This is a genomic window from Geodermatophilus sp. DF01-2 (assembly GCF_004571065.1).
GTDB lineage: Bacteria > Actinomycetota > Actinomycetes > Mycobacteriales > Geodermatophilaceae > Geodermatophilus.
Window position 1 is genome coordinate 1 of sequence record NZ_SPQN01000025.1, and the last position, 43245, is coordinate 43245.

Sequence of the window (43245 nt, forward strand, 5' to 3'; positions counted from 1 at the left end):
CATGGACCACGGGGACATGGACCACGGGGACATGGACCACGGGGACATGGACCACGGGGACATGGACCACGGGGACATGGACCACGGGGACATGGACCACGGGGACATGGACCACGGGGACATGGACCACGGGGACATGGACATGGCCCCGGGCGGGATCCCGCTGGCGGAGGGCGGGGAGGAGGACCGCGACGGGCTGGACCTCGACGTCCTGCACGTGCCGCTGGGACCGGTCCTCCCCTGCTGGCCCGCCGGCCTCCTGCTGCACTGCACCCTGTCCGGGGACGTCGTGACCGACGTGCGGCCGGAGGTCCTCGGAGCAGCCGAGGGCGCCGTGCCGGAGCCGCTCCCGTTCGGTTCGCCGGCGGACCGGCTCGACCGGGCCGCACAGCTGCTGACGCTGGCCGGCTGGGAGGCGGCGGCGACCGACGCGGCCCGTCTCCGGGACGACCTGCTGGCCGGGGACGGCGGTGCAGCGGTCGCCGCGCGACTGGATCGCCTGGCCCACCGGGTGCGCCGGTCCCGGCTGCTGCGCTGGTCACTGCGTGGTGCCGGCCCGATCGACGCCGGCGCCTGCCGAGAGCTCGGTCTGGACGAGCAGGCCGCGGGCGACGTCCACGACCGGCTGGTCGCCCTGCTGACCGACGCCCGGAGGGGCCTGGACGGCGGCCGTCTCCCGGAGCCGGTGCCCGTCGGCGTGCTGGCCCGGCTGGTGCCCGGGCTCGAGCTGGGCGCCGTCCGGCTGCTCGTGGCCAGCCTCGACCTGGACGCCACCGTCCGGGAGCCGGAACCGGCGGAGACCCGGTGACCGTCGTCGACGTCGTGCAGGTCTCGGCGGCCTGGGCGCCGCTGGGGGCCGCCCTCCTCCTCGTGATGGCCGCCGCAGCCGCCGCACTCGACGGCGCGGTCGCCGCCCGCGCGGAGGGCCGTCCCTGGCAGCAGGGCCTGGGGACGCCGTGGGCGGAGACCGCCCGGCTGCTCCGCCAGCGGCGCCGCACGACCGTGGCGGCCGACCGCCTGCTGTGGCGGATCGCCGTCGCCGGCCTGCTGGTCACGGCACTGCTGAAGGTCCTCGTCATCCCACTGGGTGGCTGGACTCTCGCGGACCTGTCGGTCGGGTTGGTGTGGTTCAACGCCATGGACGTCGTCGTCTGGGCGCTGGTCTGGCTGGCCGGGTGGGGTCCCAACAGCGCGCACTCCCTGGTGGGTGGCTACCGGTTCCTCGGCCAGGCGCTCTCCTACGAGCTGCCACTGATGTTCGCCCTGACCGCGCCGGCGGTGGCCGCGGCGAGCCTGCGGCCGGCGGACATCGTCGCCGCCCAGTCCGAGCTGTGGTTCGTCGTCTGGATGCCGGTGGCCTTCGGAGTCTTCGTCGCCGCGGTCCTCGGCTTCTCGTTCTGGGGCCCGCTCGGCACGCCGGCCGGGACGGACATCGCCGGCGGGGTGCTCGCCGAGACCTCCGGGATCGACCGCTGGCTGGTCCTGGCCGGCCGGTGGGCGCTGCTCACGGCAGGGGCGGCGTTCGGCGTCACCCTGTTCCTCGGCGGGGGTGCCGGTCCGCTGCTCCCCGGCTGGCTGTGGGTGCTGGCCAAGACCGGCCTCCTGCTCGCCGCCCTCGTCCTGCTGCGCCGCCGGGTGCCCGCGCTGCGACCGGACCGCATCGCGGCCACCGCCTGGCTGGTCGTCCTCCCGCTGGTGCTGCTCCAGGTGCTGGTGGTCTCCGTCGTCGTCCTGGGAAGGGGCTGAGATGACCGGCGACATCGTCTTCTGGGTGCTGGCCGCGCTCGCCGTCGCCGCCGGGGTGGCGGTCTTCTCGGTGAACTCGATGGCCCGGGCCACCTACGCCCTGGCCATCTCGTTCGTCGCCGTGGGCCTGACGCTGCTGCTGTTCGACCTGCAGTTCCTCGGTGTCATCACCGTGCTGATGATGGTGATGGAGATGGCGATCATGGCCATCTACATGATCATGTTCATGGGGATGAACCCCGCGCTCATGCCCATGAGCATGAAGCACGGCAAGGGCGCGGCCATGACGATCGCCGTCGGCACCTTCCTGGTCCTGGCCGCCGGCGCGCTGTTCGTCCCGTGGCCGGCCCGCCGGGGCACCCCCGCGCCCGACCTCACCGTCGCCCTCGGCGAGGCGATCATGGAGTCGAAGATGCTGGTGATGATGACCGTGAGCCCGGTCCTCTTCGCCACGATCGTCGCCGCGCTCGTGCTGGCCGCCCCGAGCGGGCGCTACGACCGGCTCGGCGACGACCTCCGCCGCCGGTCCGCGCCCGCCCGGCAGCCGGAGGGGGCCGACCGATGACCCTGCAGACGGTGCTCCTGGTCGCCGCGGCGCTGTTCAGCGTGGGGCTCTACGGCGCGATCTCCCAGCAGGTCGTCGTCATGGTGATGATGGGCCTCGAGCTCATGCTCAACGGGGTCGTCCTGGCCGCCGTCGGCTTCTGGTGGTTCCTCTCCCCCGCGCCGGAGGGCCAGGTGCTGGTCCTGGTCGTCATCACCGCGATGACCGTCGAGATGGCGATGGGCTTCGCCGTCGCCACCCTGCTGCACCGCTCCCGCAACGCCGACATGACCGACATGGCCGCGGACCTGTCCCGGTGACCGGGGCGACCGGGAGCAGCGACCTGGGCGTGGCGCTGCTGTGGGTCGTCGTCGGCCTGCCGGCGGTCGTCGGCGCGGTGCTGTGCCTGGCCGGTCGGCGCGCGGACCGGCCGGCGCCGGCGGCGGCCGTGGTCACGGCGTCCCTCGCGCTGGTCGCGGCGATCGCCGTGGCGGTGCTGCGCCCGGAGACCGCGGTGCCGTTCCTGCCGGGTGCGGACTTCGGCTTGGCCGTGGACGCGCTCTCGGCGATCGTCGTGCCCACGGTCGTCGCGGTGACGCTGCTGGTCCTGCTGTCCTCCGCCGCCGAGATCGACGACCGGCCGGCCCGCTTCTCCGGCCTGATGCTGCTGTTCGCCGCCGCGGTCGGGGTCACCGCCACTGCCACGACGCTGCCGGCGCTGCTGTTCGCCTGGGAGGTGATGGGCGCGACCTCCTTCGCGCTGATCGGCTACTGGTGGCGCGAGCCCGACCGGGTCTCGGCCGGGACCGACGCCTTCCTCACCACGCGCGCAGCCGACCTGGGGCTGTACCTGGCCGCCGGCGCGGCGCTGGCCGGGGGCGGCAGCCTGGTCCTCGCCGACCTCCCGGCGGTGGCCGCGCCGTGGCGGGACGTCGTCGCCGCCGGCGTGCTGGTCGCCGGCCTCGGCAAGGCCGCGCAGCTGCCCTTCTCGTTCTGGCTCTCCCGCGCCATGCAGGGCCCCAGCCCGGTCAGTGCGCTGCTGCACTCGGCGGCGATGGTCGCGATGGGCGGCTACCTGCTGCTGCGGACGTCGGAGCTGCTGGCGTCCACCGGCTGGGCGGCGACCACCGCGGCGTGGGTCGGTGCCCTGACCGCGCTGGCCCTCGGCGCGGTCGCCGTCGCCCAGCGCGACCTCAAGCAGCTGCTCGCCGCCTCCACCGCCGCCCAGCTGGGCTACGTCGTGCTCGCCGCCGGTGTGGCCGGCGTCTCCGGCGGCGTGGCCCACCTGGTGGCGCACGCCTCGACCAAGGCGCTGCTGTTCCTCGCCGCCGGCGCGTGGCTCACCGCCCTGGGCACCAAGCAGCTCCCGGCGCTGCGCGGCGCGGCCCGCCGGGGGCCGCTGGTCGGCGGCACGGCCGCGGTGGGGACCCTCGCCCTGGCCGGGGTGCCGCCGCTGTCGCTGTGGGCCACCAAGGACGAGGTCCTGGCCGTGGCCAGGGAGCAGTCGGTGGCGCTGTACGTGGTCGGCCTGGCCGCCGCCGCGGTGTCGGCCGCCTACGCCGGCAAGGTGCTGTGGGTGGTCTGGCGCGCTCTTCCGGCCGACGCCGAGAGCGGCTACGACACCGAGGAGGAGGGCACCCGCCGGGTCCACCGGCTGCAGAAGGCCCCGCTCGTGGTCCTGGCCGCCGGCGCCGCCGTGCTCGGTCTGCTGGTCTGGCCGCCGGTCGGTGAGGCTCTCCGCCAGGCTCTCGGCGAGGCCGGCGCTTCCCGGCCCGGCGTCCTCGAGCTGGTGGTCTCGGCCGTGCTGGCCGTCGCGGTGGTGCTGGCCGTGGCCCGGTGGCCGCTGCCGGAGCCGGGCTGGGCCGCCCGGTGGCTGGGGCTCGGGGCGGCCACCGAGGTGGTCGCCGTCCGGCCGGTGCTGCGCCTGGCCGAGGCCCTGGCCCGGTTCGACGACCGGGTGCTCGACCGGGCGGTGGACGCCGCGGCCGGCCTGGTACCACGGGGCGCCGGCGCCGCCGCGAGGGCCGACGACCGCGTCCTCGACCGCGCCGTCGATGCCAGCGCGCCCGGGACCGTGCGGACGGCGCGGCTCACCGCCGAGATCGACGACGTCGGCTTCGACGGCGCGGTGCGGGGCGTCGCCGCGGGCGCCCGCCGGCTGGGCGCGCTGGCCCGCCGCTCCCAGACCGGCCAGCTGCACCACTACTACGTCCAGGCCGCCGTGGTGCTCGCCGCCGCGCTGGCCCTCCTGCTCGTCGTCACGAGGTGAGTGTGCTCAGCCTGATCGTGTTCCTCCCGCTGGGAGCCGCGGCCGTCCTGGCGGTGCTGCCGGCGATCCCGGACCGGGCGGCGCGCTGGACCTGGGTGGCGGTGGCCCTCGCCGACCTCGCCCTGGTCGGGGTGGTGCTGGCCGGCTACGAGTCCCCGGCGGAGGGCGGGCTGGCCTACGAGGAGCGGCTGCGCTGGATCCCGTCGGTCGGCAGCAGCTACCACGTGGGCGTCGACGGGCTGTCCCTACCGCTGGTCGCGCTGACCGCGGTCGTCTTCCTCGCCTGCGCCGTGTACGCGCTGCGGGAGGATCGGCGTCCCCGCGTGCAGGCGGCGCTGTTCCTCTTCCTCCAGTCGGTGTGCCTGGGGGTGTTCGTCGCCCAGGACCTGATCCTGTTCTTCCTCTTCTTCGACCTGTCCATCGTCGGCATGTACTTCGTCATCGCCGGCTGGGGGCACGGCAACGCCGCCCGCTCGGCGCTGAAGTTCTTTCTCTACACCTTCCTGGGCAGCCTGGCGCTGCTGCTCGGCTTCATCGGCCTGTACCTCGCCGCCGAGCCGCACACCTTCGACATCCCCGAACTGGTCGCCGCCGCCCCGCTGGCCGACAACCCGGGAGTCGGCGGGCTGGTGCTGGCCGCGATCCTCCTCGGCCTGGCGATCAAGACTCCCACCGTGCCCTTCCACACCTGGCTGCCGCCGGCGCACACCGACGCCCCCGCGATCGGTTCCGCCGTCCTGGCCGCCGTGCTGCTGAAGCTGGGCACCTACGGGTTCGTCCGGATCGCCATGCCGGCCCTGCCCGACGCCTGGCAGGCGTGGGCCTGGGTGCTCATCACGATCGGCGTCGTCTCGGTCGTCTACGGCGCCCTCGTCGCCCTCGCCCAGACCGACGTCAAGCGGATGATCGCCTACACCTCGGTCAACCACATGGGCTACGTCGTGCTCGGCGTGGGTGCGGCGGGGCTCGTCGGCAGCGCCGCCGCCCGGGAGGTCGCCGTCACCGGGGCGGTCACCCAGATGGTCAGCCACGGGCTGATCACCGGCGCGCTGTTCCTCCTCGCCGGGGTCCTGCAGGAGCGGGCGGGCACCTACGAGATGGCCGAGTACGGCGGCCTGGCCGAGCCCGCGCCACGCTATGCCGCACTCTTCGCCGTCGCGGCGTTCGCCTCGCTGGGCCTGCCGGCGTTCACCGGGTTCATCGCCGAGTTCCAGATCTTCGCCGGCAGCATCGGGACGACGGCGGCGGCCGCCCTGGCGCTGCCGGGCATCCTGATCACCGCGGCGCTGTTCCTCCGCGCCCTGCAGCGTCTGCTCACCGGGCCTCCGCAGGGCCGCGCGGTCGGCTTTGCCGACGTCGGTGTGCGGGAGGGTCTGCCGATCGGCGGCCTGTTGGCGCTGGCGCTGCTCTTCGGCATCATCCCCTGGCCGCTGCTGGACCTGATCACCCCCGGGGCGGAGACCGTCGTCGACCTGGTCAGCCGGTAGGCACCGGTGGAGATGCGTCCGCTCGCCCTGCTGCCCGAGATCTGCCTGCTCGTCGGCGCGGTCGTCACCCTGCTGGCCGGCTCCTTCCTGCCCCGGGAGCGGCAGTGGGTCGCCCGGCTGATCACCGTCGCCGCGCTGCTGGCCGCCGGCGTCTCCGCCGCTGTCGCGCTCGGCGGACCACCCCGGACGGCGATGATGACGACCTTCGCCGTCGACACCGGTACCGGGATCCTCCGGCTGGTCGTCGTCGCCGCCACCCTGCTGGTCATCGGCCTCGGCGTGGACGAACTGGCCGGCACGAAGCGGGAGAGCGAGACCTACACCCTGCTCCTGCTGGGCGCCCTCGGCGCCCTGGTCATGGGCGGCACGATCGACCTGCTCGTCCTGATCGTGGGGTTCCTGCTGGGCAGCATCCCGCTGTACGGGCTGATCGGCATGGTGCGGACCCCGCAGGCGGCCGAGGGTGTGCTGAAGACCTACCTGCTCGGTGCGCTGTTCGGGATCGTCCTGATGCTGGGCGTCACGGTCCTCTACGGCATCGGCGGGGCGACCGCCTACGCCGACCTCACCGTCGGCCTGGCCGGAGCTCCCGCCGCCGCCGTGGCGTTCGGCCTGCTCGGCGTCCTGGCCGGGCTGCTGTTCAAGGCCGGGGGCGTGCCCGGGCACTTCTGGGTGCCCGACGCCACCCAGTCGGCGGGGACGACGGCGGCGGCGTTCCTCACCACGGTGCCCAAGGTCGGCGCCCTCCTCGCGGCCCACCGGCTGATGACGATCGTGCCGGGCTCCGTCGACTGGCCGCTGCTGGTCGCCGTCCTCGCCGCGGTCACCATGACCCTGGGGAACCTCGCCGCGTTCGCCCAGACCGACGTCCGGCGGCTGCTCGGCTGGTCGACGGTCAGCCAGGTCGGCTACCTGCTCCTCCCGGTGGCGGTCGCCGGGGGGACGACGGCCGCCCTGGCCTCGCTGCTGGTGTACCTCGGCGGCTACGCCGTCACCAACCTCACCGCCTTCGCCGTCGTCGCCGCGGTCCCGGGACGCCGGTCGGTGGAGGACTACGCGGGGCTGGCCGCGAGCTCGCCCTGGCTCGGCGCAGCCCTCGTGGTGAGCCTGCTCAGCCTGGTGGGCACCCCACCGACCGCGGTGTTCCTCGGCAAGCTGAGCGTCTTCACCGCCGCCTGGGACGGCGGCCTGGCCTGGCTCGTGGTCGTGGCGGCGGTCAACACCGTGGCCAGCCTCTTCTACTACCTGCGCTGGCTGGCCCCCGCCTTCCGCCGGGAGGAGCCGACGGAGCCGGCTCGACGGCCCGCGCCGTACGCGACCGCGGCCGCCGTCCTCGGCGGGATCGGCGTCCTCACCCTCGGACTGCTGGTCGCCGGCATCGCGCCGATGCTGGGGACAGTGCTCGTCGCGCCGTGACATCCCGGCCGGCCACCTGCACCGAACAGGGGCCCGATCACCTCCGGCAGAACCGACCCCAGGACGTGGCCGTCGAAACGGCACGCCAGGTAACCCCGGACGTCTCCCCCGAGCCTGGCTCACCTCGCCCGCCGGAACGAACGTCGGCCGCGCCCGCGGCCACAGGTACGGGATACCTCGCCCGACCCGGAGGAGCCGGGGCGCCGAGCCGACGGGGGGACTCGAACCCCCAACCGCCCGATTACAAGTCGGGTGCGCTACCAGTTGCGCCACGCCGGCGGGACATGAGGACAGGCCCCGCGACAAGGATAGGGACAACGCAGGGGACAACTCGGCGGCGCCGTCCGAGCGAGCCGGGCCGCCGGCTCTCCTCATGGTGCGCGGTCGCCGCTCCGGTCAGAGATCCCGCCACCTCGCGGGCAGGGCGGCGAGCGCGGAGGCAGTCTTCTCGACGAGATCGACGAAGCCACCCACGACCGGTTCCAGCAGCTCTTCGACCGACTCAACGGCCTGCTGACGTAGCGCTGCCATCCGGGCGCCCCGCTGCCGATCGGGGCTCCGTCCTGAGTCGGTCGCCGCCGCACTGGAGCCGAAGGACAGTGCGGCGACGATCACTCATAGCCGCGGATCGACCGGTTCGGACTCCAGGGCCAGGACGGCGAACACGCACTCGTGCACCCGCCACAGCGGCTCGCCCCGGGCCAGCCGCTCCAATCCCTCCACGCCGAGTGCGTACTCCCGGAGGGCGAGTCCGCGCTTGCGGCCGAGGGAGCGCTCCCGCAGCCGCTCGAGGTGCTGCGGCTCGGTGTAGTCCGGGCCGTAGATCAGCCGCAGGTACTCGCGTCCGCGGACCTTCAGGCCGGGCTGCACCACACCGCGCCGTCCGCGGGTCAGGTTGGCCGCGGGCTTGACGACCATGCCCTCGCCGCCGGCGGCGGTCATCTCCTCCCACCACGCCGTCGCCGCAGCCTCGCTCGTCGGGTCGGTGACGTCGACGGTGAGCGAGCGGGTGCCGCGGACGAGTTCGGGGTCGGCCTCGGCCAGGCGGTCGGCGACGGCCAGATGCCAGGCGTGCGGCCGGTCGGCGTAGGTGACGCCGGCCGAGGCGAGCAGCTGGAAGGGCGCGAAGGACACGCCGCTGAGCCCGTCGGTGGGCCAGCAGTAGCGCCGGTACACCTGCGTGAACGCCTCGGCGTCGGCGACGCGCCGCCGCTGGCGATCGAGCACGTCCGCCACCTCGAGGCCCCGCGCGGCCGCCTGCTCGAGGGCCGCCACGGCGACCGGCAGCGCCGTCCGCGCGGCGGCCCCGACCGCGGCGTACTGGCTGCGGACCAGGTCGCCGGCCTTGACCGACCAGGGCAACAGCTCGGCGTCGAGCAGCAGCCGGTCGGTGTCGAGCTCCTCGAACAGCCCGGCCTCCTCCGCGGCGGCGCCGAGGCGGCCCAGGAACGCGGCGGTGAGCTCGGGACCGAAGAAGGAGCGACCGGTGCGGGTGTGCAGCGCCCCGCTGCCGTCCCGGCGCACGAGGGCGACGGCCCGGGAGCCCATGTGCTTCTCCTGGCAGACGACCTCGGCCACGCCCTCGCCCCGGAAGTAGGCGAACGCCTCGGCCGGGTGCTCGAGCAACCCCGGCCGGGTCGAGGTGGCCGAGGGGCTCATCGTCGGCGGGAGGTAGAGCAGCTGCTCCGGCGCCACCGCGAAGCGGCTCATCACCTCGATCGCCGCCGCGGCGTTCTCCTCCCGCACGGTCACCCGGCCGGCGAGCCGGGTCTCGACGACCCGCTTGCCGAGCACGTCGGCGACGTCGAGGACGTCGTCGCGCCGCCGCGGCTCGGCCGGCGGGGCGGCCTGCCCTTCGGGGAGGAACGGGCGGGCCGGCTCGTAGTAGGTCTGCTCGGCCGCGACGCTGACCAGTTCGCGTTCGGGGTAGCGCAGCGCGGTGAGCCGGCCGCCGAACACGCAGCCGGTGTCGAGGCACAGGGTGTTGTTGATCCACTCCGGCGTGGGCACGGGGGTGTGCCCGTAGAGCACCATCGCCCGTCCCCGGTACTCGGTCGCCCACGGGTAGCGCACCGGCAGGCCGAACTCGTCGGTCTCCCCGGTCGTCTCGCCGTAGAGCGCGAAGTCCCGCACCCGGGCGCTGGAGCGGCCCTGCAGCGACTCCTTGAGCCCGGCGTGCGCGACGACCAGCGCCCCGCCGTCGAGCACGTAGTGGCTGACCAGGCCGTAGCAGAACTCCTCGACCTGGCGCCGGAAGTCGTCGTCCTCCGCCTCGAGCTGGGCCAGCGTGCGCTCCAGGCCGTGGGTGATCTGCACGTTCCGCCCGCGCAGGGCGCGCACCAGCTTGTTCTCGTGGTTGCCCGGCACGCACAAGGCGTGGCCGGCGGCGACCATGCCCATGACCAGGCGCAGCACGCCCGGTGAGTCCGGCCCGCGGTCGACGAGGTCGCCGACGAAGATCGCCCGGCGTCCGGCCGGGTGCTCGGCGTCCACGGCGCGGCCGTGCTCGTCCCGGCGCAGGTCGTGGCCGAGCTCGCCCAGCAGCTCCTCGAGCTCGGCGCGGCAGCCGTGCACGTCGCCGATGACGTCGAACGGCCCGGTGTCCTCGCGCCGATCGTTGTACTGCTTCTCGTAGGTGATGACCGCTCGCTCGATCTCCTCGGTGCCGTTCAGCACGTGCACCTTGCGGAAGCCCTCGCGGCCCAGGCCGCGCCGCAGGTCGGCACGTTGCCGCCGGATCACCCCGGCCGAGATGTCCCGGTCCGGCCGGGCGACGTTGCGGGCCAGGCACTCGCTCTCCGGCACGTCGAGGACGATCGCCACGGGCAGCACGTCGTGCTCGCGCGCCAGCCGCACCAGGGAGGCCCGGTCTTCAGCCTTGACGTTGGTGGCGTCCACGACCGTGAGGCGGCCACCGCGGAGCCGAACTCCGGCGATGTGGTGCAGCAGGTCGAACCCGGCCGGCGTGGCCGACTGGTCGTTCTCGTCGTCGGCCACCAGGCCGCGGCAGAAGTCGCTGGAGAGCACCTGGCTGGGGAGGAAGTGCCGGCGCGCGAAAGTGCTCTTGCCCGAGCCGCTCACCCCGATCAGCACGACCAGGGCGAGGTCGGGGACGACGACGGTGCGCGCCCCGGTCACGCCGCCACCTCCGTCGTCGTACTGCGGGCGAAGACGGCCATCTGCGTGGGCGCACCGACGTCCGGGTCCTCGTCACCGACGCCCAGCAGCCGCACCGCGTAGCCGTGCCGGTCGCCGACGGCGGCCGCCCAGTCGGCGAACTGCTGCCGGGTCCACTCGAACCGGTGGTCCCGGTGCCGGAAGGTGCCGGCCGGCAGCTCCTCGAAGCGGGCGTTGTACTCGACGTTGGGCGTGGTGACGACGACGGTGGCCGGGGTGGCGGCGGCGAAGACGGCGTGCTCGAGCGCCGGGAGCCGGTCGAGGTCGAGGTGCTCGATCACCTCCATCAGCACGGCCGCGTCGTAGCCCTGCAGCCGCGCGTCGGTGTAGGTCAGGCCGCTCTGCAGCAGCGTGATCCGTGCCCGCTGCCGCTCCGGCAGCCGGTCGAGCCGCAGCCGCCGGGCGGCCACCTCCAGCGCCCGGGCGCTGACGTCGACGCCGAGAATCTCCGTGAACGCCGGGTCGGCCAGCAGCGCGGGCAGCAGCGCGCCGGCTCCGCAGCCGAGGTCGATGACCCGCTGGGCGCCGGCCGAGCGCAGGGCGGCCAGCACTGCCCCGTGCCGCTGCAGCACCAGGGGCACCGGCCGGTCGGCCGCGTCCTCGCCGTCCGCGGTCTGCGGGCCGCCGGCGGCCGCGAGCGGCGGCGCGGTCGCGTCGTCCAACGCCTCGGGATCGGCGTCGTCGACCTCGGCGAGCCGCTCGATCGCTCGGCGGGTCAGCGCCGTCCGGTGGCCGAGGTACCGGCGGGTGATCAGGTCGCGCTCCGGGTGGGTGGCCAGCCAGCCGCTGCCCGCGCGCAGGAGCTTCTCGATCTCGTCGTTGCCGATCCAGTAGTGCTTGGCGTCGTCGAGCACCGGCAGCGCGACGTAGAGGTGGTTGAGCGCCTCCACGAGCCGCAGCTCGCCGCTCAACCGCAGGTCCACGTACCGGGAGTCGCCCCATTCCGGGAGCGTCCCATCCAGCGGTACCGCCGTCGCCTCGACCCGCCAGCCCAGCGGCGCGAAGAACCGGTGCGCCATCTCCGCCCCGCCGCGGCACGACAGGGCGGGGATGCGCACCTCCAGCGGGAGGTCGACGTCGACCAGCTCCGGCCGCTCCTTGCTCGCCCCGCGGCGGGCGCTGGAGAACGCCTTGCCCAGCGCCACGGCCAGCAGGCTCGACGCCGCGTACGGCCGGTCGTTGACGTACTGGGCGAGAGCCGCGCCCTCCCCACCGCCGGCGCGAGCAGTCCGCACCAGGCCGATCGGATCCACCTCGAGCAGCAGGGCCGCGGTGCAGCGGTGCTCGTCCGCCTCCGGGTAGAACACGTGCGCCGTGCCGGTCGAGACCTCCACCTGCTGCGCCCGGGCGGGGTTCTTGTGCAGCAGGAAACCGAGGTCGGTGGCGGGGACGTGGGTGGTGGACAGGGTGACGAGCACGCTGCAGTGTCACCGGTCGACGCCGCGTGGTCGAACGCTTTCGGCGCCTGTCGGGTCGGACGGCCTCAGGCGGCCGGGTCACCGCGTCGCAGGTCGCCGCTCGGGTCGCTGCCGGGCATCGGGACGCCGGCGATCCACCGGGCGAACCCGTCGGGGTCGCGCCGCTCGAGCTCGTCGAGCGTCTGCTGACGGCGGACGACGATCGCCTCGCGGGTGCGGGCGTCGAGCCGGCCGTTCAGCGCCGTCGTCGTCCGGACCCACTCTCGGCCGAGGTCGCCGGTGGACAGCGAGGACACCGGCGGCAGCGGGAACGACGGCGGACGGAACTCGGCGACCGCGGGCGGTGCCGGAGCCCGGTGGGTGCGGACCAGCCAGACCCCGGTCCAGCCGGCCGCGGCGGCCCCGGCCACCAGCAGGGTGAGCACCGTCCCGCCGAGGACGGCGGTGCCGGACAGCACCAGCAGCACCGCGACCGTCGCCGCCCCCGCCTTCCAGGCCGCCTCGACGATGGCGTGCCGCTCCGGCCGGGACTCCCGGACCACTCCCCCGGCCAGACAGGCGGAGACGACCGCGGCCAGCCCCACCGCGACCAGGCCGGGCGGTCGCAGGGCCAGGCCGCCGACGACGGCCAGTCCGGCGCCGACGACGACACCGAGCCCGAGCAGGCAACGGGCGAGCGGACCGCGGGTGGACACGGGGCACCCTCCAGGGCGGGGCCGGACACGGCAGGCCGGGCCGTCACCGGCGAGCGGCAGCCCGGGCTCCGGTCGTACCCAGCCCGCAGGTGTCTTGCACCCTCCGTGGCGATGCGGGTCTTCCCTGCGGCCGCCCGAGCGAGGACCCTCGACAGGTGCCACGGGGGACGACCGTCATCCGGAGGTGCCCGTGCTCACGACGACCCCCACCCCCGCCGGGACGCTGCCCGCGCCCACCCCGGCGGACGACGACCCGCAGGCGCCACCCGTGGTGGTCGGCGCCGACGGCAGCGACTGCGGGCTGCGGGCGGTCCGGTGGGCCGCCGAGGAGGCCGCGCGCCGCGGCGCCCCGCTGCTGATCGTGCACGCCATGCCCCACCTCGGCCGCCGGGGCGTGGCCGGTTCGGCCGCGACCGACCTGCCGCGGGCCCGCGGTGCGACCGCCCAGGCCTACACGGTCGCCCGGCACACGGCGCCGTCCGTGCCCACGTCCACCGAGGTGGCCCCCGGCGAGCCGGTGGGCGCGCTGCTGCGCGCGGCCGAGGACTCCCAGCTGGTCGTCCTGGGGATCAACACCACCGGCGCCGCCGACGAGATGGTGCTCGCCTCGGTCGCCCAGCGGGTCGCCGCGCGGTCACCCCGGCCGGTGGTCGTCGTCCCGCGGTCGCGGCCGGGCACCGCAGGCTCCCGCCCGCAGGTGGCGGTGCTCGGCCTCGGCGAGCGGGTGGACGACGAACCGGTCGCCACCTTCGCCGCCGAGCAGGCGCGGCGCATGGGCCGGCCGCTGCTGGTGCTGCACACGCAGGACGACGGCGCCGGTGACTGGGCCGCCGAGTCCCCCGCCTGGGCCGAGCGCTACCCCGACCTGCGGGTGACGCACGCCCCGGTGCCCGGGGTCACCGGGGGTCGGGTGCTGGCCGCGGCCTGCCCCACCCCGTTGATGGCGCTCAGCGCCGGGCACGGCGGGCTGCTGCACCGGCCGCTGGACGGCCTGCACCGCTGGCTGCTGCGGCACTGCACTTCGCCGATGGTCTTCGTGCCGCCGGTGCACCGGGTGACCGGGACCGAGCCGCGGGAGGAGATCATCGCCCTCGGCTGAAAGAGGACCACCCGGGCCCCTGAAGGATGGCCGTTCCAGCACGTCACCAGCGCGCGGCAAGATCACCGCCCGTGGGTTCCTCCGTCGTCGACCTCGGCCCCCGGTTGGCGCTGGTGCTGGCCCTGCTCACCGTGCTCGCCGCGGCGGCGGGCCGGCTCTCCGGCCTGGGCCAGGACCGTCCGGTCGTCGTCGCGGCGCTGCGGGCGACGGTGCAGCTGGCCGCCGTGTCCGCCGTCCTGCTCGTGGTCGTCCGCTCGCTGGCGCTGTCGGCACTGTTCGTGCTGCTCGTGGTCGGCGTCGCCGCGGTCACCGCGGCGGGGGGGCCAGCGGGCCGGAGGTGCGCAGCCCGGGAGCGCCCGCCGGGTGGGGACCGCCGCCGTGCCCGTGCTCGCCGGCGCGGCCCCGGTGGTGACCCTCGTGCTGGTCAGCGGGACCGTGCCGCTGCGTGGGGAGGCGGTCATCCCGGTGGCCGGGATCCTGGTGGGCGGGGCGATGACCGCGACGTCCCTGGCCGGCCGCCGGCTGCGGGACGAGCTGTCCGCCCGGTGTGGCGAGGTGGAGGCCGCCCTCTCGCTGGGACTGCTGCCGCGGGACGCCGTCCTGGAGGTCGTGCGGCCGGCCGCGGCCACCGCGCTCGTGCCCCCGCTGGACCAGACCCGCACCGTCGGACTGGTCACGCTGCCCGGCGCCTTCGTCGGGGTGCTGCTGGGCGGCGGCAGCCCGCTGGAGGCCGGTGCGGCCCAGCTGCTGGTGCTGGCCGGCCTGCTGGCCGCCGAGGTCACCGCGGTCTGGGTCGTCACCGAACTGGTCGCGCGAGGGCACCTGGTGCGGTGATCACGGCCCGTCCCCCGAGGCCACGAGGGGCACCACCTCACCGGTCGCCCGGCCGTCCGGGTGCAGCCGCCAGCCCATCCGCTTGCGGGTGCGCAGGATCACCGACGCGTCGACGATCTCGCCGGCCGGCATCGCCTTCTCCAGCCAGGTCTGGGTCCGGGTCAGGTCGGCCAGCGAGCTCGTCCACGCGGTCACCAGCAGGTTGGCCGGGCCGGTCAGCGACAGGCACAGCCGCACCCGGGGTTCGTGCCGCACCTGCGCGACGAGGGCGTCGACGGCGGTCCCCGGGACCCGGCACCACCACGTGACGCAGACCGGCCACCGGGTGAGCACCTGGGCGACGTCGCACCGGAAGGTCAGGGACCGGGAGCGGACGAGGGCGGCCAGCTGCCGGCGAACCGTCGAGGTCGGCCGGCCCATCCGCGCGGCGAGGGCGGCAGCCCCGGCCCGCCCGTCGCGGGCGAGCTCCCGCACCAGGGGGGCGTAGACCGCCGAGGCGGCGTCCACCAGGGCCGCCGGCCGTTCCTCGGCGGCGGCCAGGGCCCGCACCCGGGTGCGTTGGGCGGCGTCCAGCGCGTCCAACCGCCATCGGCTGCCCTCGACGTGCACCCGCGAGGCGATGTGGGTCCGCGTGGAGACCACCCCGGGCAGGCGGGCGAGCTCGTCGAGGACGATCGACGACATCCGGGCGAACGACGGCGCGACCACGGTCAGCACCAGGTCCCGGCCCCGGGCGGCGTGCTCGATCGTCGCGACGTGCGGCGTGGCCTCCAACCGCGAGCAGACGCCGTCGAGCGCCCCGGCCGCGCAGTCGACCTCGACCAGGGCGGTCACCGCGCCCCCGGACAGGGCGGCCGCGGGATAGCTGGTGACCCAGGCCAGCCCCTCGCCCCGCAACCGCTCCCAGCGCCGGGCCAGCGTGGCCGCCGACGCACCCAGCACCGGCGCCAGCGCCGCCCAGCTCGCCCGCGGGTGGACTTGGAGGGCGTGGACGAGCGCGAGGTCGTCCTCGGAGAACTCGGGTGGCACGTTCCTGCCTCGATCCGGGGCACGAGTGAGCGGATCCATCGATCCTAGGGGTGGAAGTCCCTCTCCTCGGAGACTCGCTGTCACCGCGCTCCCGTCCCGGGAGACGCCCGACGGAGGAGTACGACGCCCGTGGACCTCCTGGACGACGCCCGCAGCCTGCATCCCGACCTGGTGCGGCTGCGCCGCGCCCTGCACCGCGAGCCGGAGGTGGGTCTCGTCCTGCCCCGCACCCAGGAGCGGGTGCTCGAGGCCCTGGCCGGGTTGCCGCTCGAGATCTCGACCGGTGACGCCGCCACCTCGGTGACCGCCGTGCTCCGGGGCGGCCGGCGCACCACCTCACCGACGACCGTGCTGCTGCGCGGAGACATGGACGCCCTCCCGGTGACCGAGGAGCGCAGCGGCACGGACGCCGACGACCACCTCGCCACCAACGGGGCCATGCACGCGTGCGGGCACGACCTGCACACCGCTGCCCTGGTGGGCGCCGCCCGGCTGCTCAGCGGGCACCGTGACACGCTCACCGGCGACGTCGTCTTCATGTTCCAGCCCGGCGAGGAGGGGTGGGACGGCGCCGGGACGATGATCACCGAAGGTGTCCTGGACGCCGCCGGGCGCCGCGCCGACCACGCCTACGCCCTGCACGTCTTCTCCAACCTGGTGCCCTCCGGCCTGGTCGCGAGCCGCCCGGGCACGTTGCTGTCGGCCTCGCACGGCCTCGAGGTCACGGTGCGCGGCGCCGGCGGGCACGGTTCGACCCCGCACACGGCCAAGGACCCCGTCGTGGCCGCCGCCGAGATGATCACCGCGCTGCAGACGATGGTCACCCGGACCTTCGACGTGTTCGACCCGGTCGTCGTCACCGTCGGGGTCGTGTCCGCCGGCACGGCCCGCAACGTCATCCCGGACACGGCCCGCTTCTCGGCCACCGTCCGCCGGTTCTCGGAGGCGAACGAGGCGCGGCTGGCCACGGCGATCCCCCGGGTGCTGGAAGGTGTCGCCGCCGCGCACGGCGTCGACGTCGACATCGCCTTCACCGGCGAGTACCCGTTGACCGTCAACGACGCCGCGGAGGTGGACTACGCCTCCGGCGTCGTCCGGGAGCTCCTCGGCGAGGAGCGCTACCTCGAGGCCCCGACCCCGGTGAACGGGTCGGAGGACTTCTCCCGGGTGCTCCAGGCCGTGCCGGGCGCCTTCCTGGGCCTGGGGGCCTGCCTACCCGGGCTCGACCCCGCCACGGCCCCGATGAACCACTCGCCACGGGCCCGCTTCGACGAGGCGGTGCTCCCCGATGCCGCCGCCATCTACGCAGGCCTCGCGGTCGGCCGGCTCGGCACGGACGCGGCGGTGCGGGCATGAGCGCGTCGACGGCCGGACGGGCCGGCACCGCCCCGCAGAGCCGGAGCAGGACCCTCGTCGGCGTCGGGGCCGGCAACGCCATGGAGTGGTTCGACTGGAACGTCTACGCCACCTTCGCGGCCTTCTTCGCCTCCCAGTTCTTCGCCAGCGGCGACGCGGCGTCGGACTTCCTCAGCGCGCTGGCCGTCTTCGCCGTCGGCTTCCTGGCCCGGCCGTTCGGCGGCTTCCTGTTCGGCTGGCTGGCCGACCGGAGGGGACGCCAGCTGTCCATGAGCATCTCGGTGGGCGCCGCGGCCGTCGGCAGCCTGGTCATCGGGCTGACCCCCACCTACGCCACCATCGGGATCCTGGCGCCGATCATCCTGGTGCTGGCCCGGCTCGCCCAGGGCCTGGCCCACGGCGGCGAGCTGCCCGCCGCGCAGACCTACATCTCGGAGATGGCGCCCCGGGAGCGCCGCGGGCTGTGGTCGAGCCTCATCTACGTCTCCGGCACGATCGGCATCGTCGCCGCCACCGTCCTGGGCGCGGTGCTCGCCGCCGTCCTCACCGAGGCGCAGATGAGCAGCTTCGGGTGGCGGATCCCGTTCCTCCTCGGCGGGGTCTTCGGGCTCTACGCCCTGTACATGCGCACCCGGATGCGCGAGACGCCCACGTACACCGAGGCCGCCTCGACCGCGGTGGCCGGGCCGGTGGCGCGCCGGCCGCTCTGGCGCGAGATCCTCGACCACCCCGTGCTGCTCCTGCGCGTCCTCGGTCTCACGATGGGCGCCACGGTCCTCTACTACGTGTGGGCGGTCGCCGCTCCCGCCTTCGCCATCAGCAACCGCGGGATCGATCCGGCCGGCGCGCTGTGGGCGGGTGCGGCGGCCAACCTGGTCTTCCTGATCGCCCTGCCGCTCTGGGGTGCGCTGTCGGACCGGGTCGGCCGCAAGCCCGTGCTGTTGACCAGCGCCGGTCTGCTGGCGGTCCTGCTGGTCCCGCTCAACGCGTTCATCCAGGGCGAGGCGTGGCGCCTCTTCCTGGCCATGTCCGTCGCCCTGCTCCTGCTCGCCGCCCCCGCCTCGATCGGGCCCGCGGTCTACGCCGAGATGTTCCCCACCGGCATCCGGGCAGCCGGGTTCGGCGTCCCCTACTCCGTCGCCGTCGCGCTCTTCGGGGGGACGGCGCCCTACCTGCAGGCGTTCTTCGCCGACCGCGGGGCGTCCGGCGTGTTCACCGCCTACGCGATCACGCTGGCCGCGATCTCGGTCCTGGTGGTCGTGTTCATGCCGGAGACACGGGGACGCCACCTGGGTGAGAACCGGCCGGCCGGAGCCGCGCCTCGCGCACACTGAGCGGTGCACACTGAGCGGTGGCCCCACGGGTCACCGCCGTACCGTCGGTACCCGGGCCGGCCGAATTCGGCCGGCCCGGGTACCGACCCGCTCTGCCGAGGACGTCCAGGGACCTCACAGGTGACCGTCAGCCTCGGACCAGCCACGGGGACCACAGTGGTCGTCGAGGGTGGCGGAGCGCCGCCCCGCGGAGGAGGACGAGGACACGTGAACCCCTACGGCACCCCCACCTCGGCGTCCGGCAGCTGGCCGCCGCCGGCCTGGGCGCAGCAGCTCGCCGCCGGGCACGCGGCGCCGGGGCAGGCGTCGACGGGGTCCGCCGCGCCCGGGCATCCCCTCTCCGGGCAGCCGCCCTTCGACCAGGCCGGTTCCGGCCAGCCGGCCCCGGTCCCGCCGGCGCCCGAGGAGCCGCGCCGCGGCGGCCGGCTGCGCATCGGCGTCGCCGGCCTGCTCGCCGGGGCCCTCATCGGCGGCGGTGCCGGCGCCGGCGTGGTCGCCCTCACTGACGGCGCGGACGGCGCCGGCAGCAGCGGCGCCAGCACGTCCACGGTGCGGAACGTCACCATCACCAACCCGGAGACGGCGACCGCCGTCACCGCGGCCGCGGCCAAGGCCGCACCCAGCGTGGTCACCGTCTACGTCGCCAGCGCCTCGGGCTCGGGCAGCGGGTCGGGCGTCATCCTCAGCGAGGACGGCTACGTGCTGACCAACAGCCACGTCGTCAGCCTGGACGGCGGCGGTCAGGCCACCGTCTCGGTGCGCACGGCCGACGGCACGCTCTACGACGCGACCATCGTCGGCGCCCAGCCGGTCTACGACCTCGCGGTGCTCAAGCTGGAAAGCGCCTCCGACCTCGTCCCCGCGGAGTTCGCCGACTCCGACGAGGTGCGGGTCGGCGACCTGGCCGTCGCGATCGGCGCCCCGCTCGGGCTCTCGGACACGGTGACCGACGGGATCATCAGCGCCAAGGGCCGCGCCGTGGCCACCGGGTCGCCCGAGGGCGACGCCACGGTGATCGACGCGCTCCAGACCGATGCCGCGATCAACCCGGGCAACTCCGGGGGTGCGCTGGTCAACGGCGCCGGCGAGGTGATCGGCATCAACACCGCGATCGCCACGGTGGCCGCGGGCGCACCCGGCGAGCAGGCGCGGAGCGGCAGCATCGGCGTCGGCTTCGCCATCCCGGGCAACACCGCCGCGCGGATCGCCCAGGAGCTCGTGGCCGACGGCTCGGCCGACATCACCTACCTGGGCGTCAGTGCCCAGACCGCCGCGGCCGACGGCAACGCCGGGATCGGCACCGGCGCGCAGTTGGTGCAGGTGCAGCCCGGCACGCCCGCGGCGGACGCAGAGCTGCAGGCCGGCGACGTGATCACCGCGGTGGGCGACCGGGTCGTGACCACCTCGACCGAGCTGACCGCCGCCGTCCGCAGCGCGGCTCCGGGCGACGACGTCACCTTCACCGTGCGGCGGGGGCAGGGCACCGAGCAGGTCGAGGTCACCCTGGGCGCCACCGAGGGCTGACGAAGGACCTCGTCCTCTTGAATGACCCCCTTGCTCCCCGCCACTCGCAGGCTCGCGGCGGGACCCTGCAAGGGGGCCGTCAGGGCTCGGGGCGAGCCTCTGGACGAGGCCGGGGCCGGGTGGGACTTCTCGTCCCGTCCGGCCCCGCGTGTTCTCGGCCTCCCAGCAGGTAGAAGGTCCCGTCCTCCCCCACCCCTCGTGGAAGGACCCCGTCCTCCTCACCGCTCGCAAACTCGCGGCGAGCCTCCGGACGGGGCCGGCCCTGGACGGGGCCGGGCGGGGCAGAGGGGTCCTCTATCTAGGCTGGGAGAAGTGTCGTCGTCCCCGCGCGCTCCCCTGGCCGCCTCCCTCGACGACCCGGAGCGGGCCCGCGACCTCGCCCGCATGAAACGGCTGGCGACCGGCCTGTTCCTGCTCGCCGCCGTCGTCTTCCTGACCTGCGTGCTGCTCGGCGAGGAAGCCGGCGCCTGGGTCGGCTACGTACGGGCCGCCGCCGAGGCGTCGATGGTCGGTGCGCTGGCCGACTGGTTCGCCGTCACCGCGCTGTTCCGGCACCCGCTGCGGCTGCCGATCCCGCACACCGCGATCATCCCGCGGAAGAAGGACCAGATCGGCGCCAGCCTGGGCACCTTCGTGCAGGAGAACTTCCTGACCCGCGCGGTGGTCGAGGACAAGCTCACCACCATCGACGTGCCCGGCCGGCTGGGCGCCTTCCTCGCCGCGCCGGGGCGCACCGAGCGGCTGGCCGGCGACGCCGGGGCGGTGCTGCACTCCGTCGCCGGCCTGCTCCGGGACGACGACCTGCGGCCCGCCGTGGCCGGTCTCGTCGACCGCAAACTGCGCGCCACCCCGGCCGCCCCGGTGGTGGCCCGGGGCCTGGAGCTGGTGGTCGACGGCGACCGGCACCAGGAGGTGCTCTCCGCCGCGCTGCGCGGGCTGGCCCGCTTCCTGGAGGACAACCGGGTGGTCTTCCGCGCCCAGCTGGGCGACGCCTCCCCCGCCTGGGTCCCGGACTGGGTGGACGACCGGGTCTTCGACCGCGTGTTCGTCGGGGTGCAGCAGTTCCTGGAGGAGGTCGGCGAGGATCCCCGCCACGAGCTGCGACGGGTCTACGACGCCCGGCTGCGCAGGTACGTGCACGCGCTGCGCACCGACCCGGCGACGGCTGCCCGCATCGAGGACCTGAAGAGGGAGCTGCTCGAGCATCCCGCCGTCCGGACGTGGTCGGGGTCGCTGTGGACCAACCTCAAGGACGCCGTCCTCACCGCGGCCGCCGACCCCGACTCGGCGCTGCGGGGACGCGTGGCCGGGCTCATCCGCGAGGCCGCCCAGCTGCTGCAGACCGACCCGCGGGTGCGCGAGCTGGTGCAGCGGCACGCGCACAGCGTCGCGGGCTCCCTCGTGGAGCGCTTCTCCGGTGACGTCGCCGACCTCGTCGGCAGCACCGTCGCCCGCTGGGACACCGAGGAGACCAGCCGCCGCATCGAGCTGCAGGTCGGCCGGGACCTGCAGTTCATCCGCATCAACGGCACCGTCGTCGGCGGCCTGGCCGGCCTGGTGATCTACACCCTCGCCCAGCTGCTGGGCTGACCTGAACGGAGTGCGCTGACGCCCGGTTCTGGCCCGGGAAACCGGGCGTCAGCGCACATGCTCGGCCTCAGCGGCGGGCGGAGGCGGCGGCGTAGAGCGCGATGCCGGCGGCGACGCTGACGTTGAGCGACTCGGTGTCCCGCGCGATCGGGATGCGGACGACGACGTCGCAGCGCTCGCGCACCAGCCGGGACAGCCCCGCCCCCTCGGCGCCGACCACCAGCGCGACCGGGTCGGCGAAGCCGTCGAAGTCGTGCACGTCGACGTCGCCGTCGCCGGCCAGGCCGACGGTCATCAGTCCGGCGTCCTGATAGGAGCCCAGGGCCCGGGCCAGGTTGACCGCCCGCGCCACCGGCAGCCGCGCGGCGGCGCCGGCGCTGGTGCGCCACGCCGAGGCGGTCATGCCGACCGACCGTCGCTGCGGCACGACGACGCCGTGCGCGTCGAACGCGGCCGCCGAGCGGACGACGGCGCCGAGGTTGCGCGGGTCGGTGATGCCGTCCATCGCCACGACCAGCGGCGGCCGGCCCGAGTCGCGGGCGAGGTCGAGCAGGTCGTCGGGGTGCGCGTACTGGTACGGCGGCACCTGCAGCCCGATGCCTTGGTGCAGCGCGCCGCCGGACATCCGGTCGAACTCGGCCCTGCCCACCTCGAGCAGTGGCAGCCCCCGGTCGCCCGCGAGGTGCAGCGCCTCGGTGATCCGCTCGTCGGTCTGGGCCCGCGAATCCCCTGTCACCACGTACAGCGCGGTCGCCGGGATCTGCGCGCGGAGCGCCTCGACCACCGGGTTGCGGCCGAGCAGCAGCTCGGGGGCCTCCTCGGCCCGCTGCCGGCTGCGGTCGCGCTCGGTCCGCCGACGGGCGTCGGCTGCGGCGCGCCGCTGGGCGGGGTGGCCGGGGCGCATCTCGGCGGGCGGGGTCGCCCCGCGGCCGGCGAGCGAGCGCCGGTTCTTGCCGCCGGTGCCTCCCGAGGCGCCCTTCTTGTGCGCGCCGGTCGTGCGCCCCCGGCGCTGGCTGTTGCCGGCCATCAGCGGCTCAGCTCCCATCGCGGTCCCTGCGGGGTGTCCTCGACCTGGACGCCGAGCGCGGCGAGCTGGTCGCGGATCGCGTCCGCCGCGGCGTAGTCCTTGCGCGCCCGGGCGGCCTGCCGCTGCTCGAGGGCGAGCGCCACGAGCCCGTCGGCCACCTCGGTGAGCCGGTCGTCGCCGCCGGCACCGGCCCAGTGCGGGTCGAACGGATCCAGCCCCAGGACACCGAGCATCGCCCGGACCGAACCCAGTGTGCCGGCGACCGCCTTCTCGTCCTCCTCGGCCAGCGCGGTGTTGCCCTGCCGCACCGTCTCGTGGACGGCGGCGATCGCCGCGGGGGTGCCGAGGTCGTCGTCCAGGGCGTCGGTGAAGTCCGCGCAGAGCACCGGCGCTCCGGCGTCCGCACCGACCCGCTCGGCGGCCCGCCGCACGAACGACTCCAGCCGCCGGTAGGCGGCCCCGGCCTCGGCCAGGGCGGCATCGGAGAACTCGATCGTCGAGCGGTAGTGGGGGGCGACCAGGTAGTAGCGCAGCTCCACCGGCCGCACGCGCCGCACGACCTCGTCGACCAGCGCGGTGTTGCCCAGCGACTTGCTCATCTTCTCGCCGCCGAGGGTCACCCAGCCGTTGTGCAGCCAGTACCGCGCGAAGCCGTCACCGGCGGCCCGCGACTGCGCCTGCTCGTTCTCGTGGTGCGGGAAGCGCAGGTCCAGCCCGCCGCCGTGGATGTCGAACTCCGGACCGAGGTAGCGCTCGGCCATCGCCGAGCACTCCAGGTGCCAGCCCGGCCGGCCGCAGCCCCAGGGCGTGGCCCAGGACGCGGTCTCCGGCTCGCCGTCCTTGTGCGCCTTCCACAGCGCGAAGTCACGGGGGTCGCGCTTGCGCTCGTCGGTGTCGGTGTCCGCGGCCGGCTCGAGGTTCTCCGGCCGCTGCCCGGTCAGCGCGCCGTACTCGGGGAAGGAGCGGACGTCGAAGTAGACGTCGCCGCCGGCCGCATAGGCGTGCCCGCGCTCCACCAGCCGCTCCATGAGCGCGACCATGTCCGGCACGTGCCCGGTGGCGCGCGGCTCGTACGTGGGCGGCAGCGCCCCCAGGACGTCGTAGGCGCGGGTGACCGCCAGCTCGTTGGTGTACGCCCAGGCCCACCACGGCACGCCGCGCTCGGCGGCCCTGGCGAGGATCTTGTCGTCGATGTCGGTGACGTTGCGGACGTAGGTGACCTCGAGCCCGGATGCCGTCAGCCAGCGCCGCAGCACGTCGAAGGCCAGGGCCGAGCGGACGTGCCCCACGTGCGGCGGCCCCTGGACGGTGAGCCCGCAGACGTAGACGGAGGCCTGTCCGGCACGCAGGGGCGTGAAGTCGCGGACCGCACGGGCGGCCGTGTCGTACAGGCGGAGGCTCACTGCGCGGAGTCTACGGAGCGCAGCATCAGCCTGGCGGGGAGTCCACGGACGTCGTCCGGACGACCAGGGCCGTCGCCACCGCCGCCCGGCCCTCGCCCCGGCCGGTGAGGCCCAGGCCGTCGGTCGTGGTGGCGGTGACGCTCACCGGGGCGCCCAGGGCCTCGCCGAGCACCCGCTCGGCCTCCGCGCGCCGTGGCCCGACCTTCGGGGTGGTGCCGACCAGCTGGACGGCGGCGTTGCCGACCCGCCACCCCGCCTCCTCGAGGACCTCGCGCACGTGCGCGAGCACGGCGGCGCCGCGGGCCCCGGCCCAGCGGGGGTCGTCGGTGCCGAGCAGGCCGCCGATGTCGCCCAGCCCGGCGGCGGAGAGGACGGCGTCGGTGAGCGCGTGCGCCACGACGTCGCCGTCGGAGTGACCGGTGCAGCCGTCGACGCCGGGCCACTCCAGGCCGGCCAGCCAGCACGGACGGCCGGCCTCGACCGGGTGGACGTCGACCCCGACCCCCACGCGGGGCAGGGTCACCCGGACACCTGCAGCTCCGCCAGGTCGAGGTCGTACGGGACGGTCACCTTGGCCGCCCGCTCGTCACCGGGCACGGTCGTGACCGGGACCCCGGCGGCGCGGACCACCGCCGCGTCGTCGGTGAGCTCGACCTCGGCGGGCAACCGCTCGTAGGCGTCGACGAGTGCGGCCCGGGCGAAGCCCTGGGGCGTCTGCACGCGGCGCAGCGTCTCCCGCGGGAGGGCGGCGGTGAGCCGGCCGTCGTCGTCCACCGTGACCGTCGTGTCGACGACCGGCAGCACCGGGACCACCGCGGGCGCGCCGCCGGCCAGCGCGGCGAGCACGCGGGCCACCACGTCGGTCGGGGTCAGCGGGCGGGCGGCGTCGTGCACGAGCACTGCGTCGGCCGCGGGGCGGGCGGGATCGGACACAGCGTCGAGGGCGGCCCGGACCGACGCCGTGCGGGTCGCGCCGCCGACGACCAGCCGCACGTCCAGCGGCAGGACGGTGGCGAAGGCGGTGAGCTCGTCGCCGGGGACGGCCACCACCACGTCGGCCACGCCGCCGTCGCGCAGGGTGTCGACCGCCCAGCAGACGAGCGGGCGGTCGGCGAGCGGGACCAGCGCCTTCGGGCGGTCGGCCCCCAGACGCAGACCGCTCCCGGCCGCTGCGACGATGCCGACAGCGTGCACGGGAGCGGTCCGGATGTGCGGGGTGAGCTCGACGCGCGAGCTCAGCTGGCGAGGACCTCGTCGAGGAGCACCTCGGCCTTGTCCTCGTTGGTGCCCTCGGCGAGCGCGAGCTCGCTCACCAGGATCTGGCGCGCCTTGGAGAGCATCCGCTTCTCGCCGGCGGAGAGGCCGCGGTCCTTGTCGCGGCGCCACAGGTCGCGCACGACCTCGGCGACCTTGTTCACGTCGCCGGAGGCGAGCTTCTCGAGGTTGGCCTTGTAGCGGCGCGACCAGTTGGTCGGCTCCTCGGTGTGCGGCGCGCGCAGCACCTCGAAGACCCGGTTCAGTCCGTCCTGACCGACGACGTCACGGACGCCGACGATCTCTGCGTTGTCGGCCGGCACGCGCACGGTGAGGTCGCCCTGGGCGACCTTCAGCACGAGGTAGGCCTTCTCTTCACCCTTGATGACCCGCGTCTCGATCGCCTCGATGAGAGCGGCTCCGTGGTGCGGGTAGACAACGGTCTCGCCGACAGTGAAGCCCATGTGTGTGTGACCCCTTTCGCTGTCCACAGGTTACCACGGCAGACTGACGAACGGGACGGCCTGACTTCGTAAACCCGCAGGTCAGGGCCCAGATGAAGTGCCCGGGAGGGGTTGACAGGACAGTGGTCGATGTGCCTGCCGACTCGGCCCGCCCGGCGGGCACCCTCCGTGCGCTCGCCCTCGCGACCCACCTCGGACCGACCGTCGCGGTCACCGCCGTGGCGACCCTGCTGGCCCTCGTCGCGGGGCTGCCCGCGGGGCGGATGCTGCTGGTGGGGGTGGCCGTCCTCGCAGGTCAGACGTCCATCGGGTGGAGCAACGACTGGCTCGACGCCGACCGCGACCGGGCCGTCGCACGGGCCGACAAACCGGTGGTCCGGGGCGCCGTCGACCCCTCGCTGCTGCGCACGCTGGCGCTCGGGTCGGCCGCCGCGTCCGTCGTCCTCTCCCTGTTGCTCGGCGTCGTCCCGGGGCTGCTGCTGCTCGTGCTCGTGGCCAGCGGCTGGGCCTACAACGCCGGGCTCAAGCGCACCGTGGTCTCGGTGCTGCCCTACGTCACCGGCTTCGGGGCGCTGCCGGCCGGGGTGGTCGCGGCGGCGCCGGGCGGGGCGAGCTGGCTGGCAGCGCCGTGGTGGCTGGTCGCCGCAGGGGCCGCCCTGGGCGCCGCCGCCCACCTGGCCAACGCCGCCCCCGACCTGGAGGACGACCTCGCCACCGGCGTCCGCGGGCTGCCGCACCGGCTGGGCCCGCGGGCCGCCGCCGTCATCGGTGCCGCGCTGCTCGGGGCGGCCTCGCTCGTGCTGGTCCTCGGGCCGGACGGCCCGCCGACGGTGGCCCGCTGGGCCGGCCTGGCGCTGGCCGTGCCGGCCGTCGCGGTCGCCGCCCTGGCGGGCACCGCGCGGTTCCGCCGGCTGGCGTTCCCAGCGATCATGCTGCTGACCGTCCTCGACGTGGTGCTGCTGCTCGCCGGCGGGGCCGCGGTCACCTGAGAGAGGGGCCCCGTCCTCCCCCACCCTTCGTAGAAGGACTGCCTCTCACCGCTCGCGAGCTCGGGCGGCGCCCTGGAGGAGACCGACGCCGGGAGAGGGCCGGACCCTCCAGGGGGCCGTGCCGGGTCACTTCCCGCCGTTGCCCCTGCCGTGGCCGCCGGCGGGAGCCGGCGCGGGCGTCGGCCGCTCCACGGCCGGCTCCTCGGCCGGCTCCTCGGCCACCGGCGCCGGGACGGCGGGCGGCTTCTCGAGCGTCTCCTGCGGGGCGCCCTGGCGCTCGGCGCGGCGCTGCTCGTTGCGCTCGCGGGCCTGCTCGGACACCGTCCGCCCGTCGACAAGGCCCGCCTGCGCGCCCTCGCTGACCCACCCGCCGAACGACTGCCCCTCGGCGGGGCCCTGCTGCCACTGCTCCGCGGTCGGCGGGGCGTCGGTCGCGGGGGCGTCCGTGGCAGGCGTCTCGGTGGCCGGGACGTCGGTGGCGTCCTCCGTTCCGGGCACCTCGGGCGTGTCGCCGCCGGTCACGGGGACGTCGGGCGCGGTGCCGCCGTCCACGGCCGGATCCTCGGGGGCCGGCTCCACCACCGGCTGGCTCGCCGCCTCGCCACCGGGCACGACGAGGTCGGCGACCTCCTCGACGGTGGTCTGGACGGGCTCGGGGAGGACGTCGGCGGAGGCCGCGCCGGTGAAGGCGACCAGGGCGACGCCGGCTCCGGCGGTGGCCTTGGCGACGGCGCCGGCGGAGGCGAACTTGACGACGAGTGCGGGGAGGAACATGCGGTGTCTCTTCCGTGAGCTCCGGGCGGGGCGCCCGTCCGTCCCGCGGGACGGTTCCTGGATGGGGGCGAGGAGACCGGTCGCCAGCAGCTCGGCCAGCGCCGCGTTCGGCCGCCCGGGTGCGGTGGCGCTGGCCCGCACCGCGTCGGTGAACGCGGCCAGGCCGGACGCGCCGTCCGGCAGGGGTCGGCCGGCGAGGCAGGCCTCGAAGGCCTCCTCGGCGGCGGTGGCGTCGGCTGGAGTGGTCATCTCGTCCCCGTCATCGCCGGAGAGCCGCAGAAGGGTGCGCACCGACCCCCACCCGTCCGGGTGAGGTCTCGTCGAGGGCGACCCGGAGGGTGCGCAGCCCGCGCCGCTGCAGCGCCTTGACCGAACCGGCGGACCTCCCGAGAACCTGCGCGACCTGCTCGACGGTCAGGTCGGCGAGGATCCGCAGCAGCAGGACCGCCCGCTGGTCGACCGGCAGGCTGCCGCAGAGCCGGTGCACGTCGCCGGCGCCCAAGCGCACCAGGACGTCGTCCTCCACGTCCCCGCCGCGGCGCTCCTCGAGCAGCGCGTCGTCGTCGCTGACCTGCGGACGGCGTCCCCGGCGTCGCCAGTCGTCGACCAGCCGCCGGTGGGCGATGGTGAAGACCCAGGCGCGCAGGGCGTCCTCGTCGCCCCGGAAGCCGGCCAGCCCGGTGAGGACGCCGATGAAGGTCTCGCTGGCCAGATCGTCGGGCTCCGCCGCGCCGTGCAGGCGGAGGTATCCGGTCACCGCCGGGGACAGGTCCCGGTAGAGCACCTCGAACGCCCACGCAGCCCCGGCCTGTGCCGCAGCCAGGACGTCGTCGAAGGGCAGTCCCGTCCGCACCAGCACCTCCCGCCGCCGATCCCGTCGTCCCTGGGATCGGCAGGTGCCGGGCCGGACTGGACGGCGGTCACCCGGTCGGTGGAAGGACCCCGTCCTCCCCACCGCGGAAGGGCCCCGTCCTCCTCACCCCTCGCAAGCTCGGGACGGGGCCGGGCTCAGGGAGCCGTCGTGCCGCGGAGCCGTTCCTGCTCGACGACCTCCTCGAGGTCCTCGAGCCGGTCGAGGCCCTGCAGTGCCCGGCGCATCCGCTGGTTGGGTGCCAGCCGCTCGCGGTTGCGCTCGAGGAAGGCCCAGTAGCCGGCGGTGAACGGGCACGCGTCGTCCCCCAGCCGGCGCCGCGGGTCGTACCGGCAGCCCCCGCAGTAGTCGCTCATCCGGTGGATGTAGGCGCCGCCGGCCGCGTACGGCTTGGTGGCGAGCAGACCCCCGTCGGCGTGCTGGCTCATGCCGACGACGTTGGCGACCATCACCCAGTCGTAGCCGTCGACGAAGCTGCGGTGGAACCAGTCGGCCATCGCCAACGGGTCGATGCCGCGCTGCAGGGCGTAGTTGCCGAGCACCATCAGCCGGGGGATGTGGTGCACCCAGCCGTCCCGGCGCAGGTCGGCGAGGACGTCGGACAGGCACGCCGCCTCGACGGCGCGGTCGTCGAGGTCGGCCAGCCACCCCGGCACCGGCTGGTGCGCGTCCAGCGCGTTGGCGTGCCGGAAGTCCCGGCCGAGGTGCCAGTAGGTGTGCCAGATGTAGTCCCGCCAGCCCATCACCTGGCGGACGAAGCCCTCGACGCTGTTCAGCGGCAGCGGGTCGCCGTCGGCCACCGAGTCCCGGTAGCGCTGCTCGGCGGCGCGCACCACCTCCAGCGGGTCGAGCAGGCCGAGGTTGAACGCCGGGGAGAGCAGCGAGTGCGCCATCCACCGCTCGCCGGAGAGCATCGCGTCCTCGTGCGGGCCGAAGACGCCCAGCCGGTCGTCGAGGAAGTCGCGCAACCGGCGCAGCGCCTCCTGGCGGGTCACCGGGAACAGTCGCGGGCCGTCGTCCCCCACGAAGGCGACGTCGCCGTCGGCCGCCCAGCGGTCGAGGTCGGCACGCACCTGCGCGTCGATCTCGTCCTCCTCCGGCCACTCCGGCTCCGGCGCCGGGGAACGGCCGTCGGACGGCGGCGGTTCCCGGTTCTCCTGGTCGAGGTTCCAGCGCCCGCCCACCGGCTCGGCGCCGTCCATGAGGACGTCGTGCCGGCGGCGGGCGTCCCGGTAGAAGTCCTCCATCAGCAGCCGCCGCCGGCCCCGACCGGCTGCCCAGGCCGCGAAGTCGGCCTGCGTGCTGACGAAGCCGCGCGCGGCGAGCACCTGCAGGCCGGTGCGGCGGAGGACGTGGTCGCGGCTGCTCCACGTGGTGGGCGCGCACACCGACAGCGGCTCGCGCACCCGGTCCAGCGCCTCGGCGTAGGTGTGCACCTGGTGGAACTCTGCCCGTTCGCCCAGCTCGGCCGCCCGGTGGCGCAGCGCGGAGAGCACCAGGTGGGCCTTCTGGCGGTGGAACCGGCGGCGCGCGAACACCGCCCGCGACTCGACGAGCAGCACCGGCTGGTCGGGGCGGTCGAGGAAGTGCGGCCCGAGCTGGTCGGCGAAGCACCACCGTCGGGTGCCGGGTGCGCGGGCCGGGAACGCGGTCAGCGCCGGGTCGCCGTCAGCCGGTCGCGGCGTGCCGGGAATCCCGCGCCCTCCCGCCGGGTCCTGCGGCACGGCCTCACCTCCCGGCGGCCATCCTGGGCCCGGCGTTAGGCTCGGTGCGACTCGGGCCATCGACCTGCGGTGGCCGGCACGTCCCTGGAGGTCGACGGCTGTGAACCGCGCACTGCGCGCCGCCACGATGGGTGTCCTGCTCCTCAACCCGGTCGCGTTGACCGCGTGCAGCGCCGGCCAGGTCTCCCAGACGGCCACCCAGGAGGGGGACGAGCTCGGTGCCGAGACCGAGGTCGGGGACATCACGCTGCGGCAGATCCAGCTCGCCTACCCCGACGACGGCCTCTACGAGACCGGCGAGGACGCCGAGCTCCAGCTGGTGATCGTCAACGCCGGCACCGAGCCCGACACGCTGGTGGGCATCGAGGGCGAGGCCTTCGACGGGGTCGTCGTCTCCGGCCAGGCCGCACCCTCCCCCACCGTCCCCGACTCACCGCCGGCCACCCCGACCACACCCGGGGCCACCCCCGAGACGACGACGCCGAGCCCGTCGCCCACGCCGACCGCCGGCACCCAGGTCGACATTCCCATCCCGCCGCGGTCCAGCGTGTTCCTCGGTGGCTCCGACGGCCCCACCGTCGAGCTCGCCGACCTCTCGGAGGAGCTGACCACCGGCGAGAGCATCGAGGTCACGCTGACCTTCGCGGAGGCCGGCGAGGTCACCGTCCCGGCGCTGGTGTCGGCCCCGGATCGGGTCCTGCCCCGCGAGGACGTCTTCGACTTCCACGAGGAAGAGGAGGGCGGCGAGGAGTCGGCCGAGGACCTCGCCCTCGAGGACGAGAGCGAGGCCGGCGGCGGCCCCGGCGAGCCGAACTGACGAAGGACCACCCTGCCTCCAACGTCTCGTCGGAGGACCCCGTCCTCCCACTCTTCGCAGGGTCGGGGCGGGCCCGGCGGGACCTGGAGGGTGGCCTCCTCCCCGGAACCGTCGGTGGCCGCGGTTAGCGTCGCCGCGTGCCACCTGCCGGAGTGAGGTCCGCCCGTCCCGCCCACCGCTGCACCGAGTGCGGCTACGGCTCCGCCAAGTGGGTCGGCCGCTGTCCCGAGTGCCAGGCCTGGGGCACCCTGCAGGAGGTCGGCACCGCCGCCTCCCCGCTGCGCGCCGTGGCCGCCGGCCCGGTGACCGCCCCGGCGGTGCCCATCGCCCAGGTCGAGCTCGCCGCCGCGCGCGCCGTGCCGACCGGCATCGAGGAGTTCGACCGGGTCCTCGGCGGCGGGCTGGTACCCGGCGCCGTGCTGCTGGTAGCCGGCGAGCCCGGCGTCGGCAAATCCACGCTGCTGCTCGAGGTCGCGCACCGCGTGGCCGCGATGAACGGCCCGGCCCTCGTCGTCTCCGGGGAGGAGTCCGCGGCCCAGGTGCGGCTGCGGGCCGAGCGCATCGGCGCCCTGCACGACCGGCTCTACCTCGCCGCGGAGACCGAGCTGTCGGCCGTCCTCGCGCACGTGGAGGACGTCGCGCCCTCCCTGCTGGTGCTCGACAGCGTCCAGACGGTGCGCTCCCCCGCCGTCGAGGGCACCGACGGCGGCTCCACCCAGGTGCGGGCGGTGGCCAGTGCGCTCACCGCCGTCGCGAAGAGCCGCGGGATGACCACCATCCTGGTCGGCCACGTCACCAAGGACGGCGCCATCGCCGGGCCGCGCACGCTCGAGCACCTCGTCGACGTCGTGGTCTCCTTCGACGGCGAGCGCCACTCCACCCTGCGTCTCATCCGGGCGATGAAGAACCGCTTCGGCCCGGCCGACGAGATCGGCTGTTTCGAGATCGGGGACACCGGCGTCGTCGGCGTCCCCGACCCTTCGCACCTGTTCGTCTCCCGGCGCAGCGCACCGGTCCCCGGCAGTTGCGTCACGGTCACCCTGGAGGGCAGCCGGCCGCTGCTGGCCGAGGTGCAGGCACTCGTCGCGGGCAGCGGCGGGGGCGGCTCACCCCGCCGCGCGGTCAGCGGCCTGGACTCCCAGCGCGTGGCCATGGTGAACGCGGTGGTCGAGCGGCGCGGCCGGGTCAGGCTCGCCGACGCCGACGTCTTCGCCGCCTCCGTCGGCGGGGTGCGCATCGCCGAGCCCGCGGCCGACCTCGCCCTGGCGCTGGCGATCGCCTCCGCGGCCAAGGACGTCCCGCTCCCCCGTGGCCTGGTCGCGGTCGGCGAGGTCGGGCTGTCCGGCGAGATCCGGCGCGTCGGCGGCACGGGCCGGCGGTTGGCCGAGGCAGCCCGGCAGGGGTACAAGGTCGCGCTGGTCCCGGAGGACGCCGGCAGCGCGCCGCGCGGCATGCGGCTGGTCGAGGTGCCCGACCTCGGCGCCGCCTTCGCCCGGCTCTTCTGACGCCACCGCGCCTGCGGGTACCGGCGGCGTGAGGTGGCTCACGGGCGACCGCCAGTACCGTGGTGCCCACGTAGAATCGGCCGCCACCACGTCGAACGTCAGGAGCGCTCGTGCCCCCCGCTGTGGACTCCGAGGTCGCGCTCCGCGAACTGCTCGGCCGCATCGCACCGGGCACGGCGTTGCGTGACGGCCTGGAGCGCATCCTGGCGGGGCGGACGGGGGCGCTGATCGTGCTGGGCTACGACCGCGTGGTCGAGTCCATCTGCACCGGCGGCTTCGCCCTCGACGTCGCGCTCTCGGCGACCCGGCTGCGCGAGCTGGCCAAGATGGACGGCGCGGTGATCGTCTCCTACGACGGCGCCCGGATCGTGCGGGCCGGCGTCCACCTCATGCCCGACCCGACCGTTCCCACCGAGGAGTCGGGCACCCGGCACCGCACCGCGGAGCGGGTCGCCATCCAGACCGGCTTCCCCGTGATCTCGGTGAGCCAGTCCATGCACATCATCAGCGTCTACGTCGCCGGGCGGCGGTACACGCTCGAGCACCCGACGACGATCCTGGCGCGGGCCAACCAGGCGCTGGCCGCGCTGGAGCGGTACAAGCTGCGGCTCGACGAGGTGGCCAGCACGCTGTCGGCGCTGGAGATCGAAGACCTCGTCACCGTCCGCGACGCGATGAGCGTGAGCCAGCGGCTGGAGATGGTCCGGCGGATCGCCGACGAGATCGAGGGCTTCGTCGTCGAGCTGGGCACCGACGGGCGGCTGCTGGCGCTGCAGCTCGACGAGATGCTCGCCGGCGTGGAGGAGGACCGCGCCCTGCTGGTCCGCGACTACCTGCCCTCCGGTCTACGCCGACCGAGGAGCATCGAGGACGTGCTGGCCGACCTGCGCGCGCTGTCGGCCACCGAACTGCTCGACCTCTCCGCGGTGGCCCGCTGCTACGGGTTGCCGACGTCCGCCGACGCGCTGGACTCCCCGGTCAGCCCCCGCGGCTACCGCCTGCTGGCCCGCGTCCCGCGGCTGCCGGCCGGCATCATCGACCGCCTCGTCGACCACTTCGGCGGCCTGCAGAAGCTGCTCGCCGCCACCATCGAGGACCTGCTCGCCGTCGACGGCGTGGGCGAGGCCCGGGCCCGCGGTATCCGGGAGGGGCTCTCCCGGCTGGCCGAGACCTCGATCCTCGACCGCTACAGCTGAAAGAGGGCCCCGTCCTCGCCCCCCTTCCGGGTCCCGCCCCGAGCGTGCGGGGGGGTGGGAAGAAGGGCGTCCTTCACGGGGCCTTCGGAGGACGGGTCCTCTCTCAGCCGATGGTGAACGGCGCATCCGGGCTGGTCTTGGTGTCCAGCCGGCCGCGCAGCGCGTACTGCCCCGGCGCCGGCTTCGTCCGGGGAGCGGTGCAGGTGGGCTCGCTGACCAGGCCGCTCCAGACCAGCGGGAAGGCCACCGACTCCCCCGGCGCGAGGGTGCGAATGTCGCTGCTGTCCTCCGGGAAGCAGTCGTTGCTGCCCCACACCCGGTTGCCGGCCGGGTCCAGCATCACGATCTCCTGCAGGCCCTTGTCGAGCACCCGAACGCACGGCACCTGCGAGACGTTGGTGACCACCAGCTCGAACGTGGGCTTGCCGCCGACCGGCGCGCTGCCGGGGGCGCGGACCTCCAGGCCGACCATGTCGTCCGTGCACGGTCCGCCCGGCGCGGGCCCCGCGGGTTCCGGGGCCGGTCGCGGGGCCGGCTCGGGTGCCGGGGTCGGCGTCCGCACACTGGCCAGCGAGGGCACCACCTGCTCCAGCGCCGGCGGCTCGGCGGGCGCGTCGGTCGGCCCGGTCGTCGCTGCGGTCGCCGTCGTCCCCTCGGCCCCGCCGGTCACCGCGGCGAGCGCCAGCCAGCCCCCGCCGCCCAGGACGGCGAGCAGCAGCGCGAGGACCAGCAGCCGCCGCCGCCAGTAGACGGCCGCGGGCAGGGGGCCGACCGGGTGCAGCACGCCGAGAACCGTAGTGCGCCGCGGACCGCTGACCTGCGGCGGCACGCCGACCGTGCGGGCGGCACACTGGGTCCCCGTGGACAGCCCGGCCCGCACCCTCCCGCCGTCGTCGAGCGAGGTCGGCGAGGTCCTCGTCGACTGGTTCGCGACCGCCGCCCGGGACCTGCCGTGGCGCCGCGCGGACGTGGACCCCTGGGCGGTGCTGGTCAGCGAGGTCATGCTGCAGCAGACGCCGGTGGCCCGGGTCGAGCCGGTGTGGCGGGACTGGATGGGCCGCTGGCCCACCCCGGCGGCCCTGGCGGCGACCTCCCCGGCCGAGGTGATCCGCGCCTGGGGCAAGCTGGGCTACCCGCGGCGGGCGCTGCGGCTCCGCGAGACCGCCGTGGCCCTCACCGAGCGGCACGGTGGGGTCGTCCCGGCCGACGTGGCGGCGCTGGAGGCATTGCCGGGCATCGGCACCTACACCGCCCGCGCCGTCGCCTGCTTCGGGCACGGGCAGCCGCAGCCGGTCGTCGACACCAACGTGCGGCGGGTGGTGGCCCGGTTGGTGCACGGCCGGGCGGAGGCGGCACCGGCACGGGCCACCGACCTCACCGACGTCGCGGCGCTCGCCCCGGCCGATCCGGAGCGGGCCGTCCGCTTCTCCGTGGCGGTCATGGAACTGGGCGCGCTGGTCTGCGTGGCCCGGACGCCGCGGTGCGCGGCCTGCCCGGTGCGGCAGCGCTGCGCATGGCGGCTGGCCGGCTACCCGGCTTCCGACGGCCCGCCCCGCCGGGTGCAGGGGTTCGCCGGAACCGACCGTCAGGTGCGTGGCCGGCTCCTGGACGTCCTGCGGACGGCCGAGGGGCCCGTGGCGGCCCCGCTGCTGGACGACGTGTGGGACGACGCCGTCCAGCGCGACCGGTGCCTGGACTCGCTGCTCACCGACGGCCTGGTCGAGCAGACCGACGATGGCCGCTTCATCCTTCCGGTCTGAGCACCCCGCCCACCTCTCCGCACCCTCCGGTGTTGATCATGGGGACGTTGCAGGCTGCCGCGGCGTGTCGGCGCGTGTCGGGCGCAAGAGGCCCATGATCAACACCGGGTGAGGGGCGCAGCGACCAGGTGGTGATCGAGCCACGGCGGCACGACCACCGCGCAGACGCCGAAGGACCCCTCCGCTCGGGTGAGCGGAGGGGTCCTTCGGGTGGCCTCGTCCCGGCCCCCTCCAGGGGTCCGCCCCGAATGTGCGAGGGGTGGGGAGAAGGGGGTCCTTCAACGGGAGGTGGGGAGGGCGAGGTCCTTGCTTACTCCGCCTGCGCCGGCGGCTCCCCGTCGCGGCCGGAGAGCGCGACCGGTGGGGTGTCGGGGAGGTCGATCGGCTTGGCCTCGCCGCGAAAGACGAACTTCTGCTCGGCGCCCTCGCCCTCGACGTCCACCACGATGATCTGACCGGCGGTCAGCTCGCCGTAGAGGATCTTCTCGCTCAGGGCGTCCTCGATCTCGCGCTGGATGGTCCGGCGCAGCGGCCGGGCACCCAGCACCGGGTCGAACCCGCGGGCCGCCAGCAGCTTCTTGGCGTCCTGCGTGATCTCCAGGGACATGTCCTTGTTGGCCAGCTGGGTCTCCACTCGAGCGACCATGAGGTCGACGATCTGGATGATCTCGTCCTCCGTGAGCTGGTGGAACACGACGATGTCGTCGATGCGGTTGAGGAACTCCGGCCGGAAGTGCTGCTTGAGCTCCTCGTTGACCTTGAGCTTCATCCGCTCGTAGTTCGACTGGGTGTCGTTGCCGACCTGGAAGCCCAGGCCCACGGCCTTGGAGATGTCCCGCGTCCCGAGGTTGGTCGTGAGGATCAGGATCGTGTTCTTGAAGTCCACGATCCGGCCCTGACCGTCGGTGAGCCGGCCGTCCTCCAGCACCTGCAGGAGTGTGTTGAACACGTCCTGGTGGGCCTTCTCGATCTCGTCGAAGAGGACCACCGAGAACGGCTTGCGCCGCACCTTCTCGGTCAGCTGGCCGCCCTCGTCGTAGCCGACGTAACCGGGAGGGGCACCGACCAGCCGCGACACGGTGAAGCGGTCGTGGAACTCACCCATGTCGATCTGGATGAGCGCGTCGTCCTCACCGAACAGGAACTGGGCCAGCGCCTTGGCCAGCTCGGTCTTACCGACACCCGAGGGGCCGGCGAAGATGAACGAGCCACCAGGACGGCGCGGGTCCTTGAGGCCCGCCCGCGTGCGCCGGATCGCCTGGCTGACGCTCTTGATGGCCTCTTCCTGGCCGATGATCCGCTTGTGCAGCTCGTCCTCCATGCGCAGGAGGCGGGTGGTCTCCTCCTCCGTGAGCTTGAAGACGGGGATGCCGGTCCAGTTGGCCAGCACCTCGGCGATCTGCTCGTCGTCGACCTCGGCGACGACGTCCATGTCGCCGGCCTTCCACTGCTTCTCGCGCTCGGCCTTCTCGGAGAGGAGGGTCTTCTCCTTGTCGCGCAGCGACGCGGCCTTCTCGAAGTCCTGCGCGTCGATCGCCGACTCCTTCTCGCGGCGGATGGCCGCGATCCGGTCGTCGAACTCGCGCAGGTCCGGCGGCGCGGTCATCCGCTTGATCCGCATCCGGGCACCGGCCTCGTCGATCAGGTCGATCGCCTTGTCCGGCAGGAAGCGGTCGGAGATGTACCGGTCGGCCAGCGTCGCAGCGGCGACGAGGGCGCCGTCGGTGATGCTGATCCGGTGGTGCGCCTCGTACCGGTCGCGCAGCCCCTTGAGGATCTCGATCGTGTGGCCGAGGGTCGGCTCACCGACCTGGATCGGCTGGAAGCGCCGCTCGAGCGCGGCGTCCTTCTCCAGGTGCTTGCGGTACTCGTCCAGCGTGGTGGCGCCGATGGTCTGCAGCTCACCGCGGGCCAGCATCGGCTTGAGGATGCTCGCGGCGTCGATCGCGCCCTCGGCGGCACCGGCCCCGACGAGCGTGTGGATCTCGTCGATGAACAGGATGATGTCGCCGCGGGTGCGGATCTCCTTGAGGACCTTCTTCAGCCGCTCCTCGAAGTCACCGCGGTAGCGGGAACCGGCGACGAGCGCGCCGAGGTCCAGCGTGTAGAGCTGCTTGTCCTTCAGCGTCTCGGGGACCTCGCCCTTGACGATCGCCTGGGCCAGGCCCTCGACGACGGCGGTCTTGCCGACGCCCGGCTCGCCGATGAGGACCGGGTTGTTCTTCGTCCGGCGGGACAGCACCTGCATGACCCGCTCGATCTCCTTGGCCCGCCCGATGACCGGGTCGAGCTTGGAGTCGCGCGCGGCCTGGGTCAGGTTGCGGCCGAACTGGTCGAGCACCAGCGAGGTCGACGGCGTGCCCTCGGCCGGGCCGCCGGCCGCGGCCGGCTCCTTGCCCTGGTAACCCGAGAGCAGCTGGATGACCTGCTGGCGGACGCGGTTGAGGTCGGCGCCCAGCTTCACGAGGACCTGGGCGGCGACGCCTTCGCCCTCGCGGATCAGGCCGAGCAGGATGTGCTCGGTGCCGATGTAGTTGTGGCCGAGCTGCAGCGCCTCGCGCAGGGACAGCTCGAGCACCTTCTTGGCCCGCGGGGTGAAGGGGATGTGGCCCGACGGGGCCTGCTGGCCCTGGCCGATGATCTCCTCCACCTGCTGGCGGACACCCTCCAGCGAGATGCCCAGGGACTCGAGAGCCTTGGCGGCGACACCCTCACCCTCGTGGATCAGCCCCAGGAGGATGTGCTCGGTGCCGATGTAGTTGTGGTTGAGCATCCGGGCCTCTTCCTGGGCCAGGACGACCACGCGGCGGGCTCGGTCGGTGAACCGTTCGAACATCTGCTGCTTCTCCTCTGACCGGCTGGTCCGGCGCTGCCCTCCCCGTGGTGGGGAGGAGCACCCGACGTCCGTCGGCGCGCGGGGCACCGGTTTTTCCACTGTAGTCGCGGACTCCGACCCTCCGTCGGCACGCGGCCGGTGCGGAAGGAGGGAGCTGTACGGTCCAACCGATGGGGGCGGGCCGGTGTTCCAGGTCCAATACGCCCACAGCGGACGGCGCGGCGGGTCACGTAGAGCTCCAGCGCGGACGGCGCGTCGAGGAATGTCCGGATCCAGCACGGACGGCGTCGGGGTACGCCGTCCAGTCCGGCCCCGTCGTCCGCCCGGCAGGTCAGCGCGAGGCAGACCCAGCAGAGCGGCTCCTCGTTGCCGCCGTCCGACCACCTCCCCAGGGCGGGTCGAGGAGGGTGACCGGTGCGAGGCACAGTGCCCGGCCGGCGACCAGCCCGGCGTCGTCGACCGCGTGCAGCCGGCTGGGCGCCGTCCCGCCCCAGGGCGAGCGGGGCGCCACGGCGTCCACGCCCACGGTCCAGCGGAACCGGTCAGGAGGGGCCGGGGGCCGTCCAGGGTGCTCACTCGACCACCAGCCGCATCCCTTCGGCCGCCAGCCGGCCGGTCAGGCACACGAGCAGGTCCCGTGCGGCGCCGTCGGCGATGGCCAGGGGTTCGAGGCGGACGGTGACCTGCCGGTGCCCCCGTCGCTGCAGTGCGACGACGCTGCCGCACAGCAGGTCCGCGGCGAACAGGTCGAGGTGTCCCCGCATCCGGACCGCGCCCGGCGCCGGTCGAGGCCGGCGGTGGTGCTCGGCGCGCGCAGGCGTGTCTCCACGGGGTCCCGCGCGGGGTCCGACGACCCTGGTCGCTCGCCCGGTGACACCGGAGGACCTCACCGGACGACGGCGGCCCGGCACCCCCTCGGAGGGTGCCGGGCCGCTGGTCAGCTGTGCGGTGGCCCCGTCCCGGGCCCCGGCCCCTGCAGGGCCCCGCCGCCGGCCCCGTCTCGGGGAGGACGGGGTCCTTGGAACGGTGGGGACAGGGGGTCCTTCAACGAAGGGTGGGAAGGACGGGGCCCTTCTTCAGTGCGCGGCCTCGTAGGCCTCGACGACACTGGCCGGGATGCGCCCACGGTCGCTGACCGCGTGGCCGTTCTTGCGGGCCCAGTCGCGGATGGCGCCGGCCTGCTCGCGATCCATGCGGCCGCCGGTGGCCCGCGACCGGCCGCCGCCGGAAGCACGCCCGCTGCCCCGGCCGACCTTGCGGGCGGCCTGCACGTACCGGGAGAAGGCGTCGCGCATCTCCTCGGCGTTCTGCTCCGACAGGTCGATCTCGTAGTTCGTGCCGTCGAGCGAGAAGGTCACCGTCTCGTCCGCGGGCACATTCTCGTCGAGGTCGTCACTGAGGATCACCTGGACCTTGCGCGCCATTCACCATCTCCACTTCCACTGCTCCGCCGGACGAGGTTCTCCTCACCCGGAGGAAGCCGTTAGTCTGTCGAGAAGAACCATAGACCATTCCTGCCGACATGAGGAACGGGACCCACAAAGGAGTGAGAAGCGGGCCTCGCGAGTTCAGGAGCCGGAAAGCGGGCGAACCAACGGGAAGAGGATGGTCTCCCGGATGCCCAATCCGGTGAGCGTCATCATCAGCCGGTCCATGCCCATCCCCATGCCGCCGGTCGGCGGCATGCCGTACTCGAGGGCCTCGAGGAAGTCCTCGTCGAAGGCCATCGCCTCGGGGTCCCCCTTGGCGGCGAGCACGGCCTGGGCGACCAGGCGCTCGCGTTGCGCCACCGGGTCGACCAACTCGGAGTAGGCCGTGGCCCGCTCCACGCCGGCGATGTAGAGGTCCCACTTCTCCGCCAGACCCGGCCGGGACCGGTGCGCGCGGGTCAGCGGCGAGGTGTCCACCGGGTAGTCCATGACGAAGGTCGGTTCCTGCAGCGTGTCCTGGACCAGCGCCTCGAACAGCTCCTCGACGACCTTGCCCGGCACCCACGCCGGGTCGACCCCGACGTCGTGCCGCTCGGCGAGCGCGCGCAGCGTCTCCGGCGGCGTCTCGGGGGTGACCTCCTCGCCGACGGCGTCGGAGACCAGCGCGTGGAGCGGCACCTGCCGCCACTCTCCCGACAGGTCGATCTCGGTGCCGTCGTTGTGCCGCGCCACGTGGTCGCCGAACAGCGCAGCACAGCACTCCTGCGTCAATTCACGGGTCAGCGTGGCCATCACCTGGTAGTCGGCGTAGGCCTGGTACGCCTCGAGCATCGCGAACTCCGGCGAGTGCGTGCTGTCGGCACCCTCGTTCCGGAAGTTCCGGTTGATCTCGAAGACCCGTTCCAGCCCGCCGACGATGCACCGCTTGAGGAACAGCTCCGGTGCGATGCGCAGGTACAGGTCGAGGTCGAATGCGTTCATGTGCGTGCGGAACGGCCGCGCGGCGGCGCCGCCGTGCACCGTCTGCAGCATCGGCGTCTCCACTTCGAGATAACCGCGCGCGGCCAGTCCCTGCCGCAGGGTCGACATCACCGTGGCGCGTTGCCGGACGGTGCGGCGCGCGTCGTCGCGGACGATGAGGTCCACGTAGCGACGGCGGACCCGCAGTTCCTCGCTCATCGGCTTGTGCGCCACCGGCAGCGGCCGCAGCGCCTTGGCGGTCAGCTGCCAGGAGTCGGCGAACACCGAGAGCTCCCCGCGCCGCGACGTCCCGACCTCGCCCTCGACGAACACGTGGTCGCCGAGGTCCACGTCGGCCTTCCACGCGGCGAGCGATTCCTCGCCGACCCGGTCGAGGGAGAGCATGACCTGCAGCTCGGCGTCGCCCTCGCGCAGCGTGGCGAAGCACAGCTTGCCGGTGTTGCGGACGAAGATGACCCGCCCGGTGACGCCGACCCGCTCGGCGGTCATCGTGTCCGGCTCCAGGTCGGGGTGCTCGGCGCGGACGGCGGCGAGGGTGGTCGTGCGGGGGACGGCCACCGGGTAGGGGTCGATGCCGCTCTCGCGCATCCGGTCCAGCTTCGCCCGGCGCACCCGGAGCTGTTCGGGCAGTTCGTCGTCCGGCGGGCCTGGGGGGAGCTCACTCACGGGCGTCGAGCCTACGGGGAGCCGCTGCGCCGTCCGGTGGCAGAACGATCACCGGCCTGGTGGCGCTCGAAGGCCAGCCGCAGCCCGTGCACGGTCAGGTCCGGTTCCCGCTCCCCGATCGACCGGCAGCTGTCGGCGACCAGGGGCGCCAGCCCGCCGGTGGCGACGACGACCGGCGCGGTGCCGAACTGCGCGACCAGCTCCGCGGCGATCCGGGACACCAGCCCGTCGACCAGGCCGGCGAAGCCGAGCACCAGGCCCGACTGCAGCGCCGCGACGGTGTTCTTGCCGATCGCCTGCGGCGGCACCGTCAGCTCCACCGAGCGCAGCTGCGCCGCACGGGTGGCCAGCGCCTCGAGGCCGACCTCCACGCCGGGCGCGAGGGCGCCGCCGAGGAACTGCCCGCCGGGACCGACCGCGTCGACGTTGGTCGACGTGCCGAAGTCGACCACGACGACGGGGCGCCCGCGGCCGCCGGGGCGGCGGCCGAAGAACTCGTGTGCGGCCAGCGCGGTGACCACCCGGTCGGCGCCGACCTCGCGCGGATTGTCCACGTGCAGCGGGACGCCGGTCCGCACGCCGGGCCCGATGAGGACGACCGGCACCTCGAGGGAGTCCAGCAGCGCGCGCAGCGCCGGCAGGAGCGCGGGCACCGTCGAGCAGGCCGAGACCCCGGTGACCTCGGTGTCGCGCAGCAGCCCGCGCCAGAGCATCCGCAGCTCGTCGGCGGTGGCCCGCGGTGCGGTCGTCACCCGCCAGCCGCCCACCCGCCGCCCGCCGTCGAAGGTGGCCAGGACGGTCTGGCTGTTTCCGACGTCGACGGTGAGCAGCACGGTCAGCTCGCCCGCAGGTCGAGCGCCAGGTCGAGGATCGGCGCCGAGTGGGTGAGCCCCCCGACCGAGAGATAGTCGACGCCGGTCTCGGCGACGGCGCGGGCCATCTCGAGGGTCAGTCCGCCGGTGGCCTCCAGCTCGGCCCGGCCGCCGACCAGGGCCACGACCTCCCGCAGGGTCTCCGGCGGCATGTTGTCGCAGAGCAGGAAGTCCGCACCGGCCTCGACCGCCTCGACCGCCTGCGCGGGCTCGTCGACCTCCACCTGCACCGTCACCCTGGGCGCGCGCTCGCGCACCGCGGCGACGGCGGCGGCCACCGAGCCGGCGGCGGCGACGTGGTTGTCCTTGACCATAGCGACGTCGTAGAGGCCCATGCGCTTGTTCGACCCGCCGCCGCAGCGGACGGCGTACTTCTCCAGCGGCCGCAGCCCCGGCGTGGTCTTGCGGGTGTCGAGGACGACGGCGCCGGTGCCCTCGACCGCGTCGACCCACCGGCGGGTGAGCGTGGCGATGCCGCTGGCCCGGCTGGCGATGTTGAGCGCGCTGCGCTCGGCGGCCAGCAGCGCCCGCACCGGCCCGCGGACGGTCAGCAGCACGTCGCCGCGGGTCACCCGGTCGCCGTCCGCGGCACCGGCGGTGAGGGTGGCGCCGGGGGTCAGCCGGGTGAAGACGCGGGCGGCGACCGGCAGGCCGGCGACCACGCCGTCGGCGCGGGCCACGAGGTCCGCGGTGCCGAGCTGCCCGGCCGGCACGGTGGCGGCGCTGGTGACGTCGTGGGCGACGGCTAGGTCGGGGGCGCCGGGCAGCGGCGCGCCGCCGCTGAGGTCCTCGGCCAGGGTGCGCTCGACCAGCTCGGTGACCCAGGCCTCGGCCAGGCCGGTGCCGGCGAGGTCGCGCGGGTCGGCCAGGTCCCGGGGGGTGCTCACCACGGCCGCACCACCGGCGTCCCCACCGGGCGGCGGGTCACCTGCAGGGAGCCGTCCTCGCCGAGCCGCACGTCCAGGTGCACCCGCCAGTCCTCCTCGGTGTCGGGGTGGTCCTCGCGCCAGTGGCAGCCGCGGGTCTCCTCGCGGGCCGCGGCGGCGGCGGCCAGCGCACCGGCCACGGTCAGCAGGTCGGTGGCCTCCCAGCCCGCCACGCCGGGTGCTGTCCGCACACCCGCACCGCCCACCCGGTCCGGCCCGAGCCCGGCGGCCA

38 protein-coding genes, 1 tRNA gene and 2 pseudogenes are annotated in these 43245 nt (G+C 74.7%); 19 read left to right on the top strand and 22 right to left on the bottom strand.

Translation table 11 applies throughout. From position 1 onward, the window contains the following. The 7 genes from E4P41_RS09055 to E4P41_RS09085 form a co-directional block, all read left to right on the top strand. Positions 1–808: hypothetical protein (locus E4P41_RS09055; protein WP_209307620.1), on the top strand; the 808-nt coding region annotated here is incomplete at its 5' end. Next, positions 805–1746: an NADH-quinone oxidoreductase subunit H gene (locus E4P41_RS09060; protein WP_245177210.1), complete on the top strand. Its 942-nt coding sequence runs from the start codon at positions 805–807 to the stop codon at positions 1744–1746. The genes E4P41_RS09055 and E4P41_RS09060, both read left to right, overlap by 4 nt. Position 1747: 1 nt before the next feature. Further along, entirely contained in the window at positions 1748–2311 is a 564-nt protein-coding gene (locus E4P41_RS09065; protein ID WP_135140741.1) for an NADH-quinone oxidoreductase subunit J, read from the top strand. Continuing rightward, complete coding sequence (locus E4P41_RS09070; protein ID WP_135140743.1) at positions 2308–2610, top strand: NADH-quinone oxidoreductase subunit K; 303 nt, start codon at positions 2308–2310, stop codon at positions 2608–2610. The genes E4P41_RS09065 and E4P41_RS09070 overlap by 4 nt, the downstream gene beginning before the upstream one ends. After that, positions 2607–4559 (top strand): proton-conducting transporter membrane subunit, encoded by a 1953-nt coding sequence (locus tag E4P41_RS09075; RefSeq protein WP_245177211.1) that lies wholly within the window; start codon positions 2607–2609, stop codon positions 4557–4559. Before E4P41_RS09070 ends, E4P41_RS09075 begins: the two co-directional genes overlap by 4 nt. A gap of 2 nt (positions 4560–4561) precedes the next feature. After that, positions 4562–6046, top strand: a complete 1485-nt coding sequence (locus tag E4P41_RS09080) for an NADH-quinone oxidoreductase subunit M (protein ID WP_135140745.1) — start codon at positions 4562–4564, stop codon at positions 6044–6046. A gap of 12 nt (positions 6047–6058) precedes the next feature. Further along, positions 6059–7462 (top strand): NADH-quinone oxidoreductase subunit N, encoded by a 1404-nt coding sequence (locus tag E4P41_RS09085; RefSeq protein WP_135140747.1) that lies wholly within the window; start codon positions 6059–6061, stop codon positions 7460–7462. Positions 7463–7668: 206 nt separating this feature from the next. Here the strand turns inward: E4P41_RS09085 and E4P41_RS09090 are convergent. The 5 genes from E4P41_RS09090 to E4P41_RS09110 form a co-directional block, all read right to left on the bottom strand. Continuing rightward, a tRNA-Thr gene (locus tag E4P41_RS09090) sits at positions 7669–7741 on the bottom strand. A gap of 117 nt (positions 7742–7858) precedes the next feature. Further along, positions 7859–8077 (bottom strand): hypothetical protein, encoded by a 219-nt coding sequence (locus tag E4P41_RS09095; protein WP_135140749.1) that lies wholly within the window; start codon positions 8075–8077, stop codon positions 7859–7861. Further along, a complete protein-coding gene (locus E4P41_RS09100) occupies positions 8078–10600 on the bottom strand; it encodes a polynucleotide kinase-phosphatase (RefSeq protein ID WP_135140751.1) in 2523 nt (840 codons plus the stop codon). Then, positions 10597–12057: a 3' terminal RNA ribose 2'-O-methyltransferase Hen1 gene (locus E4P41_RS09105; protein ID WP_135140753.1), complete on the bottom strand. Its 1461-nt coding sequence runs from the start codon at positions 12055–12057 to the stop codon at positions 10597–10599. The genes E4P41_RS09100 and E4P41_RS09105 overlap by 4 nt, the downstream gene beginning before the upstream one ends. Before the next feature lie 65 nt (positions 12058–12122). Next, a complete protein-coding gene (locus E4P41_RS09110) occupies positions 12123–12752 on the bottom strand; it encodes a hypothetical protein (RefSeq protein ID WP_135140756.1) in 630 nt (209 codons plus the stop codon). Between the two features lie 190 nt (positions 12753–12942). Between E4P41_RS09110 and E4P41_RS09115 the strand changes: the two genes are divergently transcribed. The 3 genes and pseudogenes from E4P41_RS09115 to E4P41_RS23615 all read left to right on the top strand — a co-directional run bounded on the left by E4P41_RS09115 (position 12943) and on the right by E4P41_RS23615 (position 14685). Next, entirely contained in the window at positions 12943–13851 is a 909-nt protein-coding gene (locus E4P41_RS09115) for a universal stress protein (RefSeq protein ID WP_135140758.1), read from the top strand. A gap of 26 nt (positions 13852–13877) precedes the next feature. Further along, positions 13878–14108 (top strand): annotated as a pseudogene (locus tag E4P41_RS23790) (ABC transporter permease); the annotation flags it as partial. Between the two features lie 106 nt (positions 14109–14214). After that, positions 14215–14685 (top strand): ABC transporter permease, encoded by a 471-nt coding sequence (locus E4P41_RS23615; RefSeq protein ID WP_209307621.1) that lies wholly within the window; start codon positions 14215–14217, stop codon positions 14683–14685. On the opposite strand, the gene E4P41_RS09125 is transcribed toward E4P41_RS23615, so the two are convergent. Continuing rightward, positions 14686–15714: an Lrp/AsnC family transcriptional regulator gene (locus E4P41_RS09125; RefSeq protein ID WP_209307622.1), complete on the bottom strand. Its 1029-nt coding sequence runs from the start codon at positions 15712–15714 to the stop codon at positions 14686–14688. Positions 15715–15843: 129 nt separating this feature from the next. Between E4P41_RS09125 and E4P41_RS09130 the strand changes: the two genes are divergently transcribed. From E4P41_RS09130 to E4P41_RS09150, 4 genes are all read left to right on the top strand, one after another. After that, positions 15844–17070 (top strand): M20 family metallopeptidase, encoded by a 1227-nt coding sequence (locus E4P41_RS09130; protein WP_135140761.1) that lies wholly within the window; start codon positions 15844–15846, stop codon positions 17068–17070. Further along, positions 17067–18404, top strand: a complete 1338-nt coding sequence (locus E4P41_RS09135; RefSeq protein ID WP_135140763.1) for an MFS transporter — start codon at positions 17067–17069, stop codon at positions 18402–18404. The genes E4P41_RS09130 and E4P41_RS09135 overlap by 4 nt, the downstream gene beginning before the upstream one ends. Positions 18405–18611: 207 nt before the next feature. Continuing rightward, positions 18612–19928, top strand: coding sequence for a trypsin-like peptidase domain-containing protein (locus tag E4P41_RS09140; protein WP_135140766.1), 1317 nt, complete (start codon positions 18612–18614; stop codon positions 19926–19928). Between the two features lie 312 nt (positions 19929–20240). Continuing rightward, a complete protein-coding gene (locus E4P41_RS09150) occupies positions 20241–21518 on the top strand; it encodes a DUF445 domain-containing protein (RefSeq protein WP_135140768.1) in 1278 nt (425 codons plus the stop codon). Between the two features lie 67 nt (positions 21519–21585). Here the strand turns inward: E4P41_RS09150 and rlmB are convergent, their stop codons facing one another. From rlmB to E4P41_RS09175, 5 genes are read right to left on the bottom strand one after another with little or no spacing between them, the layout of a single operon-like run. After that, on the bottom strand, positions 21586–22545 hold the full coding sequence (gene rlmB, locus E4P41_RS09155; protein ID WP_135140812.1) for a 23S rRNA (guanosine(2251)-2'-O)-methyltransferase RlmB: 960 nt from the start codon (positions 22543–22545) through the stop codon (positions 21586–21588). Then, the gene (cysS, locus tag E4P41_RS09160; protein WP_135140770.1) at positions 22545–23948 is read right to left on the bottom strand and encodes a cysteine--tRNA ligase; all 1404 of its coding nucleotides are present in this window, start codon (positions 23946–23948) and stop codon (positions 22545–22547) included. Before cysS ends, rlmB begins: the two co-directional genes overlap by 1 nt. 25 nt (positions 23949–23973) lie before the next feature. Continuing rightward, entirely contained in the window at positions 23974–24471 is a 498-nt protein-coding gene (gene ispF / locus E4P41_RS09165; protein WP_135140772.1) for a 2-C-methyl-D-erythritol 2,4-cyclodiphosphate synthase, read from the bottom strand. Continuing rightward, positions 24468–25142, bottom strand: a complete 675-nt coding sequence (gene ispD, locus E4P41_RS09170; protein ID WP_135140774.1) for a 2-C-methyl-D-erythritol 4-phosphate cytidylyltransferase — start codon at positions 25140–25142, stop codon at positions 24468–24470. The genes ispF and ispD overlap by 4 nt, the downstream gene beginning before the upstream one ends. 41 nt (positions 25143–25183) lie before the next feature. Further along, entirely contained in the window at positions 25184–25666 is a 483-nt protein-coding gene (locus tag E4P41_RS09175) for a CarD family transcriptional regulator (protein ID WP_073418385.1), read from the bottom strand. A gap of 131 nt (positions 25667–25797) precedes the next feature. Between E4P41_RS09175 and E4P41_RS09180 the strand changes: the two genes are divergently transcribed. Then, positions 25798–26655, top strand: a complete 858-nt coding sequence (locus tag E4P41_RS09180; RefSeq protein WP_245177212.1) for a UbiA family prenyltransferase — start codon at positions 25798–25800, stop codon at positions 26653–26655. Between the two features lie 126 nt (positions 26656–26781). Here E4P41_RS09180 and E4P41_RS09185 read toward each other — a convergent pair whose 3' ends face one another. From E4P41_RS09185 to E4P41_RS09195, 3 genes are all read right to left on the bottom strand, one after another. After that, positions 26782–27720: a hypothetical protein gene (locus E4P41_RS09185; RefSeq protein WP_167761004.1), complete on the bottom strand. Its 939-nt coding sequence runs from the start codon at positions 27718–27720 to the stop codon at positions 26782–26784. Continuing rightward, positions 27689–28282 carry an RNA polymerase sigma factor gene (locus tag E4P41_RS09190; protein WP_167761005.1) on the bottom strand — a complete coding sequence of 198 codons (594 nt, stop codon included), beginning with the start codon at positions 28280–28282 and terminating at the stop codon, positions 27689–27691. Before E4P41_RS09190 ends, E4P41_RS09185 begins: the two co-directional genes overlap by 32 nt. A 155-nt stretch (positions 28283–28437) precedes the next feature. Beyond that, complete coding sequence (locus tag E4P41_RS09195; RefSeq protein ID WP_209307623.1) at positions 28438–30024, bottom strand: cryptochrome/photolyase family protein; 1587 nt, start codon at positions 30022–30024, stop codon at positions 28438–28440. A 100-nt stretch (positions 30025–30124) separates the two neighbouring features. On the opposite strand from E4P41_RS09195, the gene E4P41_RS09200 reads away from it, so the two are divergent. The 3 genes from E4P41_RS09200 to disA all read left to right on the top strand — a co-directional run bounded on the left by E4P41_RS09200 (position 30125) and on the right by disA (position 33542). Beyond that, positions 30125–30841 carry a hypothetical protein gene (locus E4P41_RS09200; RefSeq protein ID WP_135140784.1) on the top strand — a complete coding sequence of 239 codons (717 nt, stop codon included), beginning with the start codon at positions 30125–30127 and terminating at the stop codon, positions 30839–30841. Positions 30842–30978: 137 nt separating this feature from the next. After that, the gene (radA, locus tag E4P41_RS09205) at positions 30979–32346 is read left to right on the top strand and encodes a DNA repair protein RadA (protein WP_135140786.1); all 1368 of its coding nucleotides are present in this window, start codon (positions 30979–30981) and stop codon (positions 32344–32346) included. A gap of 110 nt (positions 32347–32456) precedes the next feature. After that, a complete protein-coding gene (gene disA / locus E4P41_RS09210) occupies positions 32457–33542 on the top strand; it encodes a DNA integrity scanning diadenylate cyclase DisA (RefSeq protein ID WP_135140788.1) in 1086 nt (361 codons plus the stop codon). A 103-nt stretch (positions 33543–33645) separates the two neighbouring features. Here disA and E4P41_RS09215 read toward each other — a convergent pair whose 3' ends face one another. Further along, positions 33646–34326, bottom strand: a complete 681-nt coding sequence (locus tag E4P41_RS09215) for a MucR family transcriptional regulator (protein ID WP_135140790.1) — start codon at positions 34324–34326, stop codon at positions 33646–33648. Between the two features lie 76 nt (positions 34327–34402). Between E4P41_RS09215 and E4P41_RS09220 the strand changes: the two genes are divergently transcribed. Continuing rightward, positions 34403–35302 carry an A/G-specific adenine glycosylase gene (locus E4P41_RS09220; RefSeq protein ID WP_135140792.1) on the top strand — a complete coding sequence of 300 codons (900 nt, stop codon included), beginning with the start codon at positions 34403–34405 and terminating at the stop codon, positions 35300–35302. A 310-nt stretch (positions 35303–35612) separates the two neighbouring features. Here E4P41_RS09220 and E4P41_RS09225 read toward each other — a convergent pair whose 3' ends face one another. The 7 genes and pseudogenes from E4P41_RS09225 to E4P41_RS09260 form a co-directional block, all read right to left on the bottom strand. After that, positions 35613–38138, bottom strand: coding sequence for an ATP-dependent Clp protease ATP-binding subunit (locus tag E4P41_RS09225; protein ID WP_135140794.1), 2526 nt, complete (start codon positions 38136–38138; stop codon positions 35613–35615). Positions 38139–38710: 572 nt separating this feature from the next. Further along, positions 38711–38902, bottom strand: a complete 192-nt coding sequence (locus tag E4P41_RS09235; RefSeq protein WP_135140796.1) for a hypothetical protein — start codon at positions 38900–38902, stop codon at positions 38711–38713. Between the two features lie 312 nt (positions 38903–39214). Beyond that, complete coding sequence (locus tag E4P41_RS09240) at positions 39215–39562, bottom strand: Lsr2 family protein (protein ID WP_135140798.1); 348 nt, start codon at positions 39560–39562, stop codon at positions 39215–39217. A 144-nt stretch (positions 39563–39706) separates the two neighbouring features. Then, on the bottom strand, positions 39707–41215 hold the full coding sequence (gene lysS / locus E4P41_RS09245) for a lysine--tRNA ligase (RefSeq protein WP_135140800.1): 1509 nt from the start codon (positions 41213–41215) through the stop codon (positions 39707–39709). A gap of 11 nt (positions 41216–41226) precedes the next feature. Beyond that, entirely contained in the window at positions 41227–42048 is an 822-nt protein-coding gene (locus tag E4P41_RS09250) for a type III pantothenate kinase (protein WP_135140802.1), read from the bottom strand. Positions 42049–42050: 2 nt separating this feature from the next. Beyond that, positions 42051–42974, bottom strand: a complete 924-nt coding sequence (nadC, locus tag E4P41_RS09255; protein WP_135140804.1) for a carboxylating nicotinate-nucleotide diphosphorylase — start codon at positions 42972–42974, stop codon at positions 42051–42053. Then, positions 42971–43245 (bottom strand): annotated as a pseudogene (locus E4P41_RS09260) (L-aspartate oxidase); the annotation flags it as partial. The pseudogene E4P41_RS09260 and the gene nadC, both read right to left, overlap by 4 nt.

Bases quoted from the DNA above. Each gene is read 5' to 3' on its own strand.
- E4P41_RS09065 (WP_135140741.1), top strand. From the start codon at position 1,748: ATGACCGGCGACATCGTCTTCTGGGTGCTGGCCGCGCTCGCCGTCGCC.
- E4P41_RS09070 (WP_135140743.1), top strand. From the start codon at position 2,308: ATGACCCTGCAGACGGTGCTCCTGGTCGCCGCGGCGCTGTTCAGCGTG.
- E4P41_RS09085 (WP_135140747.1), top strand. From the start codon at position 6,059: ATGCGTCCGCTCGCCCTGCTGCCCGAGATCTGCCTGCTCGTCGGCGCG.
- E4P41_RS09135 (WP_135140763.1), top strand. From the start codon at position 17,067: ATGAGCGCGTCGACGGCCGGACGGGCCGGCACCGCCCCGCAGAGCCGG.
- rlmB (WP_135140812.1), bottom strand. From the start codon at position 22,545: ATGGCCGGCAACAGCCAGCGCCGGGGGCGCACGACCGGCGCGCACAAG.
- E4P41_RS09175 (WP_073418385.1), bottom strand. From the start codon at position 25,666: ATGGGCTTCACTGTCGGCGAGACCGTTGTCTACCCGCACCACGGAGCC.
- E4P41_RS09225 (WP_135140794.1), bottom strand. From the start codon at position 38,138: ATGTTCGAACGGTTCACCGACCGAGCCCGCCGCGTGGTCGTCCTGGCC.
- E4P41_RS09235 (WP_135140796.1), bottom strand. From the start codon at position 38,902: ATGCGGGGACACCTCGACCTGTTCGCCGCGGACCTGCTGTGCGGCAGC.
- E4P41_RS09240 (WP_135140798.1), bottom strand. From the start codon at position 39,562: ATGGCGCGCAAGGTCCAGGTGATCCTCAGTGACGACCTCGACGAGAAT.